The sequence below is a fragment of the Streptomyces sp. NPDC028314 genome (genome assembly GCF_055565795.1).
On the sequence record NZ_JBVHTP010000003.1, the window covers coordinates 162,572 to 215,065 of the forward strand.

The following is a 52,494-nucleotide window of genomic DNA, read 5'->3' on the forward strand; positions in this document are numbered from 1 at the left end:
GGCCCCGCCCCCGCCCCCGCGGGAGGGGGGGATCGCACGGGGCGGTACACCTTCCCCCCCCCCCCCCCCCCCCACGGCCCGGTCGCCTCGCCCCCCGAGGTCGGTTCGAGAAGCTTTCGCAGGGAGAAAAACGGGATGGGACTCACAGCACGAATTCGCACCCGCGACGGATGGGCCCTGTCCCACGCGGTCGTCACGGTGACGGACATGACGGGTGCACAGGTCGTGCGGGCAGAGGCCGACGGGGACGGCGCGGTGCACGACGCGACGGTCCTCGCACCGGGCCCGTACACCGTGATAGTCACCGCGCTCGGTTACGCGCCCGCCGCGTCGAGCGCCCTCGTCACGGCGAGCGGGCGTGCCGAGATCGGCAGCGTGGTCCTCGCCCGGCAGGGCGGCAGCGAGCTGCCGCCGCCCGGGCCGTGGACGATCGACCCCGCTCATTCGTCCGTGGGCGCCGTCGCCCGGCACCTGGGGATCTCCAGCGTGCACGGCCGGTTCACGGACTTCGACGGTCGGATCGACATCGACCCGCAGGAGCCGACCGCGTCCCGTGTGTCCGCGGTGATCAGAGCCGCTTCCATCGACACGGGCAACGCGGTGCGCGACAGCCACCTTCGGTCCCCGGACTTCCTGGACGTGGACGCCTACCCGGACATCACGTACCGCTCCACAGGGGTGACCCCGGCCGGCTCCGACCGCTGGACGGTGCACGGCGAGCTGACCATGCACGGCGTGGCCCGGCCGGTCGACCTCGACCTGGCCCACCTCGGCACGGGAGCCGACCCCTGGGGCGGGACACGCGCCGCGTTCCGTGCCACCGCCGAGCTTCACCGTGAGGACTTCGCGATGAACTACAACCAGGTCGTCCAGGCGGGCATCGCTGCCATCGGCGCGACCCTGAAGGTGGAACTGGACATCCAGGCCGTCCAGGGCGAGGCCCTGCCCCAGCCGTAGCCCGCGCCGGACGCGGTGGGGCGGTCACTTCCGGGCGACCGGCTTGAGGACGACGAGTTCACCGCCGTCGCAGTAGCGCAGTGCGCCGTACCGTGTGAAGTTCGCCCGGCACGCGGACTCGGCTCGCCACAGCACCCGGTCGTCCGGGCCGTACAGGTTCAGGTGCCGCCCGTCCTGCCAGACCCCGTCGCCGACCATGACCGCCCCGGGCCCGAGGCCGGACGGGCGGACCGGCCGGGCCGGGTCGTGCAGGTCGCGGTCGGCCCGGCCGGGCGCGCGCACGATCGTGCTCCCCGCGTCGGGGACCGGGTACTCCCCCGGGGCCAGGCGCGAGACGGGTCGCAGGGTGCCGAAGTACGGGTCGAGGACGTACGCCCCCTGGACGTCCGGGACCACGAGGTTGTGCCCCGCGTCGAGCGGCGCCGTGCGGTCCCAGCGGCATCCGCTCGCCGGGTCGCGGGCGGCTTCGGGCTGATCCCAGGTGACGTCCTGGCGCCAGCCCGCGTCGCCCGTGCCGGAGGTGACGGCGCTCCCCACCAGCGCGGCCCGGCAGTCGCCCGCCGCCGGCGCGGTCGCCACGATCAGCCGGCTGTCGGCCTGGAGACCCACCCGGTCGATGCGGCCCTCGGGCAGCCGTAGGCCTTCCACCCAGTGCGGTTCGCCCGTCTCCGGGTTCATCCGGGCCAGCCGGTCGCCCGACACCAGGTAGGCCTCGCACCGGTGCCTGTCGCGGAAGAGGGCGTCGCGGCCGCAGCCGTCCAGTACGGAGGTGGCTCCCGGCTCCGTACGATCCCAGAGCTGGCGGCCTGACCACGGGTCCCAGCCCGTGAGCCGGCAGCCGTCCGGAAGGCAGACGGCTTCCACGAGCAGTGAGCCCGCGCCCGCGCTGGAGTAGGAGACCACGGCTCCGTCCGGCAGTTCGTGCCGCCAGGCCAGGCTTCCGTTCTCACTGTCGACGCGGGCGACGTCGGTGGGGCCCGTGCGGCCGGGGCGGCCTCCGAGCAGCACCACCATCGAGCTGCTGCCCGGGTCGGTGAGGGCCGAGTTCGGTGCACCGGGGACCTTGGAGGTGAGTGCGAACTCCGGCGGCAACACGGCGTTCCAGCCGGGCACCACACCGTCCTTCAGCTTGCCGGTCGCGGCGGCTCCCTCTTCGACCGGGGGCCGGTCGGGGAAGCGGGCCAGCTTCGTTCCCTGCCCGAAGATCCCGGTGGAGTCCTGGTGCAGGACCCAGGTGCCGTCCGGGCCCGGCGCCACCGGCAGCGCGCCGCGCCAGGACACGACCCGCTCGGACGTGCCGTCGCCGAAACTCGGTGGCGACGGTGCGAAACAGCCCGCCAGGGCGGCGACGAGCGCCAGAACTGCCAGCCCCGCGCGAATACCTCGAATACCTCGAATACCTCGGTCCATCACGGCTCCCCCCGCCGAACGCGAGGGACCACCGTAAGCCGTGCGTTGCCCCCTACCGGTCCGGGTGGCCGCATCGTGACAGATGTTTCGACTGTTTCGACGTACCCGCGATCAGCCAAACCCACCCGTTCCGCTAACATGTTCGAGCTCGTAACCATCATGTTGAAATACGATTACCCGGCTGAACATTGACATCTAAGGGAACGCGTGTGTTTTCGCGAATAAACGGCAGCCTTCGGTCGGCTGCAGGGCGTCAACCACGCGTCATGCTGTGGGTCGCGGTGGGTGTGGTGGCCCTCGGATTCCTGATTGCGCTGGAGATCGCCGGGCGTCGGTACGGCGAGTCGGGGCCGATCACCGACCAGGCGCGAGAGGTGATATTCGCCCCCAAATCGGGGACGGTGCTGTACGTCAGCATGGCGTTGGTGATGGTGGTGCTCACCTGGCGGCAGCGGTTTCTCGCGGTCGGCGCCGCGATCGGCATCGACCTCGTCTTCTGGCTCGTGCGGTGGCTGGTCGGCGCCGAGATGATGTTCGGCAACGGCGCGCTGTGGGTGACCTTGGCCTGTGCCGTCATCGCGCTCACGCGCCGCACCGGCCGGGAACGCGTCCTGCTGCTGAAGGGCGTCGGACTGGCCCTCCTGCTGGTGGCCGGCCGCAAGACCGGCTACACCTGGCTGCTGATCACGGCGAAGACCCGCCCGACGGTGCTCGACCAGTACGTGGCGACCGCCGATCACGCGTTGGGCAACCCGTCGTGGGTGGCGGGCCGGATCGTCGCGGCCACCGGCACGGTCGGCGCCCACGTTCTCGAATGGGTCTACATCCAGCTCGCGGTGGCCGCGGTCGTCGTCGCGCTGTACCAGCTGCGCCACGTGGCGGTCGAGCGCCGCTTCCCGAGCCATCACCTGGTGCGCACCTTCCTGGTCATCGGCCTGCTCGGGCCGGGCATCTACATGATCTTCCCGGTGGTCGGACCGATCTTCGCCTACGGGGCCGACGGGGGACAGTGGGCGGTGGCCAACCTGTGGCCGGACACGCCGCCGCAGATCGGCACCCCGCAGCCGATGCCCTTCGACGAGGACACCCCGCGCAACTGCATGCCCAGCCTGCACACGGCGTGGGCCACCGCGATCTTCATTCACTCCCGCAAGGGCCCCAGAGTCCTGCGATTCGCAGGCGCGTTCTGGCTGATCGCCACGCTCGGCGCAACGCTGGGCTTCGGCTACCACTACGGCGCCGACATCGTCGCCGGCGTGGTGTTCACGGTCACGATCGAGACGGCTCTGCGCTCGTTCGACCGCGGCTGGGACCGGCCGGGAATCCAGCTGGTCGTCTACGGCACCACCGTCTTCGCCGCGCTCGTGGCGTCGTACCGGTATCTGTCGATGGAGATGGCCGGGCTTCCGTGGGTGTTCGGGCCGCTGATCATTCTGGCGATGGCCTCGGTGGTGTACGGCTACGTACGGACCACCAGGCTGTGGGAGCGCGAGGCCGCGTCGGCGCACCTGCCGCAACCACGACGCGAACCGCAGCCCGAACTGGTGTGAGCCGATGTCCGGTCCGATCCGGATGACGGGGCGCGGACGCCCCTGAGCCCGGGCGTCGGGAGCGGCCTCCACCGGCAGAATGCACCGGGCGAGCCTGCCGGCAGGGCCGCCGTCGCCGGATCGGGGCGGCCCTGGCAGGGTGTCCGTCATGAGCTCCGAGCCCGCGCACTCCCCACCGGTCCGCCACCACGACCACGGCACTTGGCTCGTCCAGTTCACCGGCCGGGTGCTCGTGGTCTGCCCGAGGTGCGGTGGCCGCGCGCTCGTCGTGCCGCTGCCCGGCCTCGCGGCGCCGAAGTACTTCAGTGCCCTGCTCTTCCAGCCCCGGCGCCTGACCTGCGTCGGCTGCGGCGCGGTCGCCGACTGGACGGCCCAGGAGCGGGGCGCCGGTCTGGTCGGCGCGGTGGTCGGTGGCACCGAGGACCCCTTCTTCCACCGGCCGCTCTGGCTCCAGACCCGCTGTGCGGGACGGATCTTGTGGGCCTACGACGAGGAGCACGTCGACGCCATCGCCGCCTATGTGGGCGCCCGGCTACGCGAGCGTCACGCCTCCCCGACGATGGCGATGTTCGCCCGGCTGCCGGCCTGGATGAAGTCCGCGCAGCGTCGTGACGAGGTGCTGGCCGGCCTGGCGACCCTCCGCGCGCTTGCCCGGCTTTCGAGCCCGGCCGACCGCTCCGACGCGGCCCACGAACGCGGCGACCGCCCGCGCCACCACGGCAGCATGCTCTTCCGAGGCGGCCCGTACTAGAGCGTCGGATCACCTCGCCTCCTGGGCTGCCCACACCCCGCCGTGTCCGGAGGGCACGGCTCCCCTTTGGCAGTGTTTGTCGTTTTCGGTCAGTGGAGACGGATTTCAGGTCATTGTGAACGAAGATCCGGCCGTCGGGACTGACGCACTCCACGCTGGAGCAGGCTCGTCCCTTCCGGGGCGGGGCATCGCGAACGAGACGTACACGGGGAGAGGGAAAGCCATGGGGGTACGTACACGGATCCGAGGGGGCGGCGTCGTGGTGGGGGCCGCGGTGCTGGCGATCGGGGTGGCTTCGGGCCCGGCCGCCGGCGCCGACCAATGGCGCCCCAGGCCGGGGACCCTGTACATCTCCGACCTGCCCAAGACCGAGTCGTGGCGCGCCGCACCCGTCTCGCGGGGCTGGGGCGACGAGTACGTCTGCCCTGCGGGCTGGCCGGCCGAGCCGCCCGAGGTGAATGTCTGGAACCGGGATTTCACCACCGCGGAGACCGCGTTCGCCCAGCAGAAGGTGGTGGTCTTCGCCACGGAGGCCGAGGCCATCGCGTTCGCGGCCAGGGCCCGGCAGGGCTACGCAGACTGCGTGAACCGCCCGCAGGAGCCCGGGGTGACCGCGACCGGATATGACCACGGGGTGGTGGACGTCGAGGAGGGTGCCACCCTCCAGGGGATGCACACCTTCAACGCCAACCTCCCCGAACGCCCCGACTTCAACTACCTGTGGGGTGTGGGCCGTGACGGGGAGACGGTCACGCTGGTCCTGTGGCAGAGCTACTGGGGTGATCCGCCCGTGGCCGCTTGGAAGAACACCCTGCGGACCGCGGTGAACAAGCTGTACTGAGCGCGGTGCCGCCCGGGCGGGAACGCTCCGTTCCCGCCCGGCGCCGCGGTGACCGACACGGCCCGCGCTGTCGTCGATCATGGCGGCCGGCCGGGGTCCGACCCCGTCCGGTTCCGTGCAGGACTCCATCACGGTCGATCCCAGCCGGGTGAAGGTCGCGCCGGAGGCACCCTTGACCTCCGCCGGGAACAGTTCGGCGAGCGGCACCATCGGCCGCGTGTCGGCGGCGGCTGCGGGCGCGGCCGCCGTGCCGCGCGACGGCGCGGCGGAGGCCGCCCCGGCAGTCGTGGATGCGGCCGGGGCGCGGGCCGGATCCCTCCGATTCGACCCGCCGGACGAGGTCATTCCCCTCGGGCCATCGCCGCCGCGCAGCGATGCCACCCGCCGGCCGCAGTGGTGTCCTGCGGCTGACCGGTGGTCATCCTGCTTCCCGCTGCCCTGGTTATGCGGTCCCCGTCATGCGGGCGAACACGACCACGTTGCTGTCGTAGTAGTGCTTCTTCGGGTCGAAGTCACCGCCGCAGGTGACCAGGCGAAGGCCCGCGTGGTCGAGGTTCTTGTACACCTCGAGCGTGGGGAACTTGTCCTTCGGGTACTCCGCGACCCGGTCGACCGTGAACGTGACCGTCTTGTTGTCCCGCCGGGTCACCTTGATGAGGTCACCGGCCTTCATGGTCTTCAGCTTCTGGAAGACGGCCGAGGCGCCATTCCATGTGACATGGCCGGCGATCACGGCCGGCCCCTGGGAACCGGGCGTCGGCCCCGGCTCGTACCAGCCCGCGAGACCCGGGTCCTTCGGGGTCTGCATGGTTCCGTCCTCGTTCAGCCGCAGCGTCTCCAGGGAGCTGGAAACACCGAGGGACGGGATCGTGACCTTCTGCGGCTCGGACCGGGCGAGGGCGGGCTCGGCCCGGCCCGCGCCCGTACCCGCCCCCGTACCTGTGCCCGTACCGCCGTGTGCCCCGCCCTCGGACGATGCGTCGTGGCCGCCGGCGGACGCCGACCCGGTGGGAGTTCCTCCGGCGGGTGCGGCGGCCGGTGCCCCGCTCCGCGGGGGCTGACCCTGGGGGGCGGGGGGCGCCGCCGTGTCCTGGCCGGAGCACCCCGCCAGGAGCAAGGTGACCAGGGCTGCGGCGGCGAGGGGAACCGCGCTGCGGCGACGGCGCGGCAATGCGGCGTTCACCGCAGGTGCGGGGGCCTGAGTGCCCTTCACGCGGCCCCCTCCTTGGTTCCCGTACGGCCGGGGACCACAGCGGCCCGCTTCCGCGCGACGGCCATCGCGCCCGCCGTCGCCGCGTACACCAGGACTGCCGCCCCGGCCATCGTTGCCACCGGCACCGCCGCGCTCTGAGGAGATCCGCCGCCGGTCTCGATGCCACCGACCGGAATGGACCCCACGGACGCGCCCTTCACCTCGCCACAGTTGGCCGGCGCAGTGGCCTCCTGGGGCAGCTTCGGGTCGAGCTCGCTCTTGCCGGCCCCGTCGAAGTCGTACTTGTCGTTGTAGTTGCGGTCGATGCCGTGCTGCACGACGTGCAGGTCCTTGATGTGGTCGACCACGTCCTGGCCGACGGTGATCGTCCGCTGGTAGAAGAGCTTGCCCTGATTGTTCACGACGGGCATGCGCTCCACTGCGAGACCGCTGGTCGCCTTGGTGTCCCCCGACGTGGTGAGCGAGATGTTGATGTCGCCGTAGTCGACGGTGGCCTCGGTGTTGCTGAGGATTCCGTCGCCGTCGGTGTCGTCACTGGCGTCCGGGCAGTGGAAGTCGTGCCCCTTGGTCGAGCCGTGCAGATGCTGGGCCGACGGTTGTCCGGGCACCATGCCCTCGGACTCTATTTGCACGGTCAGCTGATTGCCCTTGAGGCTGAGCATGACCGTGCCTCTGGAACCGGATTCGTTCAGCTGCGCCAGGTCGATCTGGTACGCCTTCCCGCCCTCGGCGAGAGCCGGGCCCGAAAGGCCCAGCGTCAGGAACACGGCGGCGGGCACGGCGGCGAGTACCACGAGACGGCGACCAGCGCGCTTGACTGTCACATTCGCTCCTGTTCCGTGGATTCCCAGGGGCGGGAACCACAGATCGTACGGGGGTGAGGTGATCTCCTGGAGAGGATCTCGCTCCTTCTTCGGGGCACCAACGCCGTTGGATTGGTGCTTCTTCGAAGAATTTTCCGGAGGGCGACATCCTTCGTCCCGACCACTGAAAACACGGAATTCGTGGTCCGCTGGTTACGCGGCCGCCCACGTCGCGGTGGCCAGCGGTCCGCCGGTCATCCAGATGCGTGACACATCGTCTGCCAGCAGGGGCGAGCGGGCAGCCGCGCAGAGCATTTCCGACATCACGAGAATCCCGCGTGCGGTGCACTTCGGATCGCTGTTCCGATGCAACCAGATGACAGCGTTGATCATGGGGCGGCGCCCCAGGGGAAGGACGGTTCGCCCGGCATCGGCCGCCGCTTCAAGGGCGGAGGGGTCTCCCCCGAACGGCAAGGCTGCCGTTCGGGGGATTCCCGGTGGGGCGACCGAGTCCCGCACGTGACGGAAATACGCTTCGGGCGGGGCCTGTCCGTCCTCGAAGGTGTTGCGGAACCCGACGATGCGAACGTCCGAGTTCTGTGCGGAGAACTCGATGTAGATCTCTATGGACAGGCCTCTCAGGTGAATGTTGACGGGGAGGTAACGCAGGTGACGCACCCTTCCGTCCCCGCGCGCCGCCTTCCTGGGAAACCACGGCGCCTCCAACGCTCTGGACCGGATGGCAGCGACAAGGAGCCGGTACTCCTCCACCGAGGCGTCCTCCACGGAAAACGACACGGGATTCAGTACGACGGAATCCGTCAGGTGGAGAAGCTCGGAACTCGGGCTCCCCGGAGGGGATTCCACCTCAGCCGGTTCGATCCGGATGAACTCGCGCATGACACACCACCGCCTTCGACACGGCCCCGATCGACGACGGCATTCCTCATCCGTGTCGCCGGGCCTGGTTCGGTCCGGTTCTTTGTAGCCGCCCGTGCGACGGAGGAGGGAATACTTGCCCTCTGATGCTAAGAACTCATCCCGCGGTCCTGCGTGGATGACGATCCGGACCCGGTCGTGGTCAGATCCGGCGGCCGGGCCCCCGCGGGGTGGAGGGGCGCGCAGGGCCGTTCGTGTGCGAGGTCAGGGGGCAGGGGTCAGGCGTCGTTCCGGAGCCGGTCGCGTTGGAGTTGAGAGGCGAGAGCGCGGCGTACTGAGGCCGGTGCCGGGGAGGTGGCCTTCGAGGGGACGTCGAGGCCGCGGCTGATCTCGTCGTACGCGTCCCGGTAGGCGCTCGGGAGTTCACGCTGGTGGAGCCGCAGGTCCTCTTCGAGGAGGCGTCTCAACTCGTCGACGTTCTGGGGTGTGAGGCGCTTCTTCCCTCGGGCGATGGCGTTGACGTAGCGCGTGCAGCGGGCCGTGTCGCAGGTCTCTGAGATCTCCTCGGCCAGGCCCCACAGACGCCCTTCCAGCCACGGTACGTCGCGCTGGTCGAGGGCGAGTCCCATCGGAGCCGGCGGTTCGCCGGTCTTGTACCTCGTCACCTGCTTGGACACGGCGGGTTGGCTCATGTCCGTGAGCCGGGCGATTCTGTCCTGGGTCCAGCCGAAGCCGACGAACAGTTTGATCATCTCGGCGCGCAGCTTCCGCATCTCCTCGCCGGCCCGAATGACCTCGTTCATGCCGGCGAGCATCCGCTCGGCCTGCTGCTCGGTCAGCGTCTCGGGCTGCTGATGCGCGTTCGCTCCACCTTCTTCCATGACTCGGTTATACACCCGCGCGCCCCCTCGCCATAACCAGGTTGTACAACCAGGTTATGACTGGCAGGATCCGGCGTCATGCCTACCTTCACCGCTCCCGACGGAACCCAGCTCGCCTACCGCACACACGGCGACGGGGACCCGGTCATCTGCCTTCCCGGAGGTCCTGCGGACCCCGTCTACCTCGGCGATCTCGGCGGCCTGTCCGCACACCGGCGGCTGATCTTCCTGGACCTTCGCGGCACCGGCCGGTCCGCGATTCCCGAGGACACCTCCTCCTACCGCTGCGACCGCCTGGTCGACGACGTCGAGGCCCTGCGGGAACACCTCGGCCTCCCCCGCATGGATCTGCTGGGCCACTCCGCCGGTGCGAACCTGGCGATCCAGTACGCGGTCCGGTACCCGAAGAGGGTCGGCAAGCTGGCCCTGATCACCCCCAGCACCCGAGCGGTCGGCATACCCGTCACCGGGGAGATGCGACGGGAGCTGGCGCAGCGCCGGACGAACGAGCCCTGGTTCCCGGCCGCGTTCGCCGCCCTGGAGGCGATCATCCAGGGCACGGGCACCGATTGGGAGGCCATCAATCCGTTCTTCTACGGCCGGTGGGACACCGAGGCGCGCAAACATCACGCGACCGCCCGGCCGAGCAACCAGGAGGCCGTCGCTCTCTTCGGAGCCGACGGGGCATTCGACCCGGAGGCGACGCGAGCCGCCCTCCGCGCCTTCGAGGCGCCCGTCCTGGTCCTCGTAGGGGAGTTCGACCTGAACAGCCCGCCTGCGGCCATGGCGGAACTCGCGGCGCTCCTCCCCCATGCCACGCTCGTCCTACAGCCGGGAGCGGGCCACTACCCCTGGCTCGACGACGCCGACCGGTTCGGCGCGGCCGCTGCGGCATTCCTCGTTTCACGGCCTGCTGATGCCGGTTGATCGCGGCCCCGCCCGGAGGCTTCTCCATCCGGAGGGCCTCGTATCCTTGGCTCTGTGCCCCGCCGTTCGAAGAAGCCGCGCCGACTGGTCGTCGACGGGCGCCTGTACATGTGGACGATGCGCCACAGCCACCGTCCGGACGACTACGGCCGGTCCGTGGACTGCCGCCAGACCCTCACCCTGTCCCCGCAGCCGGCCGGCACCGCGGGCCGGCTGCGCATCGTGTTCGCCGACGGCCCCGGCCGGTTCGTCCCGGGCGGGTTCCCTCTGGGCTCCGGGGACGTGGGCCTCACCCGGGGCGAGTCCCTCAACCTGCATGAGCCGGGCGCCGTCCGGGCCCTGCTCGACGTGGCGCTGGCCCGCGGGTGGCAGCCGGAAGAGCGGCGGACGGTGGAGGTCGACGGCTGGACCCTGTTGGAGGCGGCGGCCGCGGTGAGAGCCGAGCACTCCGGCCCTGCGGCCCCGTAGGGGGTGATCACGTGGACGGGGGCAACTGTCCGCGCAGCCACTCGGGATCGGGGTTGACGTGTGGCCGGCCCGCCACCACAACGGTCGGCACGGTCTCGTCACCACCGTTTGCCGCCCTCACCGCCGCCGCCCCGGCCGGGTCGCGCCAGATGTCGACCCAGTGCAGGCCGCCCGCGCTGCGGCCCAGGCGGATCCGCAGGCGCAGGCAGTACTTGCAGCCCGCCCGCCAGTAGACGATCGGTCGGCCGTCGGCCGTGCTTCGGCGTTGAGCCTCCTCCGCACCGATCGACCGTGGGAACGCCAGCGGCGAGTTCAGCCCTGCGAGCAGGACGAACACCAGCAGCAGTGCAGCGGCGGCGACGGGGAAACCCCTGACGCCCAGCGTGGCCGCGACCAGTGAGCCGCAGACCCCGAGCAACATCGGCAATATCCAAGCGCGCATCATGATCACGCAGGCTATCGGTGGTGTCGGTTCGGCGGATCGACGGGCCTGACGCTGCGCGCGCGGGCACCCCACACGGTGCGTTCGGTGCGGACCGCGAGATCGCCGCGGCGCAGGATGCTCAAGGGGCTGTCCGTGTCGAGCAGCCGGTCGAGTGAGCCGAGGTCCTCAGCGGCAAGGGTGTGGGCGGCGCCGGCGCGTAGGCGCTTCAGGCTGCTGAGCGCGTAGGGGCCGACCGCCTTGCTGCGGGAGCCGTCGACGTTCACCGTGATCGTGCGCTCGCCCTCGATGGTGAAGCCGGCGGCGGCCAGCTTGGAGCCCCAGTCGGCGCCGCGGTGCGTCACGTGCTCGGCGTGGTGGTCCGCGAGGGCGGCGTGGCAGCGTTCCTCGAGGCCGGGCCGCTCCTCCGGAGCGTTGTCGGGCAGGAAGCGCGGGAAGCGGGCCAGCTCGACGACGGCGAACAGGCCCCCGGGCGCGAGCAGGCCGTGGACCTTGCGCAGGGTGCGGTCGGGGTCGGCCAGGTGGTGCATCGACGCCGACGCCCACACCAGCTCAGGCCGGTCGAGCTCGGGCCAGTCCGCGTCGAGATCGGCCTGCACCGTGCGCACCCGGTCGGCCAGACCGAGCGTCCGGGCCGTTTCCCGCAGGCGGTGCAGATGGCCGGCCGAGGCGTCGACGGCGGTCACCTGCGCCTCGGGGAAGCGCGCGAGCAGGGCGAACGTACCGGCCCCTGTCCCGCATCCCAGGTCCACGATGTGGCGTGGACCCGTCTCGATGGGAAGCCATGCGGTGATGGAAGCCGTGTGCTCGGAGAGCACTTCCGCGTCCAGGTCGAGGATCTGCGCCTGGCCGTCGGAGTCAGGGGTGTGCGGGGGAACGGAGTGCGCGCCATCGTGTGCCGCGTGTGGGGAGGCGTGGGTCATGACAGCCACGCTAGGAGCATCGCGCCGCCGCAGCCCCATGGTTCCCGGTGTGCGCAAGACGATGACCGGAAAGGCTGCTGAACGCGCAAGCGGCCGCCTCTGGCGGGCGGTGGGCGCCGGTGGGTCACCGGGCGGTTCGCCCCGGTCTCAGACGTCGTCGCCGCTCTGGTGGCCGCGGCGGGCATCTCGGTCGAAGATGCCCAGGATCTCGCAGGGTCCGCCCTCGGCGCCGATGGCGTGCGGCAGCATCGTGGGGAACTCCACCGCCTGGTTCGTCTCCACGCGCATGCGGCGGTTTCCCAGCAGCAGGACCGCGGTGCCGGACAGGACGACGAGCCATTCGCGGCCCGGGTGGGCGCGCATGCGTGAGGGGCTGTCGGGCGGCGGGTTCGTCATGCGCCGCCGCACGATGCTCATGCCGGGGTCCGCCTTCATCGTCCAGCGCATGAGCCCATGGGCCGCGTCGATCGTCGGGTTGGTGACGATGTCGTCGGCGGCAGTCTCGACGAGCTGGTCCAGGGAGGTGTCCAGGGCCCGCGCGAGGGTGACGAGCTGGTCCAGGGCCAGGCGGCGCCGGCCGTTCTCGATGCGGCTGAGCGTGGACTGGCTGAGGTGGGCTCGGGCGGCCAGTTCTGCCAGGGACCAGCCCTGTGCCACGCGCAGGGCGCGGATCCGTTGGCGTACCAGGCTGTCCAGCTCGCCGTTGTCTTGCGTCATGCGCAACAGCGTATGCCCGCTCGGCAAGGCGTGCTGGTCGTCGTGCCCGCGACGCCCGGAGCAACCCCCGGCCGCCCACGTCGTCAGCCGCATGGTCCGACCCTGGCACGGGTCGGCGAAGATAGTGGGGTCACCTGTTCTGCGTACGTGAGGAGCGACAGCACATGCCCACTTCCGGGTCCGGCTCAAGACCACCCACGATCGCCGACGTTGCCAGTGCCGCCGGCGTGTCACGCACGACGGTCTCGCACGCCCTCAACGGGCTCGGCAAGGTGGACCCCCGGACCCGGGAGCGCATCAAGCAGGTTGCCGCCGAGCTGGGTTACCGGCCCAACCTGCGGGCGCAGCGGCTGCGGCGCGGGCAGGCCAAGGCCATTGCCCTCGCCTCGTCCATGCCGTTCGCGGTGGCCGCGGGGCCGTCGCGGCTCGGGTTCTACATGGAGATCGCCGCCGCCGCTGCCGAGAGCGCGCTGCTGCACGGCTACGCGCTCGTACTCGTACCGCCCGTCGGGCAGTCCGGTACGGGTCTGTACTCCGTCGACATCGACGGGGCCATCGTCGTCGAGCCGGATGTCGACGACGCGGCGGCGGCCCATCTGAAGGACCGCGGGCTTCCGTACGTGGCGCTGGGCAGGCCGGTCTCGCCGGACGAGAGTGCCCCTTACGTCGATCTGCACGGCGAGCGCGTCGCCGAACTGTTGCTCGCCCACCTGCACGAGCAGGGTGCGAGGTACCCGGCGCTGCTCATCGGATCGGGGCAGCGGCACTCGTCGGTCGACGCCCTCGGCGCGTACCGGCGCATCGCCGAGGAACACGGCTGGGCGCCGGTCGTGGCGACCGCGCCGGAGTCGGGCGGCGAACAGGCCGGCTACGAGCACTGTGCGGCCCTGCTCGCCGAGCATCCCCGGATCGATGCCGTCTGCGCCTTGGTGGACGCCTTCGCCGTGGGTGCGGTCCGGGCGATCCGGGACAGTGGGCGCGCCGTGCCGGACGACGTCATGGTCGTCACCCGGTACGACGGCCTGCGCGCCCGTACCTGTGAGCCGCCGCTGACCGCGGTTGATCTGCACCTGGACCGGGCGGCGTCCGACGCGGTGGAGCTGCTGCTGGGGCGGCTGCGCGGCGATGTGACCACCGCGGTGGTCACATCGCCCGATCCGCTGCTGATCCCGCGGGCGTCCTCGCTGAGGGTCACAGCCCGAGCATGAGGACCAGCCCGGAGACCAGCGCGAACACGAGCACGAACAGACGCATCCGACGCGCGTCCATCCGGTGGTGCACGAGTCGGCTCAGCCACGCGCCCGCGGCGATCGCCGGGAGCAGCGCGGTCGCCCAGCCCAGATCCCCGGGGCTTCCTTTGCCCGTCGCGAACAGCAGCACCAGTGAGGCGACTTCGCCGACGAGGAAGCAGGCGGCGACGGTGGCGCGCAGCTCCGCCGGCGGCCGGTGCTGGTAGACCAGTGCGAGCGGCGGCCCGCCGACGCCCGTGGCGGTCTCCGTCAGCCCGGTCACCGCGCCCGCTGCGACGTAGGCGGCCCGTCCGGGGGTGAACGCGGGTGCGGCGAGGCTCACGACCGCCGCCAGGACGGTGGCGAGGCCCACGAACAGGCCGATGCTGCGGTCGGGGATCAGCCAGAGCAGCGCCAGTCCGCCGGGGGTGGCGGCGAGCCGTGCGGCGGTGATCCAGCGGGCGCCGCGCAGATCGAGCGAAGCGCGTTCGCGCCAGGCGACGTACAGGTTGAGCGGGATCATCGACCCCAGGACGAACACCGGGAGCAGGCCCGGGTCGAGGATCCCGGCCACGGGTGCGACGATCAGCGCGAACCCGAGCCCGCTGCTGCCCTGTACGAACGCCGCCACGGCCACCGTGCAGGCGAGGACCGCCAGTGTTTCGGTGCTCATGGGGCGACGCTCCGTTCGCGTGCCTCGGTGGAGGTGGGGTGCACGCGGGTGATGGGGGCTCGTTCCACGGCGGCACGGGCCAGTTCGGCCGCTTGCCGCACGAGTGCGGGGCCGTCCCAACCGGTGGGCCGGCCGCACCACATGCGCATCCTGCCGGCAACGAACACGGCGGCTATCTGGTCGCGGTTGCCGCGTCGTACGAGCTCCCACGGCAGGTCCCAGGAGAGCGCGAGCTCGGGACCGGTGACATCGACGAGGAGGAAGTCCGCGGCCAGGCCCTCGGCGACGGCGCCGGTGCGGCCGCCGAGGCCGACCGCATCGGCTCCGCCGCGAGTGGCGTGCTCGAGCCAGGTCCAGCCGGCGCCGCACGACGAGTCGCCGGTGACGAGCCCGTACGCGATCCGCTGGGCGAACTCCGCCGCCTCGGTGAGACGGAATCCGTCGCCGCGCGTCCCGTCGGTGCCGAGACCGAAGCGGATTCCGCGCTCGGCCATGGCCAGGGCGGGAGCGACGGCGTTGCCCTTCCAGGCGCTGGCGACGGGGTTGTAGCTGACGGCGGTCCCGGTGTCGGCGAGCAGGGTCAGCTCGCGGGGGGTGAGCAGCGTGGCGTGCGCGGCGAGCAGGTGCGGGCCGAGCGCGCCGATGTGCTCCAGGTATTCGAGCGGGCGCAGGCCGTGCCGTACCAGGGAGCGCTCGACGCCGGCCAGGTGTTCGTTGAGGTGGATCTGGACGGTGGCTCCCGCCTCGGCGGCGAGGGCGGCGACGCGCTGCAGGGTCGCTGTGGTCGCGGCCTCGGGAACGGAGACGGCGAGGGAGGGGTGGACCAGAGGGTCGTCGTCGTACCAGGCGAGGTGCTTCTCCGCGGTGGCGAGGACATGGGGGTTGTCGTTGTCGGCGTCGTTGCAGACGAGACCGACGACGCAGCGGATTCCGGCGTCCCGGGCGGCGGAGGCGACGACATCGACGTCCACGTCGGCGCGGGTGCCGGCGTCCGTGACCGTGGTGAACCCGCCGCGCAGTGCTTCGAGTGCCGCCAACTTGGCTGCGACGTAGGCCGATTGCTCGTCGAGCGCGCCTTCGAGCGGCACCCAGACCCGGCGGAAGATCTCGGACGGCTCGCCGAAGGCGAGCGCGGAGCCGAAGCTCTGTGTGAGGTGGTGGTGCGCGTCGACGAAGCCGGGCATCAGGAGGTGGCCCGGCAGTCGTACGCCGTCGAGGTGCGGGTGGGTGCGCTTGAGCTCCTCTGCGGGGCCGACGGCGCGGAACGAGCCGTCGGCGACGACGACCGCGAAGCCGTCGGCGGGCCCTTCGGGCAGCAGCACGGCGTCGGGCAGGAGCAGGAGCGGGCCGGGCCTGTCGAGGAGCTCGCGGATGAGCTGGTTCATCGGTCACTTTCGGTACGGGTGGCGGCCAGGCGGGTGGCGATGGCCGGCCGGACGTGGTGGAAGAGGATGTTGAGGAAGGCGGCGACGAACGCGCCGACGGCGACGCCGCTTTCGAGGAGGATGCGGAGGTTCGGGGGGAAGCCCGCGTACACCCCCGGGATCAGGATGGGCAGCAGGCCGAGGGCGAGGGCGACGGCGCTGATGAAGGTGTTGGTGTGCTGGTCGAGGTCCGAGCGGCCGAGCATCTGGACGCCGAGCACGGTGATGACGGCGAAGACGACCATGGCGGTGCCTCCGATCACCGCGGCGGGGATGACGCTGATGGCGCGGGTGACGGGGGCGAGGAATCCCACGACGATGAGGACGATTCCGGCTGCGGCGGTGACGAAGCGGCTCCGTACACCGGTGACACGGACGATCCCGATGTTCTCCCCGCTCGTGACCATGAGCGGCAGTCCGAAGAACCCGCCGAAGAGGGAGGTGAGCGCGTCGCCGCGGATCGTCCTGGGGACGGCGGTGCGCTTGTCGATCTCCTTGCCGACGGACTCGGCGTTGATGACGGTCTGGCCGGTGGCCTCCGCCATGGAGGCGAGGCTGTACAGCATCAGGGGCAGCGCGGCGACGAGGTTGAACTGGGGTGAGCCGAACGGCATCAGCTGCGGCAGGCTGACCAGGCCGCCTTCGCCGGCGCGACCGAAGTCGATGTGGCCCAGCGCTGCCGCCAGCGCGGTACCGGCGAGCAGTCCCAGCATGACCGCGAGCTGACGCAGGATGCCGGTGGACAACAGGTAGAAGACGACGGTGAATCCGATCGTCGCCATGCCGAGCGCGAGGTTCGTGGTATTCGCGAAGCCCGGCTCGCCGGGACGGCCGGTGACGAGGACGGCGCCCACCTTCACCAGGTTGACCCCGACGATGACGATCATCGTCCCGATGACGAGGGCCGGGAAGTAGGCGAGCAGCCGTGAGAAGACCGGCAGCACGAGGAAGTAGAAGACGGCGGTGAGGATGACCGCGCCGGTGGCCGTGCGCAGGCCGTGCTGTTCGGCGATGGCGAGGAAGAGGATGAGCGGCGCACCGCCGGGCAGCATCACGAACGGCAGGCGGGGCCCGAACTTCCACGGCCCCAGCGACTGGATCAGGGATCCGACACCGGAGAGCACGAAGGCCGCGGAGAGCAGATTGACGGTCAGGCCGGCGTCGAGGCGCAGGGTCGCGCTCATCAGGAAGATCGCCGAGATCGGGGTGGCAGCCATCACGAGGACGTGCTGGATCCCGAAGAGGAGGATGCGCCCCAAGGGGCGGGATTCGTCGACGGGGTGGACACCCGCGGGGTCGGTGGGCTCCGGCACCGGAGGCTGGTCCGTACCGGGAAGGGTCTGGCGGGGACTGGACACGCTCGAGCTCCGTTCGGCGTTCGACATGCTCAGGTTTCAGCCGCGATCCGGCCCCGGACGGGGAGCCAAATCGATTTGGCCAAATCGATTTGGCCGTCAGTATGCAAGGGCGGCCGAGGGGCGTCAATAGATTCGACCGGGCGTGCCTCCCGGCGCCGCTTGCGGGCTCCGCGGACACGGCGGGGTGCCGATGACCCCCGAAGACAACCGCTAGCCTCGGCCCCGAAGGCTCACACCAGCACCCGGAGGACAGCGCCATGGCCTCGATGCCGCAGAAGATCACCACGTTCCTGATGTTCGAGGGCAGGGCGGAGGAAGCCCTGAACTTCTACACCTCGCTGTTCGAGGACTCCGAGGTCGTCGACATCAGCCGCTACGGCGCCGACGGCCCGGGCAAGGAAGGCACGGTCCTGCGCGCCACGTTCTCGCTCGCCGGACAGCGGTTCATGTGCATCGACAGCTACGTCAAGCACGGGTTCGGCTTCACCCCGGCCGTGTCGCTCTTCGTCGAGTGTGACACCGAGGCCGAGCTGGACCGCCTCTACGGGGCCCTCGCCGAACAGGGCGCGGAGCTGATGCCTCTGGGGTCGTACGGCTTCAGCACCAAGTTCGGCTGGGTGAACGACCGCTTCGGCGTCTCCTGGCAGCTGAACCTTGCCTCGTGAGAGACCGCCTCAGCCCGCCCCGTTCCCCATCGGCGCGGGGTTTTGGAGCGCGGGCCGGGACCAGGGCGCGTCGACGCCGGCGGACTCCGGCCGCAGCCCGAGCTCGCGGAGCTGGTTGACCGCCATCATGGCGGTGAACATCGCGTTCGGGTTGGCGCCACCGATCCCCAGTCGAGCGATGGATTCCGCGTAGCGGGTGGTGAACGCGCTCGGCCGGATCTGTCCGCTCTCCCTGGTCAGCCGCAGTGCCGCCTCCTGCAGGGCGATGGCCTGCTCCAGCAGCCCGTCCAGGTAGGGCGCCACCTCGGCGCCACGGCGCACGGCGAAGGTGTGCCCGTCGGTGAGGAGCGTGGCTTCTCCCTCCTCGAAGAGGAGGGCTACGGCGCCGAGCACGGTCTGGATCTTGAGCTGGTCGGCGTCGACCATCGCACCGCAGGCCCCGTTGCCCTCGTCGGACAGGTGAAGGACGCCGCAGTCGTTCAGGTGCACGATCACATGCCCGGCGCAATGGCCCTGGCTGCGCAGCACGCGGACCGCGCCGTCGGCGAAGGTCCAGCCGGTGAATCGCAGCGAGCCGATCCGGATCCGCTCCAGCGGTCGTTCCTCATACGTCCGGGTCGTCGCGCCGAAGGGCCGCAGCGGCTGGAAGAGCGACACCACCTTGTCGGCGGTCTGCGCGGGCGGCGCGGGCAGTGGCGCCGACCCGGCGATCCGGGCGAAGGACCGCACCCAGTACGCTGCCGGGTCCCGCATCTGGTCGAGGTCAAGAGCGGGGACGTAGTGCTCGGCCGGCACACCCAGCTCGTCCGCCAGGTCGTTGTTGCCGACGTGGTCGAGGTGGCCGTGCGTGGTCAGCACCAGCGCCCGGGACCAGTCCCCGACCCGGTGGGTCGCCTCCCGCAGTGCCGCGCGGAAGGCGGCCGTGACGCCGGTGTCGACGAGCACCAGGGTGTCGCCGGCCCGGTGTACGAGGGCATTGGCGACGTCCGGCTGATCGTGCTCGACGTCCAGTGCCTGCCCGACGACCAGCACGGTCGCGTCGTCGATTTCGATCAGGTCACCGAGCGCGGTCATGGATCCTCCCGCGGTCTCGTCCGGGGCCGGCGCGCCGCGGGGTCGTTGGAGACGGGCGACGAGCACGAGGTGCCCGATGAGGTGTCGGGTGTCGGGTGTCGGGTGACGGCCCGTTCCCGGTGAGCGCCGTCGCCCACCTCAACGATGCCGGCCACCAGGCCCCTGCCGACGAGCCTACGCCGCACCGGGCGTGGTGTCCCCGGGAAGCCTCCGGCCGGGACTCCCCTGGTCCGCCCGTCTGTCTGGTCCGCCCGTCTGTCCCCCCGTCGTGGCCGTCGCGGACCCGGATGGCGGGGCGGCGGGGGGCGCGGGAGGCTGGGGGTATGCGATGGCGTGTGCCCGGCGGGGTTGCGGCGGTGGTGGCCGCCGTCCTGCTGGTGGCGGGCGCGCCCGGGCCGGGTGTTACGGACACCGAGCAGCGGGTGGACATCGGCGGCGGGCGAAGCCTGTACCTGCACTGCTCGGGCTCCGGAAGCCCCACCGTGGTGCTGCTGTCCGGGCTGCACGAGGCCTCCGACCCGTGGTCGCTGACCGACACCACTGCGCCCGTGCCGAAGGCCCCGGCGGTGCTGCCGGGCGTGGCCTCGTTCACCCGGGTGTGCACCTACGACCGGCCGGGCACCATCCGCTACACGCAGCCGCCGACGCTCACCACCCGCAGCACACCCGTGCGGGGCACCCGGGCGCTGCCCGCCATGGTGCAGGACCTGGACCGGGTCCTGACGGCCGGGCATGTCCCGGGCCCGTACGTGCTGGTGGGGCACTCCTTCGGCGGGATGCTCGCCCTGCGGTACGCGCAGGAGCACCCGCAGCGCACCCGCGGGCTGGTCCTGGTCGACGCCCTGGGTCCGGCGCTCAGGCCCGCGATGGGGGCGGACTGGGCGGCGTACGTCGAAGCTCTGCGGCATCCGGGTACGCCCTTCGACGCCGACCCCGCCTTCGAGCAGGTCGACATCGAGGGCGGCGCCACCGCCATCGAGCGCGGCGGCCCGCTCCCGCCGGTCCCGGTCGCGGTGCTCAGTAAGACCGCACCCTTCGCCGCTCCGCCCACCATGGACAAGGACCTGCTGGCGAAGCTGGAGACGGCCTGGCCCAAGGCCCAGCAGGCACTGGTCGGCCTGCGGCCGCAGACCCCGCACCTGCTGGCGACCGGCAGCGACCACTATGTCCAGCTCCACGACCCGGATCTCACGATCGCGGCGGTCCGCCTGGTCCTGGACCGGGCCGCGGCTCAGCAGGACAAGGCCCCGCCCGGCTCGTAGACGCGGGCGCCCGCAGTGGTAGGAGAGCCGAGGTCCGACGGGGGGGCGTGCTCGCCCCAACGCCCGCCTCTGGACTGGGCCCTGGGTACTGGGCCGGAGTCGGACCGGTACCCGGGTTCTAGCGCCCGCAGGTGATGTGCGGGACGGATCCGCTTCCTAGCCTCGGGGCATGCGATCACAGCAAACACCCTCGATACGAAATGCCGTGGACTCCGCCCGGCCCCGGCTCCCTCGCCGGTTGGTGCTGATGCTCACCGCGGGACTGTGCCTCGGCGCGACGGTGGGCGTCGGGCCGGCCCACGCCGACGACTCGCGTTCCGCCGATCCGGTAGCCGCCCTCGAACGCGGCGCCCACCCGCTGCGCACCACCGAACCCCAGGGAAACCTGGACGATCTGCGCCCCGTAGGCCGCATGGTGAACGACGCCCGGGTGGTGGGTCTGGGCGAGGCCACCCACAGCACGCACGAGTTCTTCACCACGAAGCACCGGGTCTTCCGCTACCTCGTCGAGGAGAAGGGCTTCCGCACCTTCGCCCTCGAGGCGAGCTGGAGCACGGGACTGCGTCTCAACGACTACGTACTGCGCGGCAAGGGCGATCCGGAGCGGATCATGCGCGAGGAGTTCCAGAGCACGTACGTCTTCTGGAACAACACCGAGTACCTGAACCTGCTGCGGTGGATGCGCCAGTACAACCTCCAACATCCGCAGGATCCGGTGCAGTTCATGGGGGACGACTTCGGGTACGCAGGTCCGGAACTGTACGACCTGGTGACCGGCTACGTGGCCACGGCGGACCCGTCGTTGCTGCCGCGGTTCGCCGAGCTGTACCGCGGCCTGCGCCCCACGGCCACCGCCGAGGCCCACATGAACGAATATCCGGGCCGGCCACTGGCCGAACGGAAGGAGATCGCCGAGCGGACCGGGCAGGCACTGCGACTGCTCGCGCAACAGCGGCCCGGCGCGGGGACCGACGTGCAGGCGTACGCCCGGGCGGTGCAGCACGCCACCGCCATCGACCAGACCGCCAGGGGATACGCCTTCGACTTCGACGACCCGCAGCAGAGCGCGGAGGGCATGCGGTACCGGGACCAGATCATGGCGGACAACGTGGACTGGTGGCAGAGGCACACCGGGGACAAGGTGCTGCTGGCGGCCCACAACTCGCACGTCGCCCTACGGAGCCCCGCCCCGAAGCAGTACCCGAAGGTGCAAGGGAGCTATCTGCGCGACAAGTTGGGCAAGAGCTACGTGAGCATCGGCACCACCTTCGGCCAGGGATCGTTCAACGCCGTCGGAGGGGACGGCCGGTTGCAGTCCTTCACGGTGGGTCCCGCGGAACCCGGCACCAACGAACACACCCTGGACAAGGTGCGCCACCGCGACTACGTCCTGGACTTGCGGAGCGCCCCGCCCGCGGCCCGTGCCTGGCTGTCCGGCGCCCGTACCACCTGGAGCATCGGCGGCAGCTACCCGGGGCCCATCGGGCCACAGAGCCGGATCGCGCTCGCACAGACGCACGACATCGTCATCCATCTGCACCGGGTCGGCGCGGCCCGGCTGCTTCCGGCCGTCCCATAGCCCCCGCCCGCCAACGGGTCCGCCGGTCCTGACCGCCCTCAGGTGACTACGGGTTGGACCAGGACGGGGCGTTTGTAGTAGCGCCAGGGGAACCAGCCCGCTCCGACCGGGATCCACCCTTCGGACGCCATCCGCCTGTTGCGTCCGCCCGACGCGAGGGTCACGCGGCAGTGCTCCCAGGGCCGGTCTGAAGCCTCGACTTCAAGGAACGCGGCGCCGTAGCCGACCAGGTGCCAGCCGTCGCGCCCGCATTCGGCGAGGGCCGCCATTTCGTTGAACGCGGACACGGGGCTGATACGGCGCCGTTGCGGGGTGTCGGTACTGTCGTCGGATGAGCCGACGCGGACGGCGTCGTCGGCTTTGCCCGCGAAGCGCTGCTGCGCCGCTTGGCGGCTCACTCCCAGGACCCGGCCGACAGTGTCCCAGCTGTGGCCGGCAGCTCTGGCCCCCTGGACGGCTTCGCGCAGTAGCCGACTCGATTCCTCTGCACCTAGACGTGATGCGTCGATCAGGCGCAGGTACCCGGCGGCGTCGCGTTCGAGGCTGTCGGCCAATTCGTCGGAAGCACCGAGAACCGCCGCGGCGATCCCCTCACGGATCCGGCCGGACTCCCCCGGGCCGAGCCGGTACTCGTCGTTCACCGACGTGGTCCGGCGAAGGGATCGAGGGTGTCCGGTACGTTCTGGGCACGGTCACCGGGACGGTTGGCGGCGTTGCGGGCCACGGTCCTCGCGAAAAGCCCTGCCGCAGTGGCGACCAGGACGAGATCCGCCACGACGAGGGCGATGGAGACCACCGTGCCGAACCGGTCGGCGTACAGCGAGGTCAGGGCGAGCGGGATCACTGCGAGCGGCAGCAGGACGGCAAGCACGGAAGGGCTGGATTTCTCAGGTGCGGCGTTCGCCTTCACGTCGGGCATGCGTCAAGGAAACCTTGACAAGTAGGATCTGTCAAGGTTTCCTTGACGTCGTGATGTTGCCCCGCCCGGGCTCGCTTCAGTCGACGTAGGTGAAGGCCACGGGCGTCGTGATGCGGCCGGACGAGGTCGCGGCCACGATGCCGACCGTGGCCGCCGAGGGCCACTCCGGGGCGGTGGCGACGATGGTGGTGTCGCTGATGACGACGGTGCCGGTCGCGGGCCGCCCGATGAAGCAGCCCTTGTCGTCCAGGACGCCGAACAGGACGCGGTCGTAGGGGGTGAGGCCGGTTCCGGCGAGGGTCACCTCGAACCCTCCGCCACGCGGCCCGATGTCGGGGGTGACGGAGACGACCTCACCCACCGGATCGGCCGGCCCGGGCGCGGGCGGGCAGATGGCCGGCCCCGGGCAGGTCGGGTGGCCGCCGGCCCGGTCGCCGAGGGGAACGGCGGCCGCGGAAGCCCCGGACGGGAGCAGTGCGGGGGCGACGACCAGGGTCGCGACGGCGAAGAGCGACGCGGCGGTGCGGGGCATGTACCTCACGGGGAGTACCTTCCGGCAGAGCGGGAGCGGGAGCGGGTACACGCAGAACTCCGGACGACCGACACGGGCCACGCGTGCCGAACCATCATCAGCTCGTGAAGGATCAGGCGCAGGCGGCGGACGGCTACTTGGCTCAACCGGCGTCTCAGACGCCGACCGCCTCCTCCATCTCCTCCTCCGCCCTCTCCTCCTCCTCGGCCCGGCGCGAAGCGGCCGGCCGCGGCAGGGCAGGGGCCTCTCGGGCGGCGCGACGGCGTTCGACGAGCCCTGCCGCGACAGTGAGCACCAGGCCGAGGAGCAGCCAGGCGACGAGGGTGCCCACCTGGCGGGAGAGGCCGTCGTGGCCGAAGTAGACGAGGCTGCGCAGGCCCTCGACGTACCCGGCGCCGTTCCAGAAGGCGTTCAGGGAGCCGAAGAAGCCGTTCTGCAGCTCGGGCCGGAACAGGCCGCCGGAGCTGGTGAAGTTGAGCATCACGAAGAGGACCATCATGGCCAGCGTCGTCCACCGCTTCAGGAAGGTGTGCAGGCCGACTCCGATGAAGAGGATGCCCGCGGAGTACAGCCAGCTCAGGCCCCAGACTCCGGCCAGGCCGTGGTGGGCGAGGTGGAAGACCGGCCCGGCGAGCAGCGCGCCGATCGCGCTGACGGCGCCCGAGACGCCGACCACGAGCAGGGCGCGGCCGCGCATGCGCAGCGCGGCGCCCGCGCCGCCGAGGACCGCCACCGAGGCGTACGAGCCGATGCTGACCGCGACGAGCAGGAAGAACAGCCCCTGACCGGTCGGGTCGTCGGCGACGGTGGGAACGACGTCGGTGACCTTGAGCGGGACGCCCTGGCGGGCGGCGACCGGGGTGAAGATCTTTTCCGCCACGGTGGCTCCCGTGTCGGAGGCGGCCGTGGCGACGATCAGCTCGGGCGCCGTGTCGCTCAGCACGTAGGCGCCTGTGATGCGGCGGTCCTTGAGCTCGTCCACCGCGTCGGCGCGACGGGCGAGCGTGCGCACGTCGAGGGCGTCGCCGGCCTCGTCCTTGACCGTCTGGGCGAAGACCATGGCCCGGGGGCCCTCCCCGACGATGGCGACGGGCAGGTGGTGGGGCTCCGGCTGGACGAAGGCCCCCATGTAGGCGAGTCCCATGCCGAGGCACATCAGCAGCGGGGTCAGCAGGTGAGTGAGAACGTGGCGGAGCGCGGCGCCTCCGGCGTGGCGGTGTGCGGACGTACGACCGGACATGCGACAGGACCTCCGGTATCGGCCCGGGCTGCGGGACAGCGCCGACCGAGCCATAGTTGGCATATACAACTTCCTCTTGAGTTGTACCATACAACTACATTCGGAAAGGGGTCACCGTGGCCACGGACACATCAGGCACGACCCACCCGGACGGCGAGCGCCGGGAGGCGGCCGTCGAGACGATCCAGCGCGAGATGACCGCGTTCGCCAGGCGGGCCAGGTCCACGGCCGCGCGGATGCACCCGGAGCTCTCCCTGGTCTCCTTCACCCTGCTCAGCCACCTGGAGGAGCGGCAGGGCTGCCGGGCCTCCGATCTCGCGGCCCACTACGCGCTGGACAAGTCGACGGTCAGCCGCCAGGTCGCGGCGCTGGAGCGGGCGGGACTGGTCCAACGGCGCGCCGACCCGGACGACCACCGGGTACAGGTGCTGGAGCTCACCCCCGCGGGCGCCGCGACCCTGGCCCAGACGACCAGGAACCGGCGGGCGATGTTCCACGAGCGGCTCGCCGACTGGCACCCGGACGACCTCGACCGCTTCGCCGCCTACCTGCTGCGCTACAACGAGCACCACGAGCACTACGGGCATCACGGGCACCCGCAGGACGAAGACGGCCGGACGCCAGCGCCGGGAATACCACCGCCGCATTAGTTGCTATTTACATCGAACGCTGCGGGCGTCGCCCCGTGCCGCGCAACCTCCAGGAGAAACGCATGTCGGACCACCCCTCGGAAAAGCCCGCAGACGTCGTCGCGCGGCTGCGCGCCGCCTTCGCCACCGGCCGTACGAAGCCCCTGGCCTGGCGTACCCGCCAGCTCGAAGCCCTGCGGACGCTGCTGACCGAACGGGGTGAGGAGCTGGCCGCCGCGCTCGCCTCCGACCTCGGCAAGAGCCGGAAGGAGGCCTACCGCACCGAGATCGACTTCACCGTGCGGGAGATAGACCACACCCTGGAGCACCTGGCCGACTGGCTGCGGCCGCAGCCCGCCCCGGTACCGGAGCGGCTGAGCCCCGCGGTCGCGCACACCGTGCAGGACCCGCTCGGGGTGGTGCTCGTCATCGCCCCCTGGAACTACCCCGTCCAGCTGCTGCTCGCCCCGGTCGTCGGCGCGCTGGCCGCCGGCAACTGCGTCGTGGCCAAGCCCAGCGAGCTGGCGCCCGCCACCTCGCGCGCCATCGCCGACCTCGTGCCGCGCTACCTCGACCGCGATGCGGTGGCCGTGGTGGAGGGCGCGGTGGCCGAGACCACCGACCTGCTCGCGCAGCGGTTCGACCACATCTTCTACACGGGCAACGGCCAGGTCGGCCGGGTCGTCATGCGGGCCGCCGCCGAGAACCTCACGCCGGTCACGCTCGAACTCGGCGGCAAGTCACCCGCGTTCGTCGACCGCGGCACCGATCTGGGCGTCGTGGCCGCCCGGCTGGCGGCCACCAAGTTCATGAACGCGGGCCAGACGTGCGTCGCTCCCGACTACGTACTGACCGACCCCGAGACCGCCAGGGAGCTGGAGAAGGCGCTGGCCGAAGTCCTGCGCGGGCTGTACGGCGACGACCCCGCGGCGTCCCCGGACTACGGCCGGATCATCAACGAGCGGCACTTCGACCGGCTGGCGGGCCTGCTCGGCTCCGGCCGCACCGTCATCGGCGGCACCCACGCCCGAGCCGACCGCTACATCGCCCCGACCGTCCTGGCCGAGGTGGCGCCCGACTCCCCCGTCATGCGCGAGGAGATCTTCGGCCCGATCCTGCCCGTGGTCGAGGTGGCCGGCCTGGACGAGGCCATCGCCTTCATCAACGACCGTGACAAGCCCCTGGCCCTGTACGCCTTCACCGAGTCCGACACCACCCGCGAACGCCTGACCCGGGAGACCTCCTCGGGCGGCCTGGCGTTCGGGCTCCCCGTGGCCCACCTCACGGTTTCCGACCTGCCCTTCGGCGGCGTGGGGGAAAGCGGCATGGGCAGCTACCACGGCCGCTACTCCCTGGACACCTTCAGCCACCGCAAGGCCGTACTGGACAAGCCCCTGAGCTGACGGTGCGCGCTCGCCGCCGGGCCCCGGCCGGGATCCGGTCCCGGCCCGGCCAGGCCCGGCCCGGCAGTGGAATCGACCCGGGCCGGATGGACGGGCCGAGTCGGGGCAGCAGCGGGGCATGGCTGTCCTTCGAAAGCTCGCCCGCCCCCTGCTGGCCGCCCCGTTCGTCACCGGCGGACTGCGCACGCTGCGCCACCCCGAGGCCGCGGCGGAACTCGCCCAGCCCGTCGTCCGGGCGGTCGGGGACCGTATCCCGGCGCTGGCCGGGGACCCGCTGAACCTCGTACGCGTCAACAGCGCGATCCAGGCCGGTGCGGGCCTGCTGTTCGCGACCGGGCGCGCCCCGCGCCTGGCCGCGCTCACGCTCGCCGCCACACTGGTGCCGACCACCTTCACCGGACACGCCTTCTGGACGGTGAAGGACCCGCAGGAGCGGGCACGGCAGCGCGCTCAGTTCCTGACGGACCTCTCCCTACTGGGAGGACTGCTCATCGCCGCCGCGGACACCCACGGCAAGCCCTCACTCGCCTACCGCTCCCGGCACGCGTTCGACCACCGGCATCCGGTGAGGGCCGTCCACCGCCCCGTCGAGGCGGCCGCGGCGCGTACGGCTGCCCGCGCCAAGGCCGTGGCGCGGCCCCTCACCGGATCCCGCTGAGGCTGCCGACCCGCTGCCGCACTGCGGTCCCCGGGCCGGCGCTCACACGTACTCCACGACCCCAAGACCACCCGGGCACCTGGCCGCCGCCGGTCAGGGCCCGCCGAGAACGACGAGGAGCACCATGGCAGACGCCCGTGAAACCGCTCGCCGCGCAGCCGCCGACTCCGCGCTCCGACAGGCCGCGCTCGGCCCGCGCCTCCTCGCGGAGACCGTGGCCGTCGTCACCCGCAGGGCGCGGCGCCGCCGTGCCACAGGGGCCGTCGCCCCCTGCGCGAGCGCCGCCCAGCGCCGGTCGTCCTCCGGCCGGCTGGGCCGGTACGGATCGGCAGTGACGGGCCGGCTCCGGCGCGGCGACGCCACCTCTCCCGGCGGCGCCGTCCATCGCGAGCGGGCCCACGAGGCGGTCGCGTCCCGCACCACCGGGCCCGACGACCTGGCCTCCCTCCTGGACATGCTGGACCTGCGGCCCGGGCGGGACGGGCGCAACGGGAACGGGCCCGGGCCCGAAGGCGGCGGAGGCCTCTCCGGAGGCGGCGGCATGTGACCGCCGGTTTCGTGTCCGGCCGCCGTCAGACCGGGGGCGGTCCCTGAGCGAGGATCCGGGCCGCGGCGTACTCCGCGCGGGACGCCTGCTCGGCCAGGTCCAGATAGCCGTACGCGTCGTCGCCCACCGGGATGCGCAGGGGCGTAGGTGCGTCGGCGGCGAGGACGTCGAGGACCCGCGCCGCGAAGTCCTCGGGGCGGCCGGTCTCGGGGTTGTCCGCGAGGCCGCGGGTGCCTTCGAGCATCTCGCGGTTGGTCCCGTCGTAGGCGGGGACCCGGTGGCGCGCTTCGGTCAAGGACGTGCCGTAGCGGGTGGCGAACATGCCCGGTTCGAGCACGGTGACGCGGATGTTGTGCGGAGCGGCCTCGACCGCCAGGGCCTGGCTCATGCCTTCCAGGGCGTGCTTCGCGGCGACGTAGGCGGCCAGGCCGGGGAAGGCCATCCGGCCGACCACGGAGGAGACGTTGACGATGTGGCCGTGTCCCTGGGCCCGCATCAGCGGCAGGACCAGGCGGGTGAGCCGCCAGGGGCCGACGAGCAGGGTCTCCAGCTGGTCGCGCAGCTCGGCGTCCGAGACCTCCTCGACCGCGCCGAACAGGCCGACTCCGGCGTTGTTGACGAGGATGTCGATGCCGCCGAGGCGGTCGGCCGCGGTACGGACGGCCTCCTCGCAGGAGGCGGCGTCACGCAGTTCGAGCGGGACCGGGAGGATGCGGCCCGGCCAGGCGGCGGCCAGCTCCTCCAGGTCGGCGGTCTTGCGGGCGGTGACCGCCAGTTCGTCCCCGGCCCGGGCCGCGGCGGTGGCCAGTGCCTGCCCGAGGCCGGAGGAGCATCCCGTGACCAGCCAGCGTCGTCTCATCGTTCCCCCGTGATGGCCGGTGGTACGCCCGGGCGGTCCACCGGGCCGCTGCGGTCGCAGCTGCCCGGCCGGTGGCGGCAGTTCATGGTCGTGGTGGTTCCGGCCCGCGGCCATCCCTCCCGCGGAGGCGCGCGGAAGCGCGCAGGCGCACGTCCGGGCGCGCGGATAGTGAACTCCTGGGTGCGCAGGGGTCATAGGGTGGCACGAACAGTCCCCCGGCCGGCCCCGGCCCCGGATCCCTTCCCGCAGGAGTCACCCATGGCGCGCTCGCTCGACGGCCTCGTCTTCGTCCCCGTGGCCGACCAGGCGCCCGGCCAGGTCGGCCGGCAGACCTCGTTCGAGTACCACGAACAGGACGGCCGCGTCTGGGCCGAGTACTCCGGCGGGGACGTGGTCAAGGGTCACCTGGTCGGCACCCGGGCGGACGACACCGTCGACTTCCGCTACGTGCAGCTCCGGCTCGACGGCACGACCGCCTCCGGGCACTGCGTCTCCCTGGTGACGGAGCTCCCCGACGGACGCCTCCGCCTGGAGGAGACGTGGACGTGGGAGTCCCAGGAGGGCAGCGGCACCAGCACGGTCGAACAACCGCCGGGCTGAGGCCTTGGGGGCCTGACGGGCCCCTCAGGACGCACGCCAGCGGTACTTGCTGCCGCCGACCCACCGCACCTCGCCGGGGTCGTCCAGGTCGTGGATGGTGATGCCGGCGGCAGCGGCGGTCAGCAGCACGTCCGTCATGCACGTGGCGGTGCTGACGACCTCGCCGTCGATCTGCACGATGCGAAACGGCGGGTCACCGGAGTGGACGCCCAGTACGGTGACCCGCGCCGGGGACATGTAGGGACTCGCGCCTTCGGTCATGGAAGCTCGCCTCCACTTCTCGCACCGGAGCGCACGCGAGGCGGCCCCGGCACGCCGATCCCGGCGGAGGTTCAGCGGCCGAGGGCCCGCTTGAGTTCGGCCTTGTCCATCTTCGAACGACCCTCGACGCCCCGCTGCTTCGCCTCGTTGTACAGCTGTTCCTTCGTGGGACCCTGCGCGCCGCTGTGGGAGCGCTGGCCGCCGCGCTTGGAGGACGACATGTCCTGGATGGAGGACCGGCTGGCGGTCTTCGACTCTCCGGAGCGGGCGCGTTCCTTGTTGACGGTGCGCGCGGCGATCTCCTTGGCACGCTTGGTGCTCTCGCCACGCTCCTCGGCGCTCTCCTTGATGTGTTCGTACTGACGTTCGCGCTTGGGGCTGGAACCGCGTGGCATGACGCCTCCTCGACTCGTGTGCGGTCTCGATCACGATCCACCGAATACGTACTGCGCCTGCCCGGGTGCGGGCGGCTCATTCAGACAGCCTGACCCTGGTTCGGCCGATCGGCCACCGGGCGCTCAGGCGGTTCCGGCGATCCGATGCCCCGCCCTGGCGCCCGGACCTCACAGGCTCGTGAGGAGGTCGTCGAGCGGGGCCGGCACCCGTCCGGGGTCGAGGGCCTCCACCAGGAGTCGGCCGTAGCGGATCTTGCGGCCCTTCTTCGTGCCGAGGAAGCGCCGCAACTGCTGCTGCCGGGGGCGATCGTGCTGTGCGGGCTGGCGGAGGAAGGTCTGCCAGGCCCGCAGGTCGCCCTCGGCCCGGATGATCTCCTCGACCCTCGCCGCACCCAGCGCGCGCAGGAGCTCCTCTTCGAGGTCCGCCACGCACACGAAGAACCCCTGGTGCGGCACCCGGGCCCGCTTCAGGCCGCGATCGTAGAAGCCCTGCTCGCGCTCATCGCACAGCCCTCTCAGGCGCAGGCCGAGACCGGGGGGTCCGAGAAGCCCGGCGTAGCGGGCGACGCTCATCGCCCCGCCCATCGCCACGACGCACACCCCTTCGGCGGCCAGGTCCCGGCCACGCCGCGCTGCCAGCGCCTCGACGGCCGCGAGGTCGCTCGGCCCTTCCAGCAGCACCGCCGTACGCAGCCGTAGGTGCACGGCCAGTTCACTCGCCGGTTCGCCGGGCCCGCCCGCCGCCCAGCGGCTGACCGCGTCCCTGAATGCCTGTATGTCCACCATGCAGCGAGTCTGCACCTCCGCCGCCCAACACGGCACGGAATATTCGACGCCCCCTGGCGGTACTAGTGGTCGTGGCGGCGACGCGCGAGATGGACGGTGATGTCGGCGGCGATCTCGACCGTCTCAGGCAGAACCCGCACGATCCGGCCGAAGAGGTGCTCTCGCACCCCTGTCGGCAGTACGAGGTAGGCCGAGATGGTCGACAGATGGCCGACGTAGTCGCGAGCACTCATCGTCAAGCGCCTTTCGATCACGGACTGTTGGACACCGGTGAACCACTCGGACCGTTGCAGCTCCGTACCCGGCCACTGCATGTCGTGCCCCGGTGGCGTCCCGTCTGGAGAGGGAACCTCGTCGCTCTCCAAGAACGGTGCCCGGGCCGCGCGGACAGCTTCCTTCGCGTATGGCGCGCGGGGGTCAGCCCTGTACGTTCTCGGTCCACGGGCGGAGTTTCTCCGGGTTGCGGACTGCCCAGATGCGGGTGATGCGACCGCCGGTGAGGCTGAACGCCGCCACGGTCACGGTGATGCCGTCGTGCTGGGCGACCAGGCCGGGACGGCCGTTGACCGTCCGCTCCAGGAGCGTCAGTCCAGGAGCCTTGTCGGCGATGTGGATCAGGTACTGGGCGATGCGCGCGCTGCCCTCGACCGGGCGCAGGACGGTTCCGACCAGGCCGCCGCCGTCGGCGGTCATCGTGGCGTCGGGGTCGAGGAGGCCGACGAGGGCCTTGATGTCCCTGGCCTCCCACGCCTTCTTGAAGTCCCTTACCAGGCCCGCCTGTCCGGCCGTCGCAGCCGCCGGGGCCTGGTCGGCCTGAATGCGCCGGCGGGCCGAGGACGCCAGCTGCCGGCAGGCCGCGGGCGTGCGGCCGACGATCTCGGCGACCTCGGCGAAGGGGTAGCGGAAGACGTCGTGCAGGATGAACGCCACGCGTTCGGCCGGCGTCATCGACTCCAGTACGACGAGGAAGGCCATGTTCACCGACTCGTCCAGAGTGACCCGGTCGGCGGGGTCGGCCGGCTCGGCCCTGCCGCCGCCCGCCGACCCGCTGAACCACTCCCTACGGTCCGGCAGCGGCTCGGGTATCCATGCGCCGACGTAGCGCTCGCGCCGGGCCCGCGCCGAGCCGAGCACGTCGAGGCAGATGCGGCTGGCCACCGTCGTCAGCCAGGCGCCGGGTGACGCGATGGCCTCCTGCTGTTGCCGCGACATGGCGTACCAGCGGGTGTAGGTCTCCTGGACGGCGTCCTCGGCCTCGGCCAGTGAACCGAGCAGCCGGTAGGCGAGGTTGATCAGCTGGCGTCGCTCGTCGACGATCGCGCTCAGGCCCGGCTCGAACGGGTCGTGCCCTGCCTCGGATGGGGTGCTCATGGTCACGACCGCTCCCTGGTTCTTCTCGTCCGCTTCATCTCTCGGTGCTTCGACGAAACACCGCACCGGATTGTGATCTCTGCGCTCCGCCTCACATTTCGCGGGCCCACGTCGTCGAACCACCGAGACACTGACGATCCACCGCCGCGAGGCAGAAGAGGGGGCCGCGCCATGGCCACGCAGACGACGGCAGTACCGGGCCGGATCACGTTCCTCCAGGTCGCGATAGCCCTGCAGACCCTGGCCATCTTCTTCCAGGCGGCAACCGCCGGACTCCTGCTGTCCTCGTCGTACGGCGAGCTCCTGCACGGCGTCGGAGCACGCGTGATGTACGGCGCATCGATGCTGTACGTACTCGCCGCGGTCCTGGCATGGCGGCCGGGCGGCGGTTCGCCCCGCCCCATCCTGTACGCGTCCGGCTTCCTCGTCCTCGCTTCGGCGCAAGTGGTCCTGGGCATCGCACACGTCGCCTCGCTCCATGTCCCCCTCGGCGTCCTGATGTTCGGACTCAGCGTGCTGGCGCTGGGCCAGATGCTCTTCACCCGCCTGCCGAAGCACTCCGGCACTCGGTCATAGGTGATCGACCGAGGTGGCGTCGGGCGCGTCCACCAGCGGCGGCTCCCCCCAGGGCAGGGTCAGCGCGTCCCGCAGGGAGTTGACGGCGGCGGCGCCGATGCGGTCGGCGAGGACGTCCTCGATGACGGCGATCGTCGCCAGCGCGCGCCGATGGACGCGGGCCCCTTCGGCGGTGACACGGACCAGGCTGCTGCGGGCGGAGGCCGGATCCGGTACCTGCTCCAGCAGGCTCATCCCGATCAGGCTGTGCACGGCCTGGTGGGCGGTCTGCCGGGTGACGCCGATCCGGCGGGCGAGCTCGGCGATCGAGGTGCCCTCGGCGTCGAGCGTGGCGAACACCGCCGCCTGGGCGGCGCTCACCGGCTGTTCGTCCGCGGCCCGCATGCCGGCGAGCAGCGCGTCCTCGAACCAGCGCTTGGCCTGGGTGAGCAACTGGGGCAGGTTCGGGGCGGGCTGGCTCATGGCTCCTCGGTAGGCAGGGGGCCTTGAGCATAGCCACCGCCGCTCCACTCCTCGCGCTCCCTGCCGTAGCCCGTTCACCACCACTCCGGTTAATGTCAGGTAGCCTGACGAATATCTCGGCTCCCCGACTATCTCGACTCCTCGACCCGGAGGTTTCCCATGACCATGGAGTTCGCCACCCGATACCGCCCGCGTTCGCGCATCCCCGCCGAGCCCGGCCTGCCCTACTTCGTGGAGAAGGGCATGGGCGACCGCGCCCACCTGTTCACCGACCTGGTCACCGTCTACGCCGGCGGCGAGCAGACCGAGAACACCTTCAACTTCTTCACCGTCGAAGGCCCCAAGGGCGAGATCATCCCGACCCACGTCCACGCGGACACCTACGAGGTCTTCTACGTCACCGACGGCGCGGTACGCCTCTTCGCCGAGGACCCGCAGGGCGGGCAGCGCCAACAGCTGCTCACCAGTGGCGACTTCGGCTTCGTACCGAAGAACTGCCCGCACGCCTACCGCATCGAGCGCCACCACAGCCGTGTCGTCGGGGTGGCCGCCGGCCCCGGTGTCACCTTCGAGCGGTTCTTCGAGAACCTCGGCGCTCCCACCGAGGAGGTCGGCCTGCCTCGGCAGTCGCTCGTCCCCACCCCCGACAGGTTCCGCGCCGCCGAGGAGAACTTCGACGTCCGCTACCTTCCCCACCACCGCTGGCACACCGGGAACTGACCGGTGGTGCACGGCCTCACGAGAGCGTGCACCCCGCCGTACCGGTGCAGTTCTCGGGGAGTTCGGCCGCCGCGTGCAGCGGGCCGCGAAGCGGCGATGCGGTCCAGCCGCGCGAGCCGCAGGCGGGTGGCGCTCCCTCAGGGCTTGGTGGCCGTAAGAACGCCGATCTTGTCGATGCGGTGTTCGGGGTTGTTCTGCGCGTCCCGCCAGAAGTTGCCCGCCGCGTCGTCCTCAGGCGTGAGACACGTGGTCAGGGTGATCATCGCTTGAGTGGGAACGGCGCCCGGGGATCCGGGGACCGCGGCGCGTTGCGCGGCCATCGACGCCGGCGACCGGAACGACGTGGTCCGGGTCGCGGTGATCGTGTACTGGTACGTCACGTCACCGGCGGTGACGGACACCTGCGCCCCGGCCGGCAGCGAAGGGAGGGCCCGCATCGGGCCGCCCGCCACGACGCGGTGCCCGGTGACGATGTAGTTCCCCACGTCTCCGGGGCCGACGCCTCCCCCCGGGCCGTACGGGCTCGCCGCAGCGCCCTGGTCCTGGATCCGGGTGCCCGGCGCGTCGTCGGGACTGCCCGGGTACGGGACCACAGGCAGCCCGGACACGCCGATGGCGGGTATCGACAGGGTGGCCGCCTGGACGCCCGTGGCGGCGTGGACATGTGCTGCGGCCTGACCGGACGCGGAAGCCGTCGCGGCAGGAGCCGTCACGAAGACGGCGAGGGCGGCGCCGGCGAGAGCCACCGGCACGGTACGCAAGACGAGGCACTTGGGCATGGCGACATCCGTCGATCGGCCGGGCCTCACGGGGCAGACTGGCCCGGTTGGCTCTTCTTCCAGCCTTGCATACGGGAGCGCGTGCGGCAGCCCGCGGGCGAGCTCGCGGACCGATCCGGCTCAACCCCGAGGCGCCCGCCGCCAGGTACCCAGTCCGGGCCTCTGCCCGACAGGGCGGCTGTCAGACGGGGTCGGTGGCGAAGAGTGCCAGGTGCGCGCAGCGCGGGCAGCGGTAGGCCTCGATGCGTCGGCGGGGCCGGCCCAGGCGCTTGGCGCCGCCGAACAGGCCGCGCTCCAGCGGCCCGGCGATCCATCGGGCGTAACCCCGGGCGCCCTCCCCCGCGTCCTCGACGAAGCCCGGCTCCAGGCCGACGGCACCACAGTTGGTACATCTCATCTCGTCCACCAGGCGAGTGTACGAAGCGGGCCGACCCCCGGCGGACGGACCCCCTGACCACGCCGGGGGCAGCGAAGCGCGGCCCCTGGCCCCGTCTACCCCCGTCCGCCCCCGTCACGAACCCGGTCGAGGGCCGCCCGGCCCGCGGGTCCCCATGTCGGCTTACCGCCTGGCAGGCCCCGCTCCCCTGCCCGGCCCATGAGGATGAGGAAAAGGCTTTTCAGGGCAGCCAGCCCCCGTGCGCGCCGGATCATCGCCTCGTCCGCGACTGCGTAGGCGTCGAAGAACCGTGGAACCGCCCCTGCGGGAAGGAGCACCCACGCGGCCGCAAGATCGGCCGCCGGATCGCCGGCACACATGTCGCCGAAGTCGATCACGCCCGAGAGCGTCCCGTCCCGGACGACGACGTTCGCCGGGTGGAGGTCGCCGTGCAGCCATAGCGGCGGCCCCTGCCAGTCGGGGGCTGCGACGGCCTCGTCCCAGATGCGGCGGATGTCCCGGGCATCCCGGAAATCGCCTGCAACGTCCCCGGAGACGACTTCCTCAAGTCCCTTTCCGAAACCGTCCGTGAGCACCTTCAGGGGGACGCCACGATCCGGGCTGACCGGCGCCTCGGCGGGCGCCTCCGTGTGGAGCGCTTTGAGGAAGCCCGCCAAAGTGTCGGCTGCGCGGCCGCGGCCGATCGGGGCCTGGTCGGCCGGTTCGCCGGGAACCCACGTCGCGATGTTCCATGGCCGCGGGAACCGTGCGGACGGTTCGCCGATCCGCACGGGGGTCGGGACGGGTAGTGGAAGGCTCGGCGCCAAGGCGGGCAGCCACCGGTATTCGTTGCGCAGGAGGGACGGCGCGCGCTCCGTCCGTGGTATGCGTACGGCTAACTCGTCCCCGAGGCGCCACAGTTGGTTGTCCCAACCGCCGACCACCTCCCGCAGGTCCAGTCCCGCAAGGTCCGGGTGCTGCTCACGCACCAGGGAGCGCACCAGTTGCTCATCGATCTTGAAGCTTTCCATGATCTCACTCAACCATTCGATGGCGCGGGAATGAATGAATGAATGAATGCCGATGCCCGGTCGCGCGGACACCCACCCTGGCCCCTTCTTCCATGACGGCAAAGGGATTTGACAGAGCGTGCGCACTCTCATCCGGGTTCGGGCGCCGTATCGCGAGAGCGGCTCGGCAGCGGCACCGCGACGCCGCGCTCCTCGAACGACAAAGGGCAAGGAGAGTACCCACTCCTTGCCCTCCTCAACATATAGCGCATCGGGGGGCTTGCGGCAAGGCCCTGGTCGTGCCGCAGAATGGCCGGCCAAGGCCAGAACCTGCGGAAATGACAGTTTCGCGGCGTACGTACCTGCGTGCGTGTGTTGATGTCGACGCACGGGTTGCACGGGAACGTCGATCCGCCGGTGGGGCGCGCGGTGCGGCTGCGGGGAATCGGCGCGCAGCCGCGGGTGTGCGCGCCGGCGGACCGCGCGGAGCGGCTGGGCGGAATCCAATCTCGTTGAATGGGCGTAGTGATGATTGACGTGATCGTGGTCGGCGGCGGACCGACCGGCTTGATGCTGGCCTGCGAGTTGCGGCTGGCCGGAGTGCAGGTGGTCGTGCTGGAGAAGTTGACCGAGCCGACCGAGCAGTCCCGCGGACAGGGCCTGCACGCACGCAGCGTCGAGGTGATGGACCAGCGCGGTCTGCTGGACCGGTTCCTCACGGTCAGCGAGAAGTTCCAGGTCGGCGGCATGTTCGGCGGCATCATGAAGCCGTGGCCGGACCGGCTGGACACGGGGCACCCGTACGGCCTCGCCACCCCGCAGCCGGTCACCGAGCGGCTGCTCAACGAGCGCGCCCTCGAACTCGGTACCGAGATCCGGCGCGGCTGCGAAGTGGTCGGGCTGAGCCAGGACGAGGACGGGGTGAGCATCGAGCTGACGGACGGGACGCGGCTGCGCTCGCGCTACCTCGTCGGCTGCGACGGCGGCCGCAGTGCGGTGCGCAAGCTCCTCGGCGTCGGCTTCCCCGGCGAACCCGCGAAGGTCGAGACGCTGCTGGGTGAGATGGAGGTGACCGAGGATCCGGCGACGATCGCCGCCGTCGTCGAGGAGGTCCGCAAGACCCAACTGCGCTTCGGTGTCGCCCCCACCGAGGGCGGGCTGTGCCGGGTGATCGTGCCCGCCGACGGGGTGGCCGAGGACCGTACGGCCGCGCCGACCCTCGAAGAGTTCAAGCAGCAGCTGCGGGCCTTCGCGGGCACCGACTTCGGCGTGCACTCGCCGCGCTGGCTGTCCCGGTTCGGCGACGCCACCCGACAGGCCGAGCGCTACCGGGTCGGCCGGGTGCTGCTGGCCGGCGATGCCGCGCACATCCACCCGCCGACCGGCGGGCAGGGGCTCAACCTGGGCGTGCAGGACGCGTTCAACCTCGGCTGGAAGCTGGCCGCCGCGGTCAACGGCTGGGCGCCGGAGGGGCTGCTGGACACCTACCACACCGAACGGCACCCGGTGGGCGCCGCAGTACTGGACAACACCCGGGCGGGGATCACCCTGCTGGGGGCCGATCCGGGTGCGACGGCGCTGCGGGAGCTGTTCTCGAAGCTGATGGACTTCGAGGAGGTGAACCGGTACGTCACCGAGATGATCACCGCGGTCGGGGTCCGCTACGACTTCGGCGGGGGCCACGAACTGCTCGGCCGGCGGATGCGGGACGTGGGGCTGAAGCGCGGGCGCCTCTACGAGCTGATGCACGACGGCCGCGGACTTCTCCTCGACCAGACCGGCCGGCTCTCGGTCGCCGGGTGGGCCGACCGGATCGATCACGTCGTCGACGTCAGCGACGAGCTGGGCGTGCCCGCCGTGCTTCTGCGGCCGGACGGCCACGTGGCGTGGGTCGGTGAAGATCAGCAGGATCTGCTCGGCCACCTGCCCAGGTGGTTCGGCGCTGCCGTCAGCTGAGGGAGGGTGCCGTGGACGGACAGAACATCTGCTTCGTCGTCACCTGGTCGCACGGGCCGGTAGGACGGTACACCGGGGTCCGAGGCCCGGACGGACGCCTCTCCGGCACGGCCTACGACCTGACCAACCCGTCCAGCCACGCCAACTGGTCCACCCAGCGCACGTTCTGACGGACAGAGCCGCGCCATCGTGGCGAAGGCCCGGACCACCCCGTCCGGGCTTTGCCTTGTCCCCGCCGGGTTCGGCGCGGACAAGGCACCCGGGTACGCTCGTGGTCGCCACCCGACCCTTCCCGGGCCGAGACGGCGCGCGTTACCCCAGGCCCGGAAGGCGGGTTGTCCCGGCATGACGACACCCATCACCGGGCCCCCGGCCCACCACGCCCGCCCGGAATGCGCCGACCAGGGTGTGCCTGTGGCTCTCCACGACCTCTGGGAGCAGTTGCCCACGAGCGACCGGACGGCGTTCCTCGCCCGGCGCGCGGCGACGGGACGCTGGCCGTACGGGGCGCAGGAGCACTGACAGCGCGGTCGGCCGTGGCAGCCGATGCGTCCGCTGGTCGTCGCCCGCCGCGACTACGAGGCGCTGGGTGCGGTCGCGGAGCGGCTGTTGCGGCTGGCTGTCGACGCCTGCCGCAGGCGGGCCACCACGGTGGGCGAGCTGCGGGAGGTGATGCACGACCGATGCCCGCACCGGCTGCTCACCCCCTCCCGGCCGCTGGAGCACGGCGAGGTACTACGCGTCGCCCGGCCCGATGTCCTGCTCTGCCGGGGTGTCCCGAAGTTCCTGGAGCTGAACATCTCGGCCACCACCTACGGGATTCCGGCGCTGGACCGGATGGCGGAGGCCTACGCCCGGTTGTGGCCGGGCGGCGCCTTGACCGCCCCCTCCCCGGTCCTGGCGGCCCGCTCGGCGCTCCTGGCCGCCCTGATGTCCCGGCGGAGCGGGCTCGGGGGCCGCCTGCTGGTACCGACCTGGCGCACCCGCCTCGGGCAGGCCGCGAAGCTCGGCAACCGGCGTGCGCTGCGCGCCTACCTGCGCCCGACCGTCGATTCCGCCGCGAGCGCGGGGCGGGACGTCGTGGTGGAGGACCTGAGCCGGTTGCGTACGGACGAGCGCGGCCGCCTGTACGCGGGGGACGCCCGTGTCGGCATGGTCCTCAACTGGTTCTACACCTGGATGGTCACGGATGACTCGGGTGGCGTGGATGCGATCGCCACTGCGCTGGCCGCCGACGCCGTGGAGCTGTTCCTGCCGGAGACGATGCGGCTGCTGCGGAGCAAGCAGGTCCTGGCCTGGATCCACGAGGACCTCGACCTGCTGCCCGCCGAGGACCGCGCACTGGTCCTCTCCCACGTCCCCTGGACCGCGTGGGCCGGGCCGCAGCAGTCGTGCCGGGAACGGGAAGCCGTCCTGCGCCGCGCGCTTCGGGAGCGGGCGGACCTGGTCCTCAAGCCGGCGAACGAAGGCAGCGGCCGCGGAGTGGTGTTCGGCACCGACCACGACGGCCGCAGCTGGCGGGCCCTGATCACCGAGGGCGCCCGCCAGGGGACCGTCGTCCTCCAGCGGCGTGTGGACAGTGACACCGTCCGGATGCCGTTCTTCGACCCTTCGTCCGGCGCACGGTGCGATCTCCGGCTCCCCTTCGTACTCTCCCCGTTCCTGGTCGGTGGCCGCATCTGCGGAGCCCTGGTCCGCCACGCCGGACCGGACCGCACCGCCGGCCGGGTCATCAACCTGGGTTCCGGTGCGGTGACCAACACCACGCTCCTCACGGCGCGGACTCGAGACCACGGGCCGGCGAGCCGGCGCCGGTGACCGGCGCGGCGCAACTGCGTTGACCTCGAAGGCCGTTCACCCATGAATCGGCCTGGGCTTGGCGTCCCGCTTCAGGCTTTCAGGACAGACTTTCAGGATGACGGTGCGGGGACCATGATGGCGGGATGGCTGTCAGCGAAGGTCTGCTCTGGGACGCGGCGGACAAGAGTACGCGGATGCATGCGCGGCTACGACGCACGGCGGTGATGGGTGGTTGCTGCCTCGGCTCGTTCGGCCTGGTGCTGTGGACGGCCGCCGACGTCAGGTGGGCGGTGTATGTGACCGTGGCCTACGCGGTGGCGGAGATCGCGTACTGGGCGTGGGACCGGCGGCGGCTGGTCGAGGTACGGATCGTCGCCCGCGAGGCCGACGGCCCTGCCAGGCTCCGCCTTCGGCGGGTCGGCGGAGGGGCCAGCGAGCACGACCCCCGCGAGGTGGCCCGGGTCCTCGTCATCCACGACAACGTCATCGACGACTCGGCGAGACTCCGTCTGAGCCTACGGAGAAGACGGCTCTCCTTCGCACGTCCAGGTCGCCCCCCGGTGCTCGCTGCGTGGCGCACGACGTGTCCGACAGCCGACGTCAAGGGCAGGAACGCCTGGTGGGGCATGCCGGGAACTCCTGACTGACACCGACTCCCCTCCGGGGCCGGTCAGTTCATGGCCCTTGCGCGGCACGGCCTAGCGTTTCAGATAGGCCAGTACGGCCAGCACCCGGCGGTTGTCGTCCGCGGACGGTTCGATCCGCAGCTTGGCGAAGATGGCAGCGGTGTGTTTGGCGACCGCGCTCTCGCTGATGAACAGCGTCTGCGCCACGGCCGCGTTGGAGCGGCCCTCGGCCATGCGTCCCAGTACGTCCAGCTCGCGCGGTGTCAGCTCCGCCGTGGTGCCCCGGGCGTCGCTGCGGGCCAGCAACCGTGCGATGACCTGCGGGTCCATCACCGTACCGCCCGCGGCGACGGTGCGGACCGCGTCGACGAACTGGGTGGTGTGCGTGATCCGGTCCTTGAGGAGGTAGCCGATCGCACCCTGTCCCCCGGCGAGCAGTTCGTGCGCGTAGAGCTGGTCCACGTACTGGGACAGCACCAGAACCGGCAACGCCGGCCGGGTCCGCCGGGCCTCCAGGGCTGCCTGGAGGCCCTCGTCGGTGAAGGTGGGTGGCAGCCGGATGTCGACCACGGCCACGTCCGGCTCCTCTTCGAGGAGCGTCCTCAGCAGGGCGGGGCCGTTGTCGACCGCGGCGACCACCTCGAAGCCGTGGTCCTGCAGGGTGCGCGTCAGCCCGTCCCGGAGGAGGAAGAGGTCTTCGGCCAGGACGACGCGCACGGTATCTCCAAGGTCGCGGTGGTCGGACCGCCCCGCGGGCTGTGCAGGACGAGGGTTCCGTCGAAGGGGGCGAGCCGGCGCCGGATGCCCCGCAGTCCGTTCCCGCCCGGGTCCGCGCCGCCGCGGCCGTCGTCGGCGACCACGACGCGCAGGACGCCGTACGTATGGCTCAGCCGGATGCGGACCTCGGGGGCGCCGGAGTGCTTGGCGGCGTTGGCGAGCAGCTCCGCGGTGGCGAAGTAGCCCGCGGACTCCACGGACGCCGGGAGCCGGCCCGGCAGGGCGGCCTCGACGTGGACGTCGAGGTGGCTGTCCAGGGCCAGCGAGCGCACCGCGTCACCGAGACCCCGGTCGGCGAGGACGGGCGGCAGGACGCCGTGGACCAGCTCGCGGAGGTCCTGCAGGGCCCGCTGGGAGGTGGCGCGCACCTCCCGCAGCAGTGCCCGGGCGGCCGGAGGGTCGGAGTCGAGGAGCCGGACGGCCTCGTCGAGGGTCATGCCCAGGGCGACCAGCCGGGCCTGCGCACCGTCGTGCAGGTCCCGCTCGATGCGCCGCAGTTCGGCGGCCTGGACGTCGAGGATGTCGGCGCGGGACTCTGCGAGGTGCTCGATGCGGCGGACGAGTTCGGTGGTGTACGGGGCGGCCAGCAGCCGCCCGCTCCAGCGGGCGTGCAGCCGCAGCGCCACGGGGGCCAGGAGCACCCCCGCGACGCCGAACGCGACGCCGAGCAGGAGAGCGGCCAGCATCGCCGCCGGGGATTCGACCGGAACGAAGGCATACCAGTTTCCGTCGCCCAGGAGCCGCCAGACGAAGGGCTGTACGGCCGCACCGAAAACGCCGTACGCGACGAGCGCCAGGGGCACGGCGACGAGGAGCGCACCCGTCCACGGCTCCGCCCAGGCCCAGCGCAGGTCGCGCCAGAACCCGATGTCACCGAGGAGGGCGAGGGCCCGTCGGCGGCGTCCGGCCGTGCCCTCGCGCGGGACCGACCGGGGCGGCAGCGGTTCCGGCGGGCTGATCACGGTTCCCGTCCAGCGGGCGGCCCAGCCGCGGTAGCGGTCGGACAGGCGGCGCAGGGCCGCCGCGGCGGGCGGGAGCAGGAAGAAGCCGACGCCGACGGGCAGGAGCAGCAGTGCCCCCACCACGAGGGCGCCGGCCCCGGACACGGCGAAGGCGGCGAGCGAGAGCAGCTGGCAGCGGCCGATGTCGGCCGCGGCGACCCTGATGCCGGTGCGCTCGCCCCCCTGTGCCATGCCCACCTGTCTGTGGTTCCGTTCCGTCACGTCAGCGCTCTGCGCGCGCCGTTGCGGTGATGCTATCCGGCGCCGTCGCCGCCCGGCGGGCGGAGGCGATCCAGGGGAGCGCTGCGACCAGACAGGCCGCGCCGAAGAGCACCATCGGCAGGACCGCCCCGGACGTCTCGTCCGTGACGAGCAGCATCCCGAGGTTGACCAGGGTGTGGAAGCCGCCGGCGAGCAGCAGCCTGTTGCTCCGCAGGCGTTCCAGAGCCAGACCGAGGATCACGGACAGGGCGACGGTGGCCAGCAGGAAGCCGGCCGCGTACGCCGGGTCCTGCGCGAGGACCGGTACGTGCCACAGGCCCCAGGCCACGCCCACCAGGACCGAAGAGGTGACCGGGCCGAAGCGGGTGCGCAGCAGCGGCTGGAAGTAGCAGCGCCACCCGATCTCCTCGCCGCAGGCACCGACGAGCTGGGCGGCCACGACCAGGACGAGGGGGTTCTCCAGGGCCCGAGGGCCGGTCACCGGGAGTGAGCCGGCCACCAGTACGCCACCGCCCGCGCACAGCGCGGTGATCAGGGCCGGGGTGAGCAGGAGGGCCGCCCGGAGGCGTGCCGAACTCGGCACCTCGTAGCCGGCCGGCGCGCTGCCCCGGGCCGGCCCGCTGCCCCGGGCCGGCCCGCTGCCCCGGGCGGGCCCGCGGCCCCGCGCCGGCAGGGTTCCCGCGAGCCGGTCCCTGACCCGGCCGGCCCACAGCAGCGCCACGGCCGCCACGGCGACGGCGGGCCCGAACTGGGTCAGTTGCACCACCTCGGGCGGGATCCCCGTCGCGGGCTGCACGGCGCCCCACAACCCCGCCGCCGCGAAGGCGACCGCGAGGAACGCCCCCGCTTCCACCGCCCACCCCGTCCGCGGCTGCCGCTGCCCCTGCTTGCGGTCCGGCATGCTGCCCGGCCTCCCCCGTCGATCGCTTCCGGCGTGCCCGTCACGCCCTGCCCCCGACTCTGCCGGTGCGGATCCGCGCCGCCCTTGTACGTGGATGCCGAAGGGGGGTGTACCCAGGTACACCCCCCGCCGGCAGACGACCCGGAATGCCTCGCCCTGCAAACGATCTTCAGACCTTCACCCGCGGCCGCCGCGGCCCAGGACGCCCTCCCCGGGGTCAGCGCCCGGCCAGCGTGTCGCGCAGCCGCCGGGCCTGCTTGAGCAGCTGGGACGAACCCGGCTGCTGCCCGAGCGCGGTCACCTCGGGCAGCTCACCGTAGGCACCGGACAGCCGCGCGGAGTCCGCCGCGACGGCCAGCAGCGCCCCGAGCGCCTGCGGCCGGACGCACGCCAGGAAGCCCGGGAGCGCGGGGGCCAGGACCGCCCAGACCGCCTCGGCTCCCCCCGGCAGGGCGGCCGCCGCCCGCAGCGACTCGGTCAGCAGGGGCACCTTCAGCGTGCCCAGCCCCACGAGTTCGGCCAGCTCCCGGCCCAGCAGTTCCCCGTCCAGCCGGCCCCGCGCGGCCAGCAGGACCAGCGCCCGCACCGCGGCCTCCCGGTCCCGCTCCGGGACGGAGGCGAGCCCGTACGCGACGGCGAGGTGCACCGCGGGTCCGGCCGGTCCCTCGGCCGCAGCCAGGGCCTCCAGGAACGCGGGGGCCCCGCACCCGTCCTGGTCGGCCGCCGAGGCGACACCCGCCAGGAGCCGGGCCGCGGCGATCTCCGGGTGCCAGGGCAGGGTCGCGACCGTGTGCGCGTCCCGGCCGTCGGGCAGGGACGCGTGCGCACAACCGATGTACGGCTCGAACTTCCGGAACAGCGACCAGAAGCGCCGGGGGAACGCGCCCCGGCCGTCGATCGCATCGTGCCCCACCAGGATCCGGCGGCCGATCCGCGCTCCGCGGCGCCTGCTGGGACGCTCGGGCGCACCCGACTCGCGCTCCCGCCACGACGCCGGCAGGGGCAGACCGCCCTGCCGCAGCCAGGCGGCCACCCGGGGCCCCTCGTCCAGCTCCAACTTCTCCGCCGCGCGCACCGCTCCGGCATCCACCGGGCCGCCGCAGCGCAGCAGCGCCTGCCCCAGGTCCGCGGGGCCCGGCCGGACGCCCAGCCGCCCGTACTCGGCGAGGCGCGCTACCAGTTCGTACGGCTCCACCGCGCCGGACGGCCTGCTCGGCACGGACAGCAGGAAAGGAACGGGGTCACCTGCCCGCAGCCGCGCGCCGAGTTCGACGACGCGCGCTCCGGCGACGTAGTCCAACGCCACGTGCTGGCACAGTTCCAGCCAGCCCGCCCCGGCGTTCTCCCAGGACTCCCCGCCAAGCGGACCGACCGCGGCACCGACGACACCGGCGACCCATCGCACCCGGGGGTGCGGCAGCGCCGTGAACTCCCCCGGAAGGGAGCGCAACGCGGCGGTCAGTGTGTCGCGGTCCCGGTAGCTGTGGCTCACCACGGCGTTGAGCACGCGTTCGAACGCCTCGACGCCGGGGTCGCGGCGGTCGGCCAGCACGGCCGCGACCTCGTCGGCGAGCCCAGCCGGTGACGGTACGGCGAATTCCCCCTCGATCATGTGACGCAGGCTAAACCGTCCCACCGACAGCGCCACCGCCGACCGAGGCGCAGCGTGGCGATGGCCATGGTCTGCCGAACCGGGCCCGCTGAGCTCGTCCGGGCACGGCGATGCCCCCGCCCTCCGGGAGGGCGGGGGCATCGCCGTGTCTCAGACCGTGGTGCGGCGCCGGCGGCCGGTGCCGGCGACCAGGGCAACGCCCATGGCCACTGCCACGCCCGCGCCGCCCAGGGCCCAGGTGGTGGCCGGGTCGGCGCCGGTGGCGGCGAGTTCACCACCCGCGGGGGCGGTGGTCGTGCCGGTGCCGGTGCCGGTGCCGCTGTTGATCGGGGTCGCGCCCCCGTCGGGCTTCGGCTGGTTGCCCGTATTGCCCGTGTTGCCCGTGTTGCCGCCGTCGTTCTTGTCGGCGGCGACGATCTTGGTCAGGCGGGGCTTGGAGCGCGACTCGACGTACGAGTTGGCTTCCTCGTCGTACGGTCCGCCGCCCCACGAACGGATGCTGAGGTCGCCCGTGGGCGCGTCCGCGGACACCCGGATCCGGACCTGGACGTCAAAGGCCTTGCCGCTGCCGATCGGCCCGGACGCGAGCTCGTAGGCGAAGTTGTCCTGCTCCCCGAGCCAATCTTCCGTCGGGTGCCAACCGAGGACACCGTTCTCGTCCTTGCTGTAGACCTCGACCCGGATCTGGTCGCGGTTCATGCCGGACCGGTCCAGATGGGACAGGCTCATCCCCAGGTCGAACGTCTTCTGGGCGTCCTTGCCGGTGTTGTCGACGTGGACGGTCACGTTCGCCCACCCGCCACCGGCGGTGATGGAGCCGGGCACCTCGCTCACCGTCAGGGCGGGCCCCTCGATGAACGTCGGCTGCGTCTCGTCCCCGTCCTCGGCGCCCTCGATCTTGGACTGGTACCAGCTCGCGGGGGACGCGCTGACGATCGAGCCGTTACGGCTGGTGCCGTCGGAGTACAGATCGAAGGGAAGGGCCGGAGTGTCGGCGGTGAAGCTGATCCGCACCTCCACCGTGTAGACCGCCTCGGCGGCCACGGAGGCGGTGGTCCCGAGGTAGTACTTGAACCCGGGCCCCATGGTTTCGGCGGTGACGGCCTTGACGGGCTGCCAGGTGCCGCCGACCAGCCGCTCGACCTTGACCTGCGAGGTCGTGAAGCCGCCGTCCCACTGCATGACGTTGAGGCTCGGGGTGTAGTTCGGGACGGCGCGGTGGCCGGCGTTGTCGACCTCCACGTTCAGCTTCGTCCAGCTGCCGTCCTTCTTGAACCCGTCCTTGGGGATGCCGTGGACGGTGACCTCCGGGCCCATCAGGGTGCCGGTGGGCTGCTCGTACTCATCGTCGGAGGCGTTCCCGGCCTCCTTGGATGCCGTCTGGCCCGCGGGCTTCTGGCCCTCCGGCGTCTGGGCCTCCGGCTTGGCCCCGGGCTTCTGGGCCTCGGGCTTCTTCGCCTCCGGGGCGGCCGTAACCCCGGGCGCCTCCGCGGGCGCCGCCGCGGCCGCGGGCGCGGCGGATCCCTTCGGCTCGGTGTCCGGGACGGTCACCGCGGGCTGGGCGGCCTCGTCGGCCATGGCGGGCGTGGTCATGAGGACCGTCGGGCCGACCACCGCAGCCGCGGCCACCGCAGCCAGGCGCTTGTTGAACTTCACTGCTGTTCCCCTCTGCTTTGAACAGGATCAGATTAAGAGGCAGATCACCGTTCAACCATCGAGGGAGATCACAGCTTCGCGTCGATGCCGTAGGGCACCCTGCACCCTTCCGGACATACGCCGCGCCATGCGCACCGGTGCCCCTCGCGCTACGCCCGCCAGCCGTGGAGCAGCAGGTCGAACACCGTCTCCACAGCCGCGTGTGGATCCTCTCGACCCTTGACCAGGGTCGGGACTTGCAGGACGAACCGCGCGAGTGCCGAGCAGGCGAGATCGTCCGACTCCCGGCCGAGTTCCTCCGCGATCACGGCGCCGAGGGCGCCCGCATGGCGCATCCACATGCGCTCCGCGTATTCGCGGAGTGCGGGCGTCCCGTCCACCAGATCGGCGAACCGGTGCAGACGCGGATCCGACGCGAGCGCCGCCCAGGACTTCAGCGCGTGCGCACGGAGCGCCTCGACCACGCCCTGACCCTCGGGCCGTTCACGGACGGCGGAGGTCAGCGCCGCCTCGACCTCCTCTTCACGGTCGAAGACCAGCGCCTCCTTGCCCGGGAAGTGCGCGAAGAGGGTCGTCGTCGACACGTCGGCCCTTTCGGCGACATCGCGGACGCTCACCTGCTCGAAACCGTGCTCCAGGAAGAGCTCCAGGGCGGCGTCGGCGATGGCCTGTCTCGTCGCGGCCTTCTTGCGCTCGCGACGGCCAATGGTCGGGATCGGAGAGTCGGGCATGGGCCCACGGTACCCCAGAAACTGAAGCGAACCAGAAACTGAAACCGTTGCACTTTCGGACTCATTTCTGCTTTGGTGGTCTCCGTAGGGGAGCCGCGCCGTGGGGGCGCGGCACCGGCCATCGCCGCGCCGTGGCGTCGGCGTCGCCGGGAACCCCGACCGACGAAAGGAATCCACCATGGACTCTCCGACGCCCGCGAACGCGCGCATCAGCATCATCGGCGCCGGACCGGGAGGCCTCACGTGCGCACGCATCCTGCAGCGGCACGGCATCCCGGTATCGGTGTACGACCGCGATCCGGAGACGGACTCCCGGAACCAGGGAGGCTCGCTCGACTTGCACGAGGAGGACGGCCAGCTCGCACTGCGCGAAGCGGGCCTGCTGGAGGAGTTCTTCGCGCTCGCCAGGCCCGAGGGACAGGAAATGCGCCGGATGGACCCGACGGGGCGCGTCCTTGCCCACCACCTGCCGGACGAGGGCGAAACGGTCAGCCCCGAGATCGACCGCGGACAGCTCCGCGATCTGCTGCTGCGCTCACTCGCTGCGGAAACGGTTCAGTGGGGCCGCACGCTCGCATCGGTGGGCGGACCGGCCGGCGGGCCGCGAACACTGACGTTCACCGACGGGACGGCAATGGAGGCGGATCTTGTGATCGGTGCGGACGGCGCCTTCTCCCGTGTCCGCGCCGCCGTGTCGCCGGCGACACCGCGCCACACCGGGGTCAGCTTCCTCGAGGCATGGTTCGACGACATGGAGGACGCGCACCCCGAGCTTTCCCGACTGGTCGGGAAGGGCAGCGCCCACATCGCCGACGGCGAGCGTGGCCTCTTCGCACAGCGCAACAGCGGCGGCCACATGCGCGTCTACATCATGCAGCGCGTCCCCGCGGACTGGATCGCGGCGAACGGGCTTCGCCCCGAGGACACCAATGGCATCCGCCGGCATCTGCTCGGCGAGTACGCGGCCTGGTCGCCGCAGATACTCCGGATGATCACCGACAACGACGGCGCCTACGTCGATCGCCCGCTCTTCGCCCTGCCGGTGCCGCACACTTGGGAGCACTCGCCCAGCGTGGCGCTGCTGGGAGACGCCGCACACCTCATGCCGCCCCTCGGCGTCGGCGTCAACCTCGCCATGCTCGACGCCGGCGAACTCGCGCTCGCTCTCGTCCACTCCCCCACCATCGACGACGCTGTACGCAGCTACGAGAAGTCGATGCTCCCGCGCTCGGCCGAAATGGCCCAGATGCTCGAAGGCGGCGCCGAGCACCTCCTGTCCGTCCCCGACCCGGACGAGGTCGAGCGCTTCGGTCAGGCCGAGTCCTGACGCAGGTCCCGACCCTCGGCCCGCTCCTCCGAGCCGACAGCGACCGGTGCGGCTTGGGTCAGAAGGTCAGAAGGTGTGCCACTCCTCCAGCGGCACGTGGTCCCACGGGTCTCCCGTCCAACCGCTGTACAGGAACACCGGCCGGGTCAGGACACGGTCTCCGGCCCGCTGCGCCCGAAGGAACAGGCCCAGGTCGTAGGAGACCGGATTCCCGTCCACGGCGTACTGCGACTGGAGCCCATGTTCCTTGTTGTACTCCAGGAGCCATTCCTCGGCCTCCGAAGGAACCCGGCCCACCAACCCCGCACCGTCCAATGTCACCTGGGGGCCCGTCAGAGCGTGAACAGCCACTCCGGCCAGGTGACCGGCTTTCGTGTAGTAGAGCGTCACCCCGAGATCGAAGAAGGCCTGCCTGTCAGGGGCCGGGCTGTGACACGCGCAGTCGAACGAGACACCTGCCTCTGATTCCGGACGGCCCAGGGCCACGGCCACCTCGGCCGGCCTCATCCCGAACTCCAGCGGCCCCACACCCACCAGAGGGCTCCACGCCCACTGCTCACGGTCCTCGTCCTTCTTCACGTCCCACGGACCCACGACGTGTCCCCCACAGTTGGTTCTCCTCGTACTGCCTCGCCCCCCCACACCACCACACCCCCGCAGGACTGCTCACAGCCGGGGTCGCGAGGCGCAAGTACCCCCGGTCCCGAGGGCCCGGCCGCCTTCGCCGGCGATCCGCTGACCTACGAGGAGACCGTGTGCCGGGTCTCCGTCAACCGCGGCCACTCCTTCGCGTTCCGCGCGGCTCCCGATGACGTGCCGGGGCTTCGCTAGCTTGTGGGCACATGAGCTTCGTTTCCTTGCCCGCGCGGGCGACCCGGAGGTTCCTGTCCGTGCTGGCCGCATCCGCCGTGCTGCTCGTCGTGAGCGGGATGCCGGCCGCGGGTCGGAGCGCCGGCCCCGCGCCGGTGGAGCGGCTGTACGGGAGCGCGGTCCGCCAGGTCCCCACATCCGGGCGGGTGATGGCTCTGACCTTCAACGCCGCCTGGGACGAGGCAGGACTCGACACCGTCCTGAAGGTGCTGCGGCAGCAGAAGGCACCGGCCACGTTCTTCGTCACGGGCCACTTCGCCGAACGCCACCCGGGCGCCGTCCGGGCCATCGCCGCGGCCGGGCACGGCATCGGCAACCACTCGCACTCCCACCCGCCGTTCGGCCGGCTCACCGCCCCCGAGCGCGCGCAGGAGATCACCCTGGCCGACCAGGCGATCCGCGGGGCCGGTGTCGTACCGCTGCCCTTCTTCCGCTTCCCCTACGGAACCACCACACCCACGCAGATCGCCGAGGTCAACGCCCTCGGGCACGCGGACATCGAATGGACCACCGACACCGCCGGATACAAGGGCACCGCCGCCGGGATGACCGTACAGAAGGCGGTCAAGCGGGCCCTGGACGCGCTACGGCCCGGAGAGATCGTGCAGATGCACGTCGGTTCCCTCGACGGACAGGAACCGGTCATCGACGCCCAGGCCCTGCCCCAGATCATCGACGCCGTCCGTACCCGCGGCTACGGCATCGTCGACCTGCGCACCCTGCTCGACCCCGCCGCCTCACCGGCAACGCCCTGACGCGGCGGCAGACAGCGCCGACTGGTGGAGGCTCACCACGCAGCCGTCAGGTCCCCGTCGGGTCGGCCCGTGCGCCAACTCCGTAGCGGCACCACCCGCATCACCGACATGGTCAAGGCCGTGCTGGCCGACAAGACGGCGAATCCGGCGTATATGTGGTACCCGGCCACCGGCCCCGGCGGGGAGGCTGGAGAGGTCTCACAGCCCCTGCGCGACCCGAAGTCGCTCGATCTGCCGCAGAACGGGAGCCTCGGAGAGGCGGGGATACGGCTCCGACCCCGCCCCCGCCATGTCGACGATGCACACACCGACCCGCGCCACAATGCGATCGACGACGTCGGCGGGCTCGGCGGAGCCTTCCTCAAGGACGGTGATCCGGATGCGGATCGTGTCTTCGGGGAACCCCGCTCTGTCGAGGTCCTCGTACCGCACGGTCGCCTTGCGGCCGTCAGAGCCGTCCGAGGGGCAGGCCGCGACAGCCGAGCGCAGCCGGGCGAACGTCGTCTCGGCCCCTGTCGCCGAATGGGACGCGAGGAAGTTCACCGTCGGGTTCCCGGGTTCGTCGGAGTCGAGGGTCTGGGCGATGGCGGCCTGGGCGCCCCGCTGGTTGAGCAGGGCCCACATGGTGGGGCACGGGGCCAACGGTTCCGTCTGGGGTACGGGCCTCAGCTCGGCCGGGTGCACGTCCCGGATCCCGTGCGCGGGGGCCGGCACCCCGGCGGCCTCACCCGGCTGCAGCGCCAGCTCCCGCAACCGGGCGGTGTCCGGTATCGCGCCGGCCGCCCCCGGCGTCGGCAACGGAACGGAAGGGGAAGCGGAAGCGGAAGGCGCCGGACCTTTCCGCGGCCCTGAAGGGGCTCCAGGGGACTGCGTCCCTACCAGCACCGCGTCTGCGGAGACGGAACCCGTTCCGCCGGAACAGGCGGAGAGCACAAGGCAGCCGGCGGCCACCGTCAGGACGCGGACATGGTGCTTGAACACGTGAGAAGCCCCCCGGCAACGAGTCGATCAGGATGATCCGCCCCGAACTGTAGCCGTGCCCGATGCCGTGCCACCGCCCCCCGTCCGGTGCGTTCGGAGCGTTACGGCCCGGCGGCTTCGAGGGCGTGTACGAGGGAGTCGACGAGCGGGTCGGTGACGGCAGAACGGCGGGCGGTGACGACGCGGCTCGGCGGGTGGCCGTCGACGGGGACGAAGGCGATGCCGGGGCGCGCGTGCCGCAGCGCGGCCCCCGCCGGGAGGAGGCCGACCGCTCCCTCCCACAGCACGGCGTGCAGGCACTCCTCGACGGACGCCACCACCGGGCCGGGTGCGTCCTCCTCGGCCGCGAGCCAGTAGGCGCGCCACCGGTCGTCGGTTCCCGGCGGCAGGCGGAAACGCGGGCGGTCGGCCAGCTCCGTGACGCGCAGGCGCGCGCGGGCCGCCAGTGGGTCGTCCGCGGGCACCACCGCGACCACCGGCTCCTCGCCGAGCGGCCGGACCGTCAGACCCGTCGTGTCGAAGGGCAGACGGGTCAGCGCGAGGTCCACCCGGCCCTCGCGCAGGCCGGCCGTCGGGTCGGTGACCGGTGCCTCGCGCAGCCGCACCCGCACTCCGGGGCGCTCGCGCCGCAAGGCGTCCAGCGCCGCCGGGCCGACCTCCAGGCCCGCGCCCGCGACCGTGCCCAGGACGAGGACCCGGCCCGCCTCCGCGCCGCGGACCCGCTCACGGGCACGTTCGGCGCGTTCCAGAAGGTCTCGCGCCTCCGCCAGCAGCACCTCGCCGGCAGGGGTGAGCCGCGCCCCGGTGGGGATCCGGTCGAACAGCCGGCACCCGAGGTCGGCCTCGAGCTCGCGGATCCGGCGGCTCAGCGGCGGCTGGGCCAGACGTAGCCGTACGGCCGCGCGGCCGAAGTGCCCCTCTTCGGCGACCGCGACGAAACAGTGCAATGCCCGCAGGTCCATGACCAGCCACGATACCGAGAACGAAGCCGACCACCCGAAACCGGTCTTGGACGGCACCGGGGCTCCTGCGGTGAGGTGGTGCCAGGCGCCGGGCAACAGGCCCCGCCGCCCCAAGCCCCTCATCGCTTCAGGAGTCCGCCCGTGTACGCACAACCCGACGACCTCCAC

The 52,494-nt window shown here is 71.8% G+C and carries 60 protein-coding genes (1 of these 60 running past the window's edge); 25 read left to right on the top strand and 35 right to left on the bottom strand.

Annotated features, from left to right (window positions below):
- The first annotated feature begins 135 nt into the window (after positions 1 to 135).
- Complete coding sequence (locus ACZ4TG_RS08420; protein WP_468160705.1) at positions 136 to 957, top strand: YceI family protein; 822 nt, start codon at positions 136 to 138, stop codon at positions 955 to 957.
- Between the two features lie 24 nt (positions 958 to 981).
- On the opposite strand, the gene ACZ4TG_RS08425 is transcribed toward ACZ4TG_RS08420, so the two are convergent.
- A complete protein-coding gene (locus ACZ4TG_RS08425) occupies positions 982 to 2,238 on the bottom strand; it encodes a PQQ-binding-like beta-propeller repeat protein (protein ID WP_468160707.1) in 1,257 nt (418 codons plus the stop codon).
- Positions 2,239 to 2,633: 395 nt separating this feature from the next.
- Between ACZ4TG_RS08425 and ACZ4TG_RS08430 the strand changes: the two genes are divergently transcribed.
- The 3 genes from ACZ4TG_RS08430 (at position 2,634) to ACZ4TG_RS08440 (ending at position 5,509) form a co-directional block, all read left to right on the top strand.
- Complete coding sequence (locus ACZ4TG_RS08430) at positions 2,634 to 3,917, top strand: phosphatase PAP2 family protein (RefSeq protein WP_468160709.1); 1,284 nt, start codon at positions 2,634 to 2,636, stop codon at positions 3,915 to 3,917.
- A 148-nt stretch (positions 3,918 to 4,065) separates the two neighbouring features.
- Positions 4,066 to 4,668: a hypothetical protein gene (locus tag ACZ4TG_RS08435; RefSeq protein WP_468160711.1), complete on the top strand. Its 603-nt coding sequence runs from the start codon at positions 4,066 to 4,068 to the stop codon at positions 4,666 to 4,668.
- A gap of 223 nt (positions 4,669 to 4,891) precedes the next feature.
- The gene (locus ACZ4TG_RS08440) at positions 4,892 to 5,509 is read left to right on the top strand and encodes a hypothetical protein (protein ID WP_468160713.1); all 618 of its coding nucleotides are present in this window, start codon (positions 4,892 to 4,894) and stop codon (positions 5,507 to 5,509) included.
- Between the two features lie 442 nt (positions 5,510 to 5,951).
- Here the strand turns inward: ACZ4TG_RS08440 and ACZ4TG_RS08445 are convergent, their stop codons facing one another.
- The 4 genes from ACZ4TG_RS08445 to ACZ4TG_RS08460 all read right to left on the bottom strand — a co-directional run bounded on the left by ACZ4TG_RS08445 (position 5,952) and on the right by ACZ4TG_RS08460 (position 9,285).
- On the bottom strand, positions 5,952 to 6,722 hold the full coding sequence (locus ACZ4TG_RS08445) for a class F sortase (RefSeq protein ID WP_468160715.1): 771 nt from the start codon (positions 6,720 to 6,722) through the stop codon (positions 5,952 to 5,954).
- Positions 6,719 to 7,546: a hypothetical protein gene (locus ACZ4TG_RS08450; protein ID WP_468160717.1), complete on the bottom strand. Its 828-nt coding sequence runs from the start codon at positions 7,544 to 7,546 to the stop codon at positions 6,719 to 6,721. Before ACZ4TG_RS08450 ends, ACZ4TG_RS08445 begins: the two co-directional genes overlap by 4 nt.
- 192 nt (positions 7,547 to 7,738) lie before the next feature.
- Positions 7,739 to 8,425 (bottom strand): ribosome-inactivating family protein, encoded by a 687-nt coding sequence (locus ACZ4TG_RS08455; protein WP_468160719.1) that lies wholly within the window; start codon positions 8,423 to 8,425, stop codon positions 7,739 to 7,741.
- Between the two features lie 257 nt (positions 8,426 to 8,682).
- A complete protein-coding gene (locus tag ACZ4TG_RS08460) occupies positions 8,683 to 9,285 on the bottom strand; it encodes a sigma-70 family RNA polymerase sigma factor (protein WP_468160721.1) in 603 nt (200 codons plus the stop codon).
- A 78-nt stretch (positions 9,286 to 9,363) separates the two neighbouring features.
- On the opposite strand from ACZ4TG_RS08460, the gene ACZ4TG_RS08465 reads away from it, so the two are divergent.
- Entirely contained in the window at positions 9,364 to 10,212 is an 849-nt protein-coding gene (locus ACZ4TG_RS08465; protein WP_468160723.1) for an alpha/beta fold hydrolase, read from the top strand.
- Between the two features lie 54 nt (positions 10,213 to 10,266).
- A complete protein-coding gene (locus ACZ4TG_RS08470) occupies positions 10,267 to 10,680 on the top strand; it encodes a hypothetical protein (RefSeq protein WP_468160725.1) in 414 nt (137 codons plus the stop codon).
- A 7-nt stretch (positions 10,681 to 10,687) separates the two neighbouring features.
- On the opposite strand, the gene ACZ4TG_RS08475 is transcribed toward ACZ4TG_RS08470, so the two are convergent.
- From ACZ4TG_RS08475 to ACZ4TG_RS08485, 3 genes are all read right to left on the bottom strand, one after another.
- Complete coding sequence (locus ACZ4TG_RS08475; protein WP_468161426.1) at positions 10,688 to 11,125, bottom strand: glutaredoxin domain-containing protein; 438 nt, start codon at positions 11,123 to 11,125, stop codon at positions 10,688 to 10,690.
- An 11-nt stretch (positions 11,126 to 11,136) separates the two neighbouring features.
- On the bottom strand, positions 11,137 to 12,045 hold the full coding sequence (locus ACZ4TG_RS08480; protein WP_468160727.1) for a class I SAM-dependent methyltransferase: 909 nt from the start codon (positions 12,043 to 12,045) through the stop codon (positions 11,137 to 11,139).
- A gap of 147 nt (positions 12,046 to 12,192) precedes the next feature.
- The gene (locus ACZ4TG_RS08485) at positions 12,193 to 12,762 is read right to left on the bottom strand and encodes a helix-turn-helix domain-containing protein (RefSeq protein ID WP_468160729.1); all 570 of its coding nucleotides are present in this window, start codon (positions 12,760 to 12,762) and stop codon (positions 12,193 to 12,195) included.
- A 164-nt stretch (positions 12,763 to 12,926) separates the two neighbouring features.
- On the opposite strand from ACZ4TG_RS08485, the gene ACZ4TG_RS08490 reads away from it, so the two are divergent.
- The gene (locus ACZ4TG_RS08490) at positions 12,927 to 13,970 is read left to right on the top strand and encodes a LacI family DNA-binding transcriptional regulator (protein ID WP_468160731.1); all 1,044 of its coding nucleotides are present in this window, start codon (positions 12,927 to 12,929) and stop codon (positions 13,968 to 13,970) included.
- On the opposite strand, the gene ACZ4TG_RS08495 is transcribed toward ACZ4TG_RS08490, so the two are convergent.
- Genes ACZ4TG_RS08495 through ACZ4TG_RS08505 form a run of 3 tightly spaced genes read right to left on the bottom strand, consistent with a single transcriptional unit; the run spans position 13,954 to position 17,446 of the window.
- Complete coding sequence (locus ACZ4TG_RS08495; RefSeq protein WP_468160733.1) at positions 13,954 to 14,664, bottom strand: sulfite exporter TauE/SafE family protein; 711 nt, start codon at positions 14,662 to 14,664, stop codon at positions 13,954 to 13,956. The genes ACZ4TG_RS08490 and ACZ4TG_RS08495 overlap by 17 nt on opposite strands.
- A complete protein-coding gene (locus tag ACZ4TG_RS08500; RefSeq protein WP_468160735.1) occupies positions 14,661 to 16,049 on the bottom strand; it encodes an amidohydrolase family protein in 1,389 nt (462 codons plus the stop codon). Before ACZ4TG_RS08500 ends, ACZ4TG_RS08495 begins: the two co-directional genes overlap by 4 nt.
- Entirely contained in the window at positions 16,046 to 17,446 is a 1,401-nt protein-coding gene (locus ACZ4TG_RS08505; protein ID WP_468160737.1) for a uracil-xanthine permease family protein, read from the bottom strand. The genes ACZ4TG_RS08500 and ACZ4TG_RS08505 overlap by 4 nt, the downstream gene beginning before the upstream one ends.
- 257 nt (positions 17,447 to 17,703) lie before the next feature.
- Here ACZ4TG_RS08505 and ACZ4TG_RS08510 point away from each other — a divergent pair, with 257 nt between their 5' ends.
- Positions 17,704 to 18,111, top strand: a complete 408-nt coding sequence (locus tag ACZ4TG_RS08510; protein ID WP_468160739.1) for a VOC family protein — start codon at positions 17,704 to 17,706, stop codon at positions 18,109 to 18,111.
- 9 nt (positions 18,112 to 18,120) lie between these two features.
- On the opposite strand, the gene ACZ4TG_RS08515 is transcribed toward ACZ4TG_RS08510, so the two are convergent.
- Positions 18,121 to 19,185 carry an MBL fold metallo-hydrolase gene (locus ACZ4TG_RS08515; RefSeq protein WP_468160741.1) on the bottom strand — a complete coding sequence of 355 codons (1,065 nt, stop codon included), beginning with the start codon at positions 19,183 to 19,185 and terminating at the stop codon, positions 18,121 to 18,123.
- Between the two features lie 323 nt (positions 19,186 to 19,508).
- On the opposite strand from ACZ4TG_RS08515, the gene ACZ4TG_RS08520 reads away from it, so the two are divergent.
- Positions 19,509 to 20,447, top strand: coding sequence for an alpha/beta fold hydrolase (locus tag ACZ4TG_RS08520; RefSeq protein ID WP_468160743.1), 939 nt, complete (start codon positions 19,509 to 19,511; stop codon positions 20,445 to 20,447).
- Between the two features lie 247 nt (positions 20,448 to 20,694).
- On the top strand, positions 20,695 to 22,026 hold the full coding sequence (locus tag ACZ4TG_RS08525) for an erythromycin esterase family protein (RefSeq protein ID WP_468161428.1): 1,332 nt from the start codon (positions 20,695 to 20,697) through the stop codon (positions 22,024 to 22,026).
- 38 nt (positions 22,027 to 22,064) lie between these two features.
- Here the strand turns inward: ACZ4TG_RS08525 and ACZ4TG_RS08530 are convergent, their stop codons facing one another.
- From ACZ4TG_RS08530 to ACZ4TG_RS08545, 4 genes are all read right to left on the bottom strand, one after another.
- Entirely contained in the window at positions 22,065 to 22,667 is a 603-nt protein-coding gene (locus tag ACZ4TG_RS08530; protein ID WP_468160745.1) for a hypothetical protein, read from the bottom strand.
- On the bottom strand, positions 22,664 to 22,945 hold the full coding sequence (locus ACZ4TG_RS08535; RefSeq protein ID WP_468160747.1) for a hypothetical protein: 282 nt from the start codon (positions 22,943 to 22,945) through the stop codon (positions 22,664 to 22,666). The genes ACZ4TG_RS08530 and ACZ4TG_RS08535 overlap by 4 nt, the downstream gene beginning before the upstream one ends.
- A gap of 76 nt (positions 22,946 to 23,021) precedes the next feature.
- Complete coding sequence (locus ACZ4TG_RS08540) at positions 23,022 to 23,477, bottom strand: IPT/TIG domain-containing protein (protein ID WP_468161430.1); 456 nt, start codon at positions 23,475 to 23,477, stop codon at positions 23,022 to 23,024.
- Positions 23,478 to 23,631: 154 nt separating this feature from the next.
- A complete protein-coding gene (locus ACZ4TG_RS08545; protein WP_468160749.1) occupies positions 23,632 to 24,717 on the bottom strand; it encodes an ABC-2 transporter permease in 1,086 nt (361 codons plus the stop codon).
- A 194-nt stretch (positions 24,718 to 24,911) separates the two neighbouring features.
- Between ACZ4TG_RS08545 and ACZ4TG_RS08550 the strand changes: the two genes are divergently transcribed.
- From ACZ4TG_RS08550 to ACZ4TG_RS08565, 4 genes are all read left to right on the top strand, one after another.
- Positions 24,912 to 25,367 carry a MarR family winged helix-turn-helix transcriptional regulator gene (locus tag ACZ4TG_RS08550; protein ID WP_468161432.1) on the top strand — a complete coding sequence of 152 codons (456 nt, stop codon included), beginning with the start codon at positions 24,912 to 24,914 and terminating at the stop codon, positions 25,365 to 25,367.
- A 62-nt stretch (positions 25,368 to 25,429) separates the two neighbouring features.
- Positions 25,430 to 26,749, top strand: coding sequence for an aldehyde dehydrogenase family protein (locus ACZ4TG_RS08555; RefSeq protein WP_468160751.1), 1,320 nt, complete (start codon positions 25,430 to 25,432; stop codon positions 26,747 to 26,749).
- Between the two features lie 118 nt (positions 26,750 to 26,867).
- Entirely contained in the window at positions 26,868 to 27,407 is a 540-nt protein-coding gene (locus tag ACZ4TG_RS08560) for a DoxX family protein (protein ID WP_468160753.1), read from the top strand.
- Positions 27,408 to 27,531: 124 nt separating this feature from the next.
- Positions 27,532 to 27,954, top strand: coding sequence for a hypothetical protein (locus tag ACZ4TG_RS08565; RefSeq protein ID WP_468160755.1), 423 nt, complete (start codon positions 27,532 to 27,534; stop codon positions 27,952 to 27,954).
- Between the two features lie 25 nt (positions 27,955 to 27,979).
- On the opposite strand, the gene ACZ4TG_RS08570 is transcribed toward ACZ4TG_RS08565, so the two are convergent.
- The gene (locus ACZ4TG_RS08570) at positions 27,980 to 28,813 is read right to left on the bottom strand and encodes an SDR family oxidoreductase (RefSeq protein WP_468160757.1); all 834 of its coding nucleotides are present in this window, start codon (positions 28,811 to 28,813) and stop codon (positions 27,980 to 27,982) included.
- Positions 28,814 to 29,071: 258 nt separating this feature from the next.
- Between ACZ4TG_RS08570 and ACZ4TG_RS08575 the strand changes: the two genes are divergently transcribed.
- The gene (locus ACZ4TG_RS08575; protein WP_468160759.1) at positions 29,072 to 29,413 is read left to right on the top strand and encodes an avidin-fold protein; all 342 of its coding nucleotides are present in this window, start codon (positions 29,072 to 29,074) and stop codon (positions 29,411 to 29,413) included.
- A 24-nt stretch (positions 29,414 to 29,437) separates the two neighbouring features.
- On the opposite strand, the gene ACZ4TG_RS08580 is transcribed toward ACZ4TG_RS08575, so the two are convergent.
- The 5 genes from ACZ4TG_RS08580 to sigJ all read right to left on the bottom strand — a co-directional run bounded on the left by ACZ4TG_RS08580 (position 29,438) and on the right by sigJ (position 32,226).
- Positions 29,438 to 29,674, bottom strand: a complete 237-nt coding sequence (locus tag ACZ4TG_RS08580; RefSeq protein WP_468160761.1) for a hypothetical protein — start codon at positions 29,672 to 29,674, stop codon at positions 29,438 to 29,440.
- A 71-nt stretch (positions 29,675 to 29,745) separates the two neighbouring features.
- A complete protein-coding gene (locus ACZ4TG_RS08585) occupies positions 29,746 to 30,069 on the bottom strand; it encodes a plasmid stabilization protein (protein WP_468160763.1) in 324 nt (107 codons plus the stop codon).
- 168 nt (positions 30,070 to 30,237) lie between these two features.
- Complete coding sequence (locus ACZ4TG_RS08590) at positions 30,238 to 30,855, bottom strand: TOPRIM nucleotidyl transferase/hydrolase domain-containing protein (protein WP_468160765.1); 618 nt, start codon at positions 30,853 to 30,855, stop codon at positions 30,238 to 30,240.
- Positions 30,856 to 30,917: 62 nt separating this feature from the next.
- The gene (locus ACZ4TG_RS08595; protein WP_468160767.1) at positions 30,918 to 31,088 is read right to left on the bottom strand and encodes a hypothetical protein; all 171 of its coding nucleotides are present in this window, start codon (positions 31,086 to 31,088) and stop codon (positions 30,918 to 30,920) included.
- 184 nt (positions 31,089 to 31,272) lie between these two features.
- Entirely contained in the window at positions 31,273 to 32,226 is a 954-nt protein-coding gene (gene sigJ, locus ACZ4TG_RS08600) for an RNA polymerase sigma factor SigJ (protein ID WP_468160769.1), read from the bottom strand.
- A 171-nt stretch (positions 32,227 to 32,397) separates the two neighbouring features.
- Here sigJ and ACZ4TG_RS08605 point away from each other — a divergent pair, with 171 nt between their 5' ends.
- Positions 32,398 to 32,802: a hypothetical protein gene (locus ACZ4TG_RS08605; protein ID WP_468160771.1), complete on the top strand. Its 405-nt coding sequence runs from the start codon at positions 32,398 to 32,400 to the stop codon at positions 32,800 to 32,802.
- Here ACZ4TG_RS08605 and ACZ4TG_RS08610 read toward each other — a convergent pair.
- A complete protein-coding gene (locus ACZ4TG_RS08610; protein WP_468160773.1) occupies positions 32,797 to 33,264 on the bottom strand; it encodes a MarR family winged helix-turn-helix transcriptional regulator in 468 nt (155 codons plus the stop codon). The two genes, ACZ4TG_RS08605 and ACZ4TG_RS08610, sit on opposite strands and share 6 nt — an antisense overlap.
- A gap of 159 nt (positions 33,265 to 33,423) precedes the next feature.
- Between ACZ4TG_RS08610 and ACZ4TG_RS08615 the strand changes: the two genes are divergently transcribed.
- Positions 33,424 to 33,984, top strand: a complete 561-nt coding sequence (locus ACZ4TG_RS08615) for a quercetin 2,3-dioxygenase (protein ID WP_468160775.1) — start codon at positions 33,424 to 33,426, stop codon at positions 33,982 to 33,984.
- A 137-nt stretch (positions 33,985 to 34,121) separates the two neighbouring features.
- On the opposite strand, the gene ACZ4TG_RS08620 is transcribed toward ACZ4TG_RS08615, so the two are convergent.
- From ACZ4TG_RS08620 to ACZ4TG_RS08630, 3 genes are all read right to left on the bottom strand, one after another.
- Positions 34,122 to 34,763, bottom strand: a complete 642-nt coding sequence (locus ACZ4TG_RS08620; RefSeq protein WP_468160777.1) for a sortase domain-containing protein — start codon at positions 34,761 to 34,763, stop codon at positions 34,122 to 34,124.
- 181 nt (positions 34,764 to 34,944) lie between these two features.
- A complete protein-coding gene (locus tag ACZ4TG_RS08625; RefSeq protein ID WP_468161434.1) occupies positions 34,945 to 35,160 on the bottom strand; it encodes a hypothetical protein in 216 nt (71 codons plus the stop codon).
- A 95-nt stretch (positions 35,161 to 35,255) separates the two neighbouring features.
- On the bottom strand, positions 35,256 to 36,170 hold the full coding sequence (locus ACZ4TG_RS08630; RefSeq protein ID WP_468161436.1) for an aminoglycoside phosphotransferase family protein: 915 nt from the start codon (positions 36,168 to 36,170) through the stop codon (positions 35,256 to 35,258).
- A gap of 507 nt (positions 36,171 to 36,677) precedes the next feature.
- On the opposite strand from ACZ4TG_RS08630, the gene rox reads away from it, so the two are divergent.
- From rox to ACZ4TG_RS08655, 5 genes are all read left to right on the top strand, one after another.
- On the top strand, positions 36,678 to 38,105 hold the full coding sequence (gene rox, locus ACZ4TG_RS08635; RefSeq protein ID WP_468161438.1) for a rifampin monooxygenase: 1,428 nt from the start codon (positions 36,678 to 36,680) through the stop codon (positions 38,103 to 38,105).
- A gap of 11 nt (positions 38,106 to 38,116) precedes the next feature.
- Complete coding sequence (locus ACZ4TG_RS08640; protein ID WP_468160779.1) at positions 38,117 to 38,275, top strand: hypothetical protein; 159 nt, start codon at positions 38,117 to 38,119, stop codon at positions 38,273 to 38,275.
- Positions 38,276 to 38,450: 175 nt separating this feature from the next.
- The gene (locus tag ACZ4TG_RS08645) at positions 38,451 to 38,627 is read left to right on the top strand and encodes a hypothetical protein (protein ID WP_468160781.1); all 177 of its coding nucleotides are present in this window, start codon (positions 38,451 to 38,453) and stop codon (positions 38,625 to 38,627) included.
- Between the two features lie 24 nt (positions 38,628 to 38,651).
- Positions 38,652 to 39,923: an ATP-grasp domain-containing protein gene (locus tag ACZ4TG_RS08650; protein WP_468160783.1), complete on the top strand. Its 1,272-nt coding sequence runs from the start codon at positions 38,652 to 38,654 to the stop codon at positions 39,921 to 39,923.
- Positions 39,924 to 40,048: 125 nt separating this feature from the next.
- Positions 40,049 to 40,552: a hypothetical protein gene (locus ACZ4TG_RS08655; RefSeq protein WP_468160786.1), complete on the top strand. Its 504-nt coding sequence runs from the start codon at positions 40,049 to 40,051 to the stop codon at positions 40,550 to 40,552.
- A gap of 51 nt (positions 40,553 to 40,603) precedes the next feature.
- Here ACZ4TG_RS08655 and ACZ4TG_RS08660 read toward each other — a convergent pair whose 3' ends face one another.
- The 6 genes from ACZ4TG_RS08660 to ACZ4TG_RS08685 form a co-directional block, all read right to left on the bottom strand.
- Positions 40,604 to 41,248 carry a response regulator transcription factor gene (locus tag ACZ4TG_RS08660; protein ID WP_468160788.1) on the bottom strand — a complete coding sequence of 215 codons (645 nt, stop codon included), beginning with the start codon at positions 41,246 to 41,248 and terminating at the stop codon, positions 40,604 to 40,606.
- Positions 41,200 to 42,501, bottom strand: a complete 1,302-nt coding sequence (locus ACZ4TG_RS08665) for a sensor histidine kinase (protein WP_468160790.1) — start codon at positions 42,499 to 42,501, stop codon at positions 41,200 to 41,202. Before ACZ4TG_RS08665 ends, ACZ4TG_RS08660 begins: the two co-directional genes overlap by 49 nt.
- A 31-nt stretch (positions 42,502 to 42,532) precedes the next feature.
- Positions 42,533 to 43,432: a lysostaphin resistance A-like protein gene (locus tag ACZ4TG_RS08670; protein ID WP_468160792.1), complete on the bottom strand. Its 900-nt coding sequence runs from the start codon at positions 43,430 to 43,432 to the stop codon at positions 42,533 to 42,535.
- Between the two features lie 217 nt (positions 43,433 to 43,649).
- The gene (locus tag ACZ4TG_RS08675) at positions 43,650 to 45,044 is read right to left on the bottom strand and encodes a hypothetical protein (RefSeq protein WP_468160794.1); all 1,395 of its coding nucleotides are present in this window, start codon (positions 45,042 to 45,044) and stop codon (positions 43,650 to 43,652) included.
- A 150-nt stretch (positions 45,045 to 45,194) separates the two neighbouring features.
- Positions 45,195 to 46,700, bottom strand: a complete 1,506-nt coding sequence (locus ACZ4TG_RS08680) for a hypothetical protein (RefSeq protein ID WP_468160796.1) — start codon at positions 46,698 to 46,700, stop codon at positions 45,195 to 45,197.
- Positions 46,701 to 46,849: 149 nt separating this feature from the next.
- Positions 46,850 to 47,431, bottom strand: coding sequence for a TetR/AcrR family transcriptional regulator (locus tag ACZ4TG_RS08685; RefSeq protein WP_468160798.1), 582 nt, complete (start codon positions 47,429 to 47,431; stop codon positions 46,850 to 46,852).
- 178 nt (positions 47,432 to 47,609) lie between these two features.
- Here ACZ4TG_RS08685 and ACZ4TG_RS08690 point away from each other — a divergent pair, with 178 nt between their 5' ends.
- Positions 47,610 to 48,758: an FAD-dependent oxidoreductase gene (locus ACZ4TG_RS08690; protein ID WP_468160800.1), complete on the top strand. Its 1,149-nt coding sequence runs from the start codon at positions 47,610 to 47,612 to the stop codon at positions 48,756 to 48,758.
- Between the two features lie 66 nt (positions 48,759 to 48,824).
- On the opposite strand, the gene ACZ4TG_RS08695 is transcribed toward ACZ4TG_RS08690, so the two are convergent.
- Positions 48,825 to 49,352 carry a hypothetical protein gene (locus ACZ4TG_RS08695; RefSeq protein ID WP_468160802.1) on the bottom strand — a complete coding sequence of 176 codons (528 nt, stop codon included), beginning with the start codon at positions 49,350 to 49,352 and terminating at the stop codon, positions 48,825 to 48,827.
- A 248-nt stretch (positions 49,353 to 49,600) separates the two neighbouring features.
- Here ACZ4TG_RS08695 and ACZ4TG_RS08700 point away from each other — a divergent pair, with 248 nt between their 5' ends.
- Positions 49,601 to 50,383, top strand: coding sequence for a polysaccharide deacetylase family protein (locus ACZ4TG_RS08700; RefSeq protein WP_468160804.1), 783 nt, complete (start codon positions 49,601 to 49,603; stop codon positions 50,381 to 50,383).
- A gap of 198 nt (positions 50,384 to 50,581) precedes the next feature.
- Here ACZ4TG_RS08700 and ACZ4TG_RS08705 read toward each other — a convergent pair whose 3' ends face one another.
- Entirely contained in the window at positions 50,582 to 51,181 is a 600-nt protein-coding gene (locus ACZ4TG_RS08705) for a hypothetical protein (protein WP_468160806.1), read from the bottom strand.
- Between the two features lie 284 nt (positions 51,182 to 51,465).
- The gene (locus tag ACZ4TG_RS08710) at positions 51,466 to 52,326 is read right to left on the bottom strand and encodes a LysR family transcriptional regulator (RefSeq protein WP_468161440.1); all 861 of its coding nucleotides are present in this window, start codon (positions 52,324 to 52,326) and stop codon (positions 51,466 to 51,468) included.
- Between the two features lie 141 nt (positions 52,327 to 52,467).
- On the opposite strand from ACZ4TG_RS08710, the gene ACZ4TG_RS08715 reads away from it, so the two are divergent.
- Positions 52,468 to 52,494, top strand: the start of a protein-coding gene (locus tag ACZ4TG_RS08715; RefSeq protein ID WP_468160808.1) for a carboxymuconolactone decarboxylase family protein. 324 nt of this gene lie beyond the right edge of the window; only the first 27 of its 351 coding nucleotides appear in the window; its start codon is at positions 52,468 to 52,470; the stop codon falls past the right edge of the window.

Excerpts from the sequence above, each read along its gene's own strand:
- ACZ4TG_RS08420 (WP_468160705.1), top strand. The coding sequence starts at position 136 with ATGGGACTCACAGCACGAATTCGCACCCGCGACGGATGGGCCCTGTCC.
- ACZ4TG_RS08430 (WP_468160709.1), top strand. The coding sequence starts at position 2,634 with ATGCTGTGGGTCGCGGTGGGTGTGGTGGCCCTCGGATTCCTGATTGCG.
- ACZ4TG_RS08435 (WP_468160711.1), top strand. The coding sequence starts at position 4,066 with ATGAGCTCCGAGCCCGCGCACTCCCCACCGGTCCGCCACCACGACCAC.
- ACZ4TG_RS08440 (WP_468160713.1), top strand. The coding sequence starts at position 4,892 with ATGGGGGTACGTACACGGATCCGAGGGGGCGGCGTCGTGGTGGGGGCC.
- ACZ4TG_RS08455 (WP_468160719.1), bottom strand. The coding sequence starts at position 8,425 with ATGCGCGAGTTCATCCGGATCGAACCGGCTGAGGTGGAATCCCCTCCG.
- ACZ4TG_RS08460 (WP_468160721.1), bottom strand. The coding sequence starts at position 9,285 with ATGGAAGAAGGTGGAGCGAACGCGCATCAGCAGCCCGAGACGCTGACC.
- ACZ4TG_RS08465 (WP_468160723.1), top strand. The coding sequence starts at position 9,364 with ATGCCTACCTTCACCGCTCCCGACGGAACCCAGCTCGCCTACCGCACA.
- ACZ4TG_RS08475 (WP_468161426.1), bottom strand. The coding sequence starts at position 11,125 with ATGATGCGCGCTTGGATATTGCCGATGTTGCTCGGGGTCTGCGGCTCA.
- ACZ4TG_RS08480 (WP_468160727.1), bottom strand. The coding sequence starts at position 12,045 with ATGACCCACGCCTCCCCACACGCGGCACACGATGGCGCGCACTCCGTT.
- ACZ4TG_RS08485 (WP_468160729.1), bottom strand. The coding sequence starts at position 12,762 with ATGACGCAAGACAACGGCGAGCTGGACAGCCTGGTACGCCAACGGATC.
- ACZ4TG_RS08490 (WP_468160731.1), top strand. The coding sequence starts at position 12,927 with ATGCCCACTTCCGGGTCCGGCTCAAGACCACCCACGATCGCCGACGTT.
- ACZ4TG_RS08495 (WP_468160733.1), bottom strand. The coding sequence starts at position 14,664 with ATGAGCACCGAAACACTGGCGGTCCTCGCCTGCACGGTGGCCGTGGCG.
- ACZ4TG_RS08500 (WP_468160735.1), bottom strand. The coding sequence starts at position 16,049 with ATGAACCAGCTCATCCGCGAGCTCCTCGACAGGCCCGGCCCGCTCCTG.
- ACZ4TG_RS08510 (WP_468160739.1), top strand. The coding sequence starts at position 17,704 with ATGGCCTCGATGCCGCAGAAGATCACCACGTTCCTGATGTTCGAGGGC.
- ACZ4TG_RS08515 (WP_468160741.1), bottom strand. The coding sequence starts at position 19,185 with ATGACCGCGCTCGGTGACCTGATCGAAATCGACGACGCGACCGTGCTG.
- ACZ4TG_RS08520 (WP_468160743.1), top strand. The coding sequence starts at position 19,509 with ATGCGATGGCGTGTGCCCGGCGGGGTTGCGGCGGTGGTGGCCGCCGTC.
- ACZ4TG_RS08525 (WP_468161428.1), top strand. The coding sequence starts at position 20,695 with ATGCTCACCGCGGGACTGTGCCTCGGCGCGACGGTGGGCGTCGGGCCG.
- ACZ4TG_RS08535 (WP_468160747.1), bottom strand. The coding sequence starts at position 22,945 with ATGCCCGACGTGAAGGCGAACGCCGCACCTGAGAAATCCAGCCCTTCC.
- ACZ4TG_RS08540 (WP_468161430.1), bottom strand. The coding sequence starts at position 23,477 with ATGCCCCGCACCGCCGCGTCGCTCTTCGCCGTCGCGACCCTGGTCGTC.
- ACZ4TG_RS08545 (WP_468160749.1), bottom strand. The coding sequence starts at position 24,717 with ATGTCCGGTCGTACGTCCGCACACCGCCACGCCGGAGGCGCCGCGCTC.
- ACZ4TG_RS08550 (WP_468161432.1), top strand. The coding sequence starts at position 24,912 with ATGACCGCGTTCGCCAGGCGGGCCAGGTCCACGGCCGCGCGGATGCAC.
- ACZ4TG_RS08555 (WP_468160751.1), top strand. The coding sequence starts at position 25,430 with ATGTCGGACCACCCCTCGGAAAAGCCCGCAGACGTCGTCGCGCGGCTG.
- ACZ4TG_RS08560 (WP_468160753.1), top strand. The coding sequence starts at position 26,868 with ATGGCTGTCCTTCGAAAGCTCGCCCGCCCCCTGCTGGCCGCCCCGTTC.
- ACZ4TG_RS08565 (WP_468160755.1), top strand. The coding sequence starts at position 27,532 with ATGGCAGACGCCCGTGAAACCGCTCGCCGCGCAGCCGCCGACTCCGCG.
- ACZ4TG_RS08570 (WP_468160757.1), bottom strand. The coding sequence starts at position 28,813 with ATGAGACGACGCTGGCTGGTCACGGGATGCTCCTCCGGCCTCGGGCAG.
- ACZ4TG_RS08575 (WP_468160759.1), top strand. The coding sequence starts at position 29,072 with ATGGCGCGCTCGCTCGACGGCCTCGTCTTCGTCCCCGTGGCCGACCAG.
- ACZ4TG_RS08580 (WP_468160761.1), bottom strand. The coding sequence starts at position 29,674 with ATGACCGAAGGCGCGAGTCCCTACATGTCCCCGGCGCGGGTCACCGTA.
- ACZ4TG_RS08585 (WP_468160763.1), bottom strand. The coding sequence starts at position 30,069 with ATGCCACGCGGTTCCAGCCCCAAGCGCGAACGTCAGTACGAACACATC.
- ACZ4TG_RS08590 (WP_468160765.1), bottom strand. The coding sequence starts at position 30,855 with ATGGTGGACATACAGGCATTCAGGGACGCGGTCAGCCGCTGGGCGGCG.
- ACZ4TG_RS08595 (WP_468160767.1), bottom strand. The coding sequence starts at position 31,088 with ATGAGTGCTCGCGACTACGTCGGCCATCTGTCGACCATCTCGGCCTAC.
- sigJ (WP_468160769.1), bottom strand. The coding sequence starts at position 32,226 with ATGAGCACCCCATCCGAGGCAGGGCACGACCCGTTCGAGCCGGGCCTG.
- ACZ4TG_RS08605 (WP_468160771.1), top strand. The coding sequence starts at position 32,398 with ATGGCCACGCAGACGACGGCAGTACCGGGCCGGATCACGTTCCTCCAG.
- ACZ4TG_RS08610 (WP_468160773.1), bottom strand. The coding sequence starts at position 33,264 with ATGAGCCAGCCCGCCCCGAACCTGCCCCAGTTGCTCACCCAGGCCAAG.
- ACZ4TG_RS08615 (WP_468160775.1), top strand. The coding sequence starts at position 33,424 with ATGACCATGGAGTTCGCCACCCGATACCGCCCGCGTTCGCGCATCCCC.
- ACZ4TG_RS08620 (WP_468160777.1), bottom strand. The coding sequence starts at position 34,763 with ATGCCCAAGTGCCTCGTCTTGCGTACCGTGCCGGTGGCTCTCGCCGGC.
- ACZ4TG_RS08625 (WP_468161434.1), bottom strand. The coding sequence starts at position 35,160 with ATGAGATGTACCAACTGTGGTGCCGTCGGCCTGGAGCCGGGCTTCGTC.
- ACZ4TG_RS08630 (WP_468161436.1), bottom strand. The coding sequence starts at position 36,170 with ATGGAAAGCTTCAAGATCGATGAGCAACTGGTGCGCTCCCTGGTGCGT.
- rox (WP_468161438.1), top strand. The coding sequence starts at position 36,678 with ATGATTGACGTGATCGTGGTCGGCGGCGGACCGACCGGCTTGATGCTG.
- ACZ4TG_RS08645 (WP_468160781.1), top strand. The coding sequence starts at position 38,451 with ATGACGACACCCATCACCGGGCCCCCGGCCCACCACGCCCGCCCGGAA.
- ACZ4TG_RS08650 (WP_468160783.1), top strand. The coding sequence starts at position 38,652 with ATGCGTCCGCTGGTCGTCGCCCGCCGCGACTACGAGGCGCTGGGTGCG.
- ACZ4TG_RS08655 (WP_468160786.1), top strand. The coding sequence starts at position 40,049 with ATGGCTGTCAGCGAAGGTCTGCTCTGGGACGCGGCGGACAAGAGTACG.
- ACZ4TG_RS08665 (WP_468160790.1), bottom strand. The coding sequence starts at position 42,501 with ATGGCACAGGGGGGCGAGCGCACCGGCATCAGGGTCGCCGCGGCCGAC.
- ACZ4TG_RS08670 (WP_468160792.1), bottom strand. The coding sequence starts at position 43,432 with ATGCCGGACCGCAAGCAGGGGCAGCGGCAGCCGCGGACGGGGTGGGCG.
- ACZ4TG_RS08675 (WP_468160794.1), bottom strand. The coding sequence starts at position 45,044 with ATGATCGAGGGGGAATTCGCCGTACCGTCACCGGCTGGGCTCGCCGAC.
- ACZ4TG_RS08685 (WP_468160798.1), bottom strand. The coding sequence starts at position 47,431 with ATGCCCGACTCTCCGATCCCGACCATTGGCCGTCGCGAGCGCAAGAAG.
- ACZ4TG_RS08690 (WP_468160800.1), top strand. The coding sequence starts at position 47,610 with ATGGACTCTCCGACGCCCGCGAACGCGCGCATCAGCATCATCGGCGCC.
- ACZ4TG_RS08700 (WP_468160804.1), top strand. The coding sequence starts at position 49,601 with ATGAGCTTCGTTTCCTTGCCCGCGCGGGCGACCCGGAGGTTCCTGTCC.
- ACZ4TG_RS08710 (WP_468161440.1), bottom strand. The coding sequence starts at position 52,326 with ATGGACCTGCGGGCATTGCACTGTTTCGTCGCGGTCGCCGAAGAGGGG.